This is a genomic window from Myroides phaeus (genome assembly GCF_900099675.1).
GTDB lineage: Bacteria > Bacteroidota > Bacteroidia > Flavobacteriales > Flavobacteriaceae > Flavobacterium > Flavobacterium phaeum.
The window spans coordinates 1-57,277 of the sequence record NZ_FNDQ01000018.1; the positions used below are offsets into that span (position 1 = coordinate 1).

The 57,277-nt window shown below is 32.0% G+C and carries 41 protein-coding genes, 3 tRNA genes and 2 pseudogenes; 24 read left to right on the forward strand and 22 right to left on the reverse strand.

The window, feature by feature from the left end; all coding sequences use genetic code 11:
• Positions 1 to 14: 14 nt before the first annotated feature.
• From BLT46_RS09630 to lgt, 5 genes are all read left to right on the forward strand, one after another.
• Positions 15 to 5,819, forward strand: coding sequence for an MBG domain-containing protein (locus tag BLT46_RS09630; protein ID WP_090409661.1), 5,805 nt, complete (start codon positions 15 to 17; stop codon positions 5,817 to 5,819).
• Positions 5,820 to 6,109: 290 nt separating this feature from the next.
• A complete protein-coding gene (gene folE, locus BLT46_RS09635) occupies positions 6,110 to 6,781 on the forward strand; it encodes a GTP cyclohydrolase I FolE (protein WP_090409664.1) in 672 nt (223 codons plus the stop codon).
• Between the two features lie 24 nt (positions 6,782 to 6,805).
• Positions 6,806 to 8,284, forward strand: coding sequence for a cysteine--tRNA ligase (gene cysS, locus BLT46_RS09640; protein WP_090409666.1), 1,479 nt, complete (start codon positions 6,806 to 6,808; stop codon positions 8,282 to 8,284).
• Positions 8,285 to 8,351: 67 nt separating this feature from the next.
• Complete coding sequence (gene yidD, locus BLT46_RS09645; RefSeq protein ID WP_090409668.1) at positions 8,352 to 8,576, forward strand: membrane protein insertion efficiency factor YidD; 225 nt, start codon at positions 8,352 to 8,354, stop codon at positions 8,574 to 8,576.
• A gap of 66 nt (positions 8,577 to 8,642) precedes the next feature.
• Positions 8,643 to 9,572: a prolipoprotein diacylglyceryl transferase gene (lgt, locus tag BLT46_RS09650; RefSeq protein WP_090409670.1), complete on the forward strand. Its 930-nt coding sequence runs from the start codon at positions 8,643 to 8,645 to the stop codon at positions 9,570 to 9,572.
• Positions 9,573 to 10,146: 574 nt separating this feature from the next.
• Here lgt and secDF read toward each other — a convergent pair.
• From secDF to BLT46_RS09690, 8 genes are all read right to left on the reverse strand, one after another.
• Positions 10,147 to 13,134, reverse strand: coding sequence for a protein translocase subunit SecDF (gene secDF, locus BLT46_RS09655; protein ID WP_090409672.1), 2,988 nt, complete (start codon positions 13,132 to 13,134; stop codon positions 10,147 to 10,149).
• Between the two features lie 137 nt (positions 13,135 to 13,271).
• On the reverse strand, positions 13,272 to 14,207 hold the full coding sequence (locus BLT46_RS09660) for a malate dehydrogenase (protein ID WP_090409674.1): 936 nt from the start codon (positions 14,205 to 14,207) through the stop codon (positions 13,272 to 13,274).
• Between the two features lie 78 nt (positions 14,208 to 14,285).
• The gene (gene gyrB / locus BLT46_RS09665) at positions 14,286 to 16,226 is read right to left on the reverse strand and encodes a DNA topoisomerase (ATP-hydrolyzing) subunit B (protein ID WP_090409676.1); all 1,941 of its coding nucleotides are present in this window, start codon (positions 16,224 to 16,226) and stop codon (positions 14,286 to 14,288) included.
• A 155-nt stretch (positions 16,227 to 16,381) separates the two neighbouring features.
• Complete coding sequence (locus tag BLT46_RS09670) at positions 16,382 to 16,834, reverse strand: hypothetical protein (RefSeq protein ID WP_090409678.1); 453 nt, start codon at positions 16,832 to 16,834, stop codon at positions 16,382 to 16,384.
• A gap of 158 nt (positions 16,835 to 16,992) precedes the next feature.
• Positions 16,993 to 18,756: a TonB-dependent receptor gene (locus BLT46_RS09675; RefSeq protein WP_090409680.1), complete on the reverse strand. Its 1,764-nt coding sequence runs from the start codon at positions 18,754 to 18,756 to the stop codon at positions 16,993 to 16,995.
• Between the two features lie 24 nt (positions 18,757 to 18,780).
• A complete protein-coding gene (locus BLT46_RS09680) occupies positions 18,781 to 21,804 on the reverse strand; it encodes a tetratricopeptide repeat protein (RefSeq protein ID WP_090409682.1) in 3,024 nt (1,007 codons plus the stop codon).
• A gap of 104 nt (positions 21,805 to 21,908) precedes the next feature.
• Positions 21,909 to 22,607, reverse strand: a complete 699-nt coding sequence (locus BLT46_RS09685) for an LrgB family protein (RefSeq protein WP_090409684.1) — start codon at positions 22,605 to 22,607, stop codon at positions 21,909 to 21,911.
• Positions 22,607 to 22,948: a CidA/LrgA family protein gene (locus tag BLT46_RS09690; protein ID WP_090409686.1), complete on the reverse strand. Its 342-nt coding sequence runs from the start codon at positions 22,946 to 22,948 to the stop codon at positions 22,607 to 22,609. Before BLT46_RS09690 ends, BLT46_RS09685 begins: the two co-directional genes overlap by 1 nt.
• A gap of 412 nt (positions 22,949 to 23,360) precedes the next feature.
• Between BLT46_RS09690 and BLT46_RS09695 the strand changes: the two genes are divergently transcribed.
• On the forward strand, positions 23,361 to 24,050 hold the full coding sequence (locus tag BLT46_RS09695) for a cell division ATP-binding protein FtsE (RefSeq protein ID WP_090409688.1): 690 nt from the start codon (positions 23,361 to 23,363) through the stop codon (positions 24,048 to 24,050).
• Positions 24,051 to 24,102: 52 nt separating this feature from the next.
• Here BLT46_RS09695 and BLT46_RS09700 read toward each other — a convergent pair whose 3' ends face one another.
• The 5 genes from BLT46_RS09700 to thrS all read right to left on the reverse strand — a co-directional run bounded on the left by BLT46_RS09700 (position 24,103) and on the right by thrS (position 28,014).
• Positions 24,103 to 24,624 (reverse strand): class IV adenylate cyclase, encoded by a 522-nt coding sequence (locus BLT46_RS09700; protein WP_090409690.1) that lies wholly within the window; start codon positions 24,622 to 24,624, stop codon positions 24,103 to 24,105.
• Between the two features lie 123 nt (positions 24,625 to 24,747).
• Positions 24,748 to 25,092, reverse strand: coding sequence for a 50S ribosomal protein L20 (gene rplT, locus BLT46_RS09705; RefSeq protein ID WP_090409692.1), 345 nt, complete (start codon positions 25,090 to 25,092; stop codon positions 24,748 to 24,750).
• Between the two features lie 107 nt (positions 25,093 to 25,199).
• On the reverse strand, positions 25,200 to 25,397 hold the full coding sequence (gene rpmI / locus BLT46_RS09710) for a 50S ribosomal protein L35 (protein WP_090409694.1): 198 nt from the start codon (positions 25,395 to 25,397) through the stop codon (positions 25,200 to 25,202).
• 64 nt (positions 25,398 to 25,461) lie between these two features.
• Positions 25,462 to 26,016, reverse strand: coding sequence for a translation initiation factor IF-3 (infC, locus tag BLT46_RS09715; protein WP_090409696.1), 555 nt, complete (start codon positions 26,014 to 26,016; stop codon positions 25,462 to 25,464).
• Between the two features lie 45 nt (positions 26,017 to 26,061).
• Positions 26,062 to 28,014, reverse strand: a complete 1,953-nt coding sequence (thrS, locus tag BLT46_RS09720) for a threonine--tRNA ligase (RefSeq protein WP_090409698.1) — start codon at positions 28,012 to 28,014, stop codon at positions 26,062 to 26,064.
• Positions 28,015 to 28,733: 719 nt separating this feature from the next.
• On the opposite strand from thrS, the gene BLT46_RS09725 reads away from it, so the two are divergent.
• The 4 genes and pseudogenes from BLT46_RS09725 to BLT46_RS09745 all read left to right on the forward strand — a co-directional run bounded on the left by BLT46_RS09725 (position 28,734) and on the right by BLT46_RS09745 (position 33,374).
• Positions 28,734 to 28,818: transfer RNA gene (locus BLT46_RS09725), tRNA-Ser, on the forward strand.
• A gap of 259 nt (positions 28,819 to 29,077) precedes the next feature.
• Positions 29,078 to 29,206, forward strand: a pseudogene (locus BLT46_RS13310) (JAB domain-containing protein); the annotation flags it as partial.
• Positions 29,207 to 29,806: 600 nt separating this feature from the next.
• A complete protein-coding gene (locus tag BLT46_RS09740) occupies positions 29,807 to 31,297 on the forward strand; it encodes a DUF6119 family protein (RefSeq protein ID WP_090409700.1) in 1,491 nt (496 codons plus the stop codon).
• A gap of 190 nt (positions 31,298 to 31,487) precedes the next feature.
• The gene (locus BLT46_RS09745) at positions 31,488 to 33,374 is read left to right on the forward strand and encodes a DUF4365 domain-containing protein (protein WP_090409702.1); all 1,887 of its coding nucleotides are present in this window, start codon (positions 31,488 to 31,490) and stop codon (positions 33,372 to 33,374) included.
• 224 nt (positions 33,375 to 33,598) lie between these two features.
• On the opposite strand, the gene BLT46_RS09750 is transcribed toward BLT46_RS09745, so the two are convergent.
• Both BLT46_RS09750 and BLT46_RS09755 read right to left on the reverse strand, forming a co-directional pair.
• Positions 33,599 to 33,943 (reverse strand): hypothetical protein, encoded by a 345-nt coding sequence (locus BLT46_RS09750; protein ID WP_090409704.1) that lies wholly within the window; start codon positions 33,941 to 33,943, stop codon positions 33,599 to 33,601.
• Between the two features lie 553 nt (positions 33,944 to 34,496).
• Positions 34,497 to 35,870 (reverse strand): hypothetical protein, encoded by a 1,374-nt coding sequence (locus BLT46_RS09755; RefSeq protein ID WP_090409706.1) that lies wholly within the window; start codon positions 35,868 to 35,870, stop codon positions 34,497 to 34,499.
• A 652-nt stretch (positions 35,871 to 36,522) separates the two neighbouring features.
• Between BLT46_RS09755 and mgtA the strand changes: the two genes are divergently transcribed.
• From mgtA to BLT46_RS09795, 8 genes are all read left to right on the forward strand, one after another.
• Entirely contained in the window at positions 36,523 to 39,234 is a 2,712-nt protein-coding gene (gene mgtA, locus BLT46_RS09760; protein ID WP_090409708.1) for a magnesium-translocating P-type ATPase, read from the forward strand.
• 908 nt (positions 39,235 to 40,142) lie between these two features.
• A tRNA-Ser gene (locus tag BLT46_RS09765) sits at positions 40,143 to 40,227 on the forward strand.
• A 504-nt stretch (positions 40,228 to 40,731) separates the two neighbouring features.
• Positions 40,732 to 41,043 carry a helix-turn-helix domain-containing protein gene (locus BLT46_RS09770; RefSeq protein WP_090409710.1) on the forward strand — a complete coding sequence of 104 codons (312 nt, stop codon included), beginning with the start codon at positions 40,732 to 40,734 and terminating at the stop codon, positions 41,041 to 41,043.
• 8 nt (positions 41,044 to 41,051) lie between these two features.
• Positions 41,052 to 43,556: a DNA cytosine methyltransferase gene (locus BLT46_RS09775; RefSeq protein ID WP_090409712.1), complete on the forward strand. Its 2,505-nt coding sequence runs from the start codon at positions 41,052 to 41,054 to the stop codon at positions 43,554 to 43,556.
• A gap of 3 nt (positions 43,557 to 43,559) precedes the next feature.
• The gene (locus BLT46_RS09780) at positions 43,560 to 44,732 is read left to right on the forward strand and encodes a hypothetical protein (RefSeq protein WP_090409714.1); all 1,173 of its coding nucleotides are present in this window, start codon (positions 43,560 to 43,562) and stop codon (positions 44,730 to 44,732) included.
• Positions 44,733 to 45,236: 504 nt separating this feature from the next.
• Positions 45,237 to 45,707 carry a lipocalin family protein gene (locus tag BLT46_RS09785; protein WP_090409736.1) on the forward strand — a complete coding sequence of 157 codons (471 nt, stop codon included), beginning with the start codon at positions 45,237 to 45,239 and terminating at the stop codon, positions 45,705 to 45,707.
• Between the two features lie 211 nt (positions 45,708 to 45,918).
• Positions 45,919 to 46,755, forward strand: a complete 837-nt coding sequence (locus tag BLT46_RS09790) for a DUF5694 domain-containing protein (RefSeq protein ID WP_090409716.1) — start codon at positions 45,919 to 45,921, stop codon at positions 46,753 to 46,755.
• A gap of 207 nt (positions 46,756 to 46,962) precedes the next feature.
• Positions 46,963 to 47,048, forward strand: a tRNA-Leu gene (locus BLT46_RS09795).
• Positions 47,049 to 47,790: 742 nt separating this feature from the next.
• Here BLT46_RS09795 and BLT46_RS13265 read toward each other — a convergent pair.
• Both BLT46_RS13265 and BLT46_RS13200 read right to left on the reverse strand, forming a co-directional pair.
• Positions 47,791 to 48,573: pseudogene (locus BLT46_RS13265) on the reverse strand (recombinase family protein); the annotation flags it as partial.
• Between the two features lie 60 nt (positions 48,574 to 48,633).
• Complete coding sequence (locus BLT46_RS13200) at positions 48,634 to 48,795, reverse strand: hypothetical protein (protein WP_167343482.1); 162 nt, start codon at positions 48,793 to 48,795, stop codon at positions 48,634 to 48,636.
• Between the two features lie 207 nt (positions 48,796 to 49,002).
• Between BLT46_RS13200 and BLT46_RS09805 the strand changes: the two genes are divergently transcribed.
• The gene (locus BLT46_RS09805) at positions 49,003 to 49,410 is read left to right on the forward strand and encodes a helix-turn-helix domain-containing protein (protein ID WP_090409718.1); all 408 of its coding nucleotides are present in this window, start codon (positions 49,003 to 49,005) and stop codon (positions 49,408 to 49,410) included.
• Positions 49,411 to 49,494: 84 nt separating this feature from the next.
• Positions 49,495 to 49,812 carry a DUF6922 domain-containing protein gene (locus BLT46_RS09810; RefSeq protein WP_090409720.1) on the forward strand — a complete coding sequence of 106 codons (318 nt, stop codon included), beginning with the start codon at positions 49,495 to 49,497 and terminating at the stop codon, positions 49,810 to 49,812.
• Between the two features lie 64 nt (positions 49,813 to 49,876).
• On the opposite strand, the gene BLT46_RS09815 is transcribed toward BLT46_RS09810, so the two are convergent.
• Positions 49,877 to 50,419 (reverse strand): hypothetical protein, encoded by a 543-nt coding sequence (locus BLT46_RS09815; protein ID WP_090409722.1) that lies wholly within the window; start codon positions 50,417 to 50,419, stop codon positions 49,877 to 49,879.
• 227 nt (positions 50,420 to 50,646) lie between these two features.
• On the opposite strand from BLT46_RS09815, the gene BLT46_RS09820 reads away from it, so the two are divergent.
• The 3 genes from BLT46_RS09820 to BLT46_RS09830 all read left to right on the forward strand — a co-directional run bounded on the left by BLT46_RS09820 (position 50,647) and on the right by BLT46_RS09830 (position 54,496).
• Positions 50,647 to 52,281: a hypothetical protein gene (locus tag BLT46_RS09820; RefSeq protein ID WP_090409724.1), complete on the forward strand. Its 1,635-nt coding sequence runs from the start codon at positions 50,647 to 50,649 to the stop codon at positions 52,279 to 52,281.
• A 22-nt stretch (positions 52,282 to 52,303) separates the two neighbouring features.
• Positions 52,304 to 53,845: a hypothetical protein gene (locus BLT46_RS09825; RefSeq protein WP_090409726.1), complete on the forward strand. Its 1,542-nt coding sequence runs from the start codon at positions 52,304 to 52,306 to the stop codon at positions 53,843 to 53,845.
• Positions 53,846 to 54,025: 180 nt separating this feature from the next.
• Entirely contained in the window at positions 54,026 to 54,496 is a 471-nt protein-coding gene (locus BLT46_RS09830) for a JAB domain-containing protein (RefSeq protein ID WP_090409728.1), read from the forward strand.
• 79 nt (positions 54,497 to 54,575) lie between these two features.
• Here BLT46_RS09830 and BLT46_RS09835 read toward each other — a convergent pair whose 3' ends face one another.
• Positions 54,576 to 54,863 (reverse strand): DUF3408 domain-containing protein, encoded by a 288-nt coding sequence (locus BLT46_RS09835; protein WP_090409730.1) that lies wholly within the window; start codon positions 54,861 to 54,863, stop codon positions 54,576 to 54,578.
• The gene (locus tag BLT46_RS09840; protein WP_090409737.1) at positions 54,863 to 55,297 is read right to left on the reverse strand and encodes a DUF3408 domain-containing protein; all 435 of its coding nucleotides are present in this window, start codon (positions 55,295 to 55,297) and stop codon (positions 54,863 to 54,865) included. The genes BLT46_RS09835 and BLT46_RS09840 overlap by 1 nt, the downstream gene beginning before the upstream one ends.
• Before the next feature lie 706 nt (positions 55,298 to 56,003).
• On the opposite strand from BLT46_RS09840, the gene BLT46_RS13290 reads away from it, so the two are divergent.
• Entirely contained in the window at positions 56,004 to 56,408 is a 405-nt protein-coding gene (locus BLT46_RS13290; protein ID WP_143021891.1) for a transposase, read from the forward strand.
• A 64-nt stretch (positions 56,409 to 56,472) separates the two neighbouring features.
• Here the strand turns inward: BLT46_RS13290 and BLT46_RS13270 are convergent, their stop codons facing one another.
• Complete coding sequence (locus BLT46_RS13270) at positions 56,473 to 56,835, reverse strand: group II intron maturase-specific domain-containing protein (protein WP_090409734.1); 363 nt, start codon at positions 56,833 to 56,835, stop codon at positions 56,473 to 56,475.
• A gap of 5 nt (positions 56,836 to 56,840) precedes the next feature.
• Positions 56,841 to 56,960, reverse strand: a complete 120-nt coding sequence (locus BLT46_RS13275; RefSeq protein WP_317040931.1) for a hypothetical protein — start codon at positions 56,958 to 56,960, stop codon at positions 56,841 to 56,843.
• Positions 56,961 to 57,277: the final 317 nt, after the last annotated feature.

The window sequence follows — 57,277 nt, forward strand, 5'->3', positions numbered from 1 at the left end:
GCTCACTCCAAATTATGTGCATAAAAAAATCCAGAGAGAAAATCCCTCTGGATGTATTGTTTAAAAACTTGTCAATCTATTTTAGGACTAGTCATGGTGAACCTAAATCTATTTCTATTGATACAGTTAATCTTCCTCCAGGTGCTTTTGTAACCTACCTGGGAAATGACCAAACTGAAATCGGTAATCATATAGTAAAAGCCATTATTAACGGAGGTAACAATCATCTCAGTCAAATAATTTCTGCTACAATGTCTATTAAATTTAAAGAAGGAAGTGCTCCTTCTTTAAAAGAAGTTGCTTTCGAAGATTTAGTAGTAAAATACAATGGAACTCCTTTTTCTCTATATGCTACAAATATTCCGGATAATATTACTGTAGATTACAATATTACAAATGTAACTGATATAGGTGTATACAATATCATAGCTACTTTTTACTTTGAAAATAAAATAATTGACACGAAAAAAGCAACTTTAACCATAACTAAAGGTGAAATAGATTACGTAACATTTGATAATACTTCTTTTGTTTATGATGGAACTCCTAAAATATTGGTTATAAATGGTGATTTACCAGAAGGTACTTCCGTTTCTTATTCTCGCAACGTTATCACAGAAGTTAGTAGTATATCAATAACTGCTTATATCAACGGTGGAATAAACTATAAAAATAAAGAACTGAGAGCTAAATTAACTATTACAAAAGCAGAACTGCCTGATTTCAAATTTGACTCTGCATCTTACGTTTTTGATGGTACATCAAAATCAATAGTTATAGAAGGTGATTTACCCAACTACATAAGTGTATCATATAAAAACAACAAACACACAAATGCTGGAAATCATACGGCTATAGCAAATATAAATGGAGGCAGAAACTATTTTGATAAAGAATTGAAAGCTACGTTACAAATAACTAAAGCAGATATATCTATAGTCAATTTTAACGATGCCTCTTTTGTCTATGATGGAAAACCTAAATCGTTAAAAATAAATGATATTTTACCTGAAGGGACTTCAGTAATTTATTCATATAATAACCAAATTAATGTTGGTACTTACCAAGTTTCTGCACTTTGCTACGGTAACAACAACTACAACCTATTTGAAGTCAAAGCTATATTGACAATTACTAAAGCTGAACTTTCTAATTTGACGTTTAACAGTGCTTCATTTGTTTATGACGGAAAACCTAAATCATTAGTTTTGAATAATAAATTACCAAAAGGAACAACGGTAGAATATTTAAACAATAAGCAAACGGCACCTGGTACCTACGAGGTTATAGCTAAGATTGATGGAGGTAAAAACTATAATAGTACAGAATTAAAAGCTACATTAACAATCAATAAAGCTGAACTTCCCAATTTAACGTTTGACAATGCTTCCTTTACTTATGATGGAACTCCTAAATCACTGGTAATTAATGACAATCTACCTGATGGAGTTACTATTAATTACTCAAATAATAAACATATAGACGCTGGTGATTATGAAGTTATAGCCCATATTAATGGTGGAGATAAGTACAACAACACAGAACTTAAAGCTATGCTAACTATCAATAAAACGAAACTACCTATTATCAAATTAAATGCAGCATCTTTCGTTTATGACGGAACACCTAAAGCACTTATAATTAATGACATTTTACCAGAAGGAGTCACTGTTTCTTATTCAAATAATATGCAAATCAATGTTGGTGAATATAAGGTTATAGCTCATATTAATGGAGGTAAAAATTACGAGAATACTGAACTGACAGCTATGTTAACAATTGAGAAAGCTGAACTGAGTTTAACGTATGACAATGCAACTTTTGTTTATGATGGCACACATAAAACATTGATAATTAACGACATGTTACCAGAAGGTATTAAAGTTACTTATTCTAACAACAAACATATCAACTCAGGTAACTATGAAGCTATAGCTATAGTTAATGGTGGAATTAATTACAACAATATTGAACTCAAAGCACACTTAGTTATCACTAAAGCAGAACTTTCTAATTTGACATTTGACAATGCTACTTTTGTTTATGACAGATTACCTAAATCGCTAACTTTAAAAGGTAATCTACTTGATGATATTATAGTTACTTATTCGAATAACAAACAAACTAACACTGGTGTTTACCAAGTTACAGCTATGATTAATGGAGGTAGAAATTACAACAGTAAGGAACTAAATGCCATCTTAACTATCATTAAAGCAGAACTACCTCAAGTAGTATTTAATAGTGCTTCTTATACTTATGATGGAACCCAAAAATCATTAATACTAAAAGGTAATATTCCTGAGGAAACAACGGTTAAATATATCAATAACAGACATACCGATGTTGGTGTTTATGAAGCTTCAGCTATAATTAATGGTGGTAAGAATTACTATGATAGTGAACTTAAATCCCTATTAGTTATCACTAAAAATAAACTTCCTAAGCTTACGTTTAACGATGCTTCTTATATTTATGACGGTACTCCGAAATCGCTAATACTAAAAGAGAACCTTCCTGAAGGGACTATTGTTACTTATGCAAATAACAAACATACTAATGCTGGGGTTTATGAGATTACAGCTATAATTAATGGTGGTAAAAATTACAACGATACGCAATTGAAAGCTAATCTAACAATCAATAAAGCAGAACTTCCTAAGCTTACATTTGACAATGCAGCTTATACATACGATGGAACTCCGAAATCGCTAATACTAACGGGAAATATTCCTGAAGGGGTTACTGTTACTTATTCAAATAACAAGTATACTGACGCTGGTATTTATGAGGTTACAGCTCTAATCAATGGAGGGAAGAATTACAACAACTCGCAATTGAAAGCTAACCTAACAATCACTAAAGCCGGACTTCCTAAGCTTACATTTGACAATGCAACTTATGCATACGATGGAACTCCGAAATCGTTAATACTAACAGGAAATATTCCTGAAGGGGTTACTGTTACTTATTCAAATAACAAGTATACTGATGTTGGTGTTTATGAGGTTACAGCTACAATTAATGGAGGGAAGAATTACAATTACTCACAATTGAAAGCTACTCTGACAATCACTAAAGCAGATATTGCGTGTTTAATCTTTAATGACGCAACATTTATCTATGATGGTACTCCTAAATCAGCTTTTATCCAAGGCGAACTACCAAATGGAATAGAAGTTAAATACATTAATAACAACCAAACTAACGCAGGGGACTATGAAATAATAGCATCTATAAATGGAGGGAATAACTTTAATAACCTTCAATTAAAAGCAACATTATCTATTACTAAAGCGCAATTATCAACTATAAACTTCGAAGATTCTTCATTTGTTTATAATAGTGAACCTAAATCATTATTTATAAATAGTATTTTACCAAAAGGAGTTACTGTAACTTACACTAACAACTCACAAATTAATGCTGGAACTTATGTAATTACAGCTCAAATTGATGGTGGTAAAAACTACATCAATAAGAAACTGAAAGCTATGCTAACTATTACTAAAGCAACTTTGTCAAATGTAGTCTTATCAGATGCATTATTTACTTATGATGGTATACCAAAGTCTTTAATTATTACAGGCAATGTTCCAAAAGACGCTACGGTTATATATTCCAACAATACACAAACAAACGTAGGTTCTTACATCGTGACTGCTTACCTTATTGGTGGCAACAACTATATTGATTTAAAACTAAAAGGTAAGCTAATAATTGCCAAAGCAGAATTACCTAATATAATACTTGAAAATGGTACACATACATATGACGGTACTACTAAATCATTGGCTATAAAAGGTTATTTACCTGAAGGGACAACAGTTACTTATACTAATAATTCACACGCTAACGCTGGTAGTTATGAGGTTACCGCTCAAATAAACGGTGGTAAAAATTATTCTAATAAAGAATTGAAAGCTACGCTGAAAATCAACAAAACAGAATTACCTAATATAATACTTGAAAATAGTACACATACATATGACGGTACTACTAAATCATTGGCTATAAAAGGCTATTTACCTGAAGGGACAACAGTTACTTATACTAATAATTCACACGCTAACGCTGGTAGTTATGAGGTTACAGCTCAAATAAACGGTGGTAAAAATTATTCTAATAAAGAATTGAAAGCTACGCTGACCATTACAAAAGGAGATATTGCTTGTCTAATTTTTAATGATGTAACATATACTTATGATGGTACACCTAAGTCAGCAGTTATCAATGGGAATTTACCTGATGGAATACGTGTTGACTATAGCAATAATAAACAAACTGAAGTTGGTAGCTATGAAATAATAGCAACTGTAAATGGAGGTCTTAACTTTAATAGTTATAAGTTAAAAGCTAAATTATCTATCATAAAAGCAACATTACCAACGATAGAGTTTGAAGATGCTACCTTTGTTTATGACGGCACACCAAAGTCGCTAATAATCAAAGGTAAACTTCCAAATGGCGCTACAGTTACTTACACTAATAATGCGCAAGTAAACGCAGGTAACTATGTCATTACTGCCTACATTGATGGAGGTAAAAACTACAATAATGCTGAACTAAAAGCAGTTCTAACTATTACAGAAAAACAAGCTACTGTTCCATCTATAAAAGATGTTGTTTTTGAAGATAAAACAGTTACATATAATGGAAATACTCACTCTCTTAAAGTACTTAACTTACCCAAAGATGTGATAGTAAGCTTTGATAAGAATGAGTTTATTGAAGTTGGAAAATATACAATTACAGCTTCTTTCTACTTTGAAAACAAATTAATTGGAACAAAACAAGCTACTTTAACTATCACAGAAAAACAAGCTAATGTTCCATCTATAAAAGATGTTGTTTTTGAAGACAAAACAGTTACATATAATGGAAATACTCACTCTCTTAAAGTACTTAACTTACCCAAAGATGTGAGAGTAAGCTTTGATAATAATGAATTTGTTGAAGTTGGAACTTACACCATTACTGCCTCATTCTACTATGAAAATAAGTTAATTGGAACAAAAAAGGGTACTTTAACTATAGTTCGCGCAAATGAAAAAGCAGAACTTATACAAGTAACGATTAATGGACAAACGTTTGAGAATATTAAACAAAAAACAACCTACTTCTTATCTTGTGGAGAGAATGAAGTAACAATTTCAATAGATAAAATCAGCGAGTTCGCATCAATAGATACAGATCGTACTATTGAAATGACGTTAACAAAAATGGAGTCAAAACTACTAACAATCACAGTTAACTCTGAAAGTAAACAAACCTCAAATAAATATGTATTTGAACTCATTAAAACAATCGATTTTAATCAAGTCACCACCCATAATATGAATAATATAATCGCTGTAAACAAAGATATTACACAAAATGGCGGTTACAATTTCATCAAGTACGAGTGGTTTAAAAACAATGAGTTAGTAAGTGAAAAAGATCATTATGTTGTAGGAGCACAATACAATAGCCAATCTGACAAAGATGCAATGTACTACGTTAAGTTATTTACTGATCAAGGACAAACAATTTATACTTGCTTAGCCCCTATTCACGTAAAGAATACTAACAAAATACTATTACACCCAAATCCAGTAAAAGAAAATAAAAAAATCACGTTTACTTTTGACTCTGACCTTGATCAATATTATGGAGCTACTTTAGAAGTCTATACTGTAAACGGACGTTTAATTCATCTTCAAAAACTGACTGATAGAATAACAGAAGTACAATTGCCTTTAACAATACAAGCGGGCTATTACATCGCTGTTATCAAAAAAGCTTCAAAACAAGTAACTATGCATTTTGTAGTAGAATAAAATTTACAAAGACCACACAGCTATTGCTATTCAAGCCAGATTCGTCCCAAGACTACATCTGGCTTGTTTTTTATCCTTGAAATCATCTAATTATCAGGTATTCGCCTTTATTTATTGCAAATTGGAAAAACCAAACATCTCTTTTCAATCCCTTTTATTCTCCAACTGGCATATTATTGCCTAAACCTATACATACATTAAGATTATTTATAAATAAGGGACTGCCTTTATCAGCAATAATTATTTATATTTGTAGCGATTAAAAACAATATGTATTAAAAATAAACATAATGAGCCAAGACGAAAAGTTTCACGATGATATGGGAGACAATCATATTGCTTCGAGTGATGCTACACCATTAAGAAGTGATGCGTTTGACCGTACAGATGACGAAAAAATAGAATCAATTAAGAAAGATGTAGAAAATATTTTAAATACGTTAGGTTTAGATTTAACAGACGATAGCTTAAAAGGGACACCTAATAGAGTTGCTAAAATGTTTGTAAAAGAAATCTTCGGAGGATTAAACCCTGAAAGAAAACCTAAGTCTTCTACATTTGACAATAAATATAAATACAACGAGATGTTAGTTGAAAAAAACATTGTTGTATATTCTACTTGTGAACACCATTTATTACCTATCGTAGGTCGTGCACACGTTGCATATATATCTAATGGTACTGTAGTAGGTCTTTCTAAAATGAACCGTATTGTTGAGTTTTATTCAAAAAGACCACAAGTTCAAGAGCGTTTGACTATTCAAATCGTGAACGAATTAAAACGTGTTCTTAACACTGAAGATGTTGCTTGTATCATCGACGCAAAACACTTATGCGTTAACTCAAGAGGAATCAAAGACATCGAAAGTAGTACTGTTACTGCTGAGTTTGGTGGACGTTTCAAGGAAGAAAGCGTGCGCAAAGAATTTATTGAATTCATTAAATTAGAAACTAAATTCTAATCACACTAAAGATATTTTTTTATTATGCCTTTATATCAAGAACAACAGTTAAGAGTTTATAATACTCTGTCGGGAGAAAAAGAAGTTTTTACACCTATCTTAGATGGGAAAGTGGGTATGTATGTTTGTGGACCAACAGTTTACAACTACGTTCACCTTGGAAACTGTAGAACTTTTATCTCTTTTGACTTGATATATCGCTATTTAAAACACTTAGGGTATTCTGTACGCTATGTACGTAATATCACTGACGTGGGTCATATTGTTGACGATGTGGATGAAGGAGAAGATAAAATTGCTAAAAGAGCTCGTATTGAGCAAATTGAACCAATGGAAATCGTACAGAAATATACGATTAACTTCCACAACATCTTGAAACAGTTTAACAACTTACCGCCAAGCATTGAGCCAACGGCAACAGGACATATCATTGACCAAATAGAGATTATACAAGGGATAATTGACAACGGATTAGCTTATGAAGTTAATGGTTCTGTTTACTTTGATGTTGAAAAATACAACCAAAGTAATGACTACGGTATTTTAAGTGGACGTAAAATTGAAGATATGTTATCTAACACAAGAGAGTTAGATGGGCAATCTGATAAACGTAACCCTCTTGACTTTGCACTGTGGAAAAATGCAGAACCACAACATATTATGCGTTGGCCTTCTCCTTGGGGAGATGGTTTCCCTGGATGGCATCTTGAGTGTACAGCAATGAGCACTAAATATTTAGGTAAACACTTTGATATTCACGGAGGTGGAATGGACTTGAAATTCCCTCACCACGAATGTGAAATTGCACAAAATCAAGCGTGTACAGGTAATACACCTGTTAACTATTGGATGCACGCAAATATGCTTACTCTAAATGGTAAAAAGATGTCTAAATCAACAGGTAATAACATTTTACCAGATGAATTATTCTCTGGAGAAAACAACATATTAAGTAAAGCAATTGCTCCTTCTGTAGCGCGTTTCTTTATTTTACAAGCTCATTACAGAAGTATTTTAGATTTCTCTGACGAGGCTATTATGGCTTCTGAAAAAGGATTCCAACGTTTAATGGAGGCTATCAAGGCGTTAAAAGACTTGAAAACTTCAAACAATACTTCTATTGATCTTGCTAAGTGGACACAGAACTGCTACGACGCAATGAATGACGATTTTAATAGTCCTATTTTAATTGCTCACTTATTTGAAGCAGTTAAAATGATAAACTTAATCAAAGAAGGAAAAGAAACAATTACAAAAGAAGATTTAGAGATATTAACTCAAACAATGCACGCTTTTGTTTTTGATGTGTTAGGATTAGAAAACTCTGAAGAGTCGGCTAATAATAACGATAAATTAGAAGGTGTTGTTAATATGTTAATCTCAATGAGAAATGAAGCAAGAGCTAACAAAGACTTCGCTATGTCTGACCATATTCGAGATGAATTAGCTCGTTTAGGTATTCAATTAAAAGATGGAAAAGAAGGTACATCATTCACTTTCTAACCTATAATTTACTAAAAAGCTATAAGACTTCTTATAGCTTTTTTCATTCTAATAACAGTCTTATGTTATGTTAAAGAAAATTCTAATATTCCCATTTGTAGTCTTAGTGCGCTTTTATCAATTAGCAATCTCTCCCCTATTTCCACCGGCGTGCAGATATAGCCCAACTTGCTCTCAATACACGTTAGAAGCATTAAAAAAACACGGCTTATTTAAAGGTGGATGGTTAGCAATAAAGCGAATTATTAGCTGTGGACCTTGGGGTGGCAAAGGATACGACCCAGTGCCTTAATTACTATTTTGTTGCGTTATCTAAGATAATTTATTTACATTTACTTTTTAACACTACTATTTACCCATGATACACACCTTAAATATGGTATGGAATCCTTCTGAAGGATTTGACTTAGGATTTATAAAACTTCGCTATTATAGCTTAATGTTTGTCTTTGCATTTGGACTTGGTTGGTTTTTAATGAAAAAGATCTACGATCGAGAAAACTTAAGTGTAGAAAAACTTGACAAACTTTTTATTTATACAGTATTAGCAACATTAATTGGTGCGCGTTTAGGACACGTATTTTTCTATGATTGGGACTATTATAAAGATCACTTATTTGAAATCATATCGCCTGTACGTTTTACTCCTAAATTTGAAATAGTTGGTTTTAGTGGACTTGCAAGTCATGGTGCAGCTATTGCTATTATTGCTACAATGTACTATTACAGCAAAAAGGTTATTCAAAAACCAGTACTCTGGATTTTAGATAGAATAGTTGTTCCTGTGAGTATTGGTGGTGTATTTGTTCGTTTCGGAAATTTCTTTAACTCTGAGATTATCGGAAATCATACAGCAAGTTCAATGGGAATACGTTTTATTAGAGATGAGTATACCCCAAGACAAGCAATGCAAATTACGGGTCTTCAAGATTACAATCAAGCTTACCAAGCTATACAATTCGACCCTCAATTTGCGGAATACCTTGCAGCTGTGACTCCTAAACATCCTACTCAATTATATGAGGCATTTGGATATATTATTGTATTCATCATCGTTTACTTTTTATATTGGAAAACTGATGCGCGTAAAAAACTTGGTTATTTGTTTGGTATTTTCTTAGTACTACTATGGACAGTTCGCTTTGTAGTGGAATTTATGAAAGAAAGTCAAGGTGGCTTTGAAGAATCATTAGGAATCTTCTCAACAGGACAATGGTTGAGTATTCCTTTTATAATTATAGGGCTTTATTTCTGGTTTACAGCTAAAAAAAGACCATATACTACATAAGTAAATAATGAGAATATATAAAAAAATCCGGTAGAGAATATCTTACCGGATTTTTTTATATCTATACCACTTTTTATGCATTACACAAAACCAAACATTACTAGCTATCAACTAAAAATTTAATAAAAATATCCTCTTTAATCCACACCTCATTTGATTTCAACTTGATATTTTAAACAGGAAATGGTCTTGTGTGATTATTCATATTTCACTTACAAACAAGATGTATAAGATTCAATAACTATAGTATATGTAAGTAGAAAATATAAAAACTCCAATTATATATAATAAACTTATATTTCCACTAACGGATCATCACTATCTTAAATTTATGTACACAGAAGATTGCATAAACTAAAGCTAACCAATTTCTTTTAATGACATTATCCTTGATGGAAAATACACTAATATAACAGAGAAGACAATTCAAACAGCGTATATCTGACTCACTAACGAGATTTTAAAACTCACTATCTCAGCTTACCTAATAATAATCTATACAAATTGAACACAAAAAAAAGCTGTTCTAAATGAATAGAACAGCTTTTATATAATGCATTTACTCGTTGTTGAATTAAGCTTCAGCAGCTAATTCTTCTTGAGCTTCTTTATGACGTCTTTCGATTTCCTCTTTATCTTTTCTCGGCATAGTATCAACTAATACTGGAGTAGCTAAGAATAATGAAGAGTAAGTACCTACGATAATACCGATTAACATAGCAAAGATAAATCCTCTGATTGAATCACCACCAAAGATGAACATAATCAATAATACAAGGATTAAAGTCAATGATGTATTAATTGTTCTTGATAACGTAGTGTTTACAGAATCGTTAACGATTTTATTGAAATCACCTTTAGTTTTACCACCGATGTACTCACGAACACGGTCAAATACAATTACCGTATCATTCATTGAATATCCGATAACAGTTAAGATCGCAGCAATAAAATGCTGATCAATCTCCATATGCCATGGCATAAATTTATAAGTTAAAGAGTAAACTCCTAATACAAATACAACATCATGGGCAACTGAAACAATAGCTCCTAAAGAATATTGCCATTTACGGAAAGAGATAATTAAGTAAACGAAGATAGCAGCCATAGAACCTAATACAGCCCAATAAGCATTCTGCTTAACATCTTTTGCCATACTTGGACCTACTTTAGACGCTTGGATAACTCCTAACGTTTTACCTTCTGTAGCGTTTACAAACTCTTCATAAGTAATATCATTAGAGTAGTAAGATTTCAATCCTGCATATAACTTTTCGTTTACCTCTTGGTCAACTGCAGCACCTTCTTCTTCTACTTTATATTTAGTAGTAATTTTTAATTGCTCTTTATTACCAAATACTTTTGCTTCAACGTTTACACCAAATTCGTCACCTAACTTAGAACTAACTTCATTAGCAACAACAGGTTTATCAAATTTAACTTGGAAAGTTCTACCACCGACAAAGTCAGTACCTTGGTCAAATCCATTTGTAAAGAAAGAAACGAAAGAAACAATTACGATGATTGCAGACAATCCGTAAGTAGCTTTCTTCATTTTCAAGAAATCAAAATGGAAATTTGTAAACCAGTTTTTAGTTATAGCTGTTGAGAATGCTAAACTTCGACCAGCTTTCACATCTCTATCCATAAAGATACGAGCGATAAAAATAGAAGTAAATAAAGAAGTAGCAATACCGATTAATAAAGTAGTTGCAAATCCTTTGATAGGTCCTGAACCAAAAGCAAATAAAATAACCCCAGTTAAAATGTGAGTAACGTTAGCATCTACGATAGGACGCATTGCACCTTGCCAGCTATAAGCTTCTTTAATCGTATCAGCTAAGTTCATACCCTTACGTAAACACTCTTTAGCTCTTTCCGAGATAATAATGTTCGCATCCACTGCAGTCCCCATTGTTAATACGATACCAGCAATACCAGGTAAAGTTAATACAGCACCTAAACTTGCTAAGATTCCGAATAAGAATAACAAGTTAGCTAATAAAGCAACGTTTGCATACCATCCAGCTCTACCGTAGTAGAATGCCATCCAAGCACCAACGATAATTAAACCTGCAACAGCAGATAACATACCAGCGTCAATAGCTTGTTGACCTAATGATGGTCCTACGATTTCTGACTGAACAATATCTGCACCAGCTGGTAATTTACCTGCACGTAAGATATTCGCTAAGTCTTTTGCATCAGAAACTGTAAAGTCTCCCGAAATAGAAGATCTACCTCCTGTAATTGGTCCGTTAGTAACTCCGGGAGCAGAATAAACGATATTATCTAATACAATAGCAATATTTGAATGCTCTGTATAAGCTTTAGTAGTTAACTCTTCCCAGATTTTAGCTCCTTTAGGACTCATAGTCATTCCAACAACTGGACGGCTAAATTGGTCAAACTCATCTTGAGCACCAGTAATAACACTACCACTTAATGGTGGAACACCATCTCTGTTTGTTTTTAATGCGTATAACTCTACTACGTCTGGAGCTTTTCTACTTGGTTTACCCCATACGAAACGAGCATATTTTTGATCACCTGGTAATAAATTACGAACGTCAGCTCTGTGTAAATAAGAATTTACTTTTACTGTATCTTTCGTATTGAAATATCCTAAAATTGGACTTCCTTCATGACCACCGGCTACAAATAAATCTAATAATGGATTAAATTCTTTGTTAGCAGCGTTACCCATTGAATCTTTAGCAACACCACCTAATAAAGCTTCAACATCAGAATCAGCTTTTGCCACTTCTTTAGCATCCGTTTTATCTTCAACTTTCTTCTCAGTAGATTTTAAATGTTCGTTTGCAGTAACAATAAAGTTTCCTATTTCTTCCACTTTGTATGTTTCCCAGAACTCTAACTGAGCAGTACTTTGTAATAAATTTTTAATACGGTCAACATCTTTAGCACCTGGCAATTCTACTAAAATACGACCAGTATCTCCTAACATTTGAATATTAGGTTGTGTTACACCAAATTTGTCGATACGCTCTCTGAAAACGCGGTAAGCACTTTCAATTGATTCTTTCACTTTCTTATCTAAAATAGTCTTCACTTGACTATCTGACATACCAACAGTGATTTCACTTAAGTTTCTATTTGCGAAAATATCAGCAGAAGCTAATTTTACAGATCCTTGAGAAGCTTTGTCAAATGCAGTATAAAACGCATCTAAATAGCTTTGATTCCCTTGTCTCATTGCCTCAGCATCAGCCAATGCTTTATTGAAAACAGCATTTTTTGAATTGTTCGCTAAACCTTTAAGGATATCTTTAATTGAAATTTGTAAGGTAACATTGATCCCTCCTTCTAAGTCTAAACCTTTATTGATTTGCTTAGCTCTCACGTCATTAAATGTTTGCCCTAAAAAAACCGTTTGGTTACCAATAGAATCCAAGTACTGTAATTCTTTTGTAGAATCACCCCCTGCAAAAGCTTTCGCTTTCTTCTCATAGTGGTTGGTAACAAAGGTGAATGAAAGTTGGTAAATACTTACCAATGCAAAGATAATTGCAAAAAATTTAACGAGTCCTTTGTTTTGCATTATTACTAAAAATTAATTATTTATTTTTTTTAAAACGAGCAAATATATGATATACACGATGATTAACCAATTCTTTTCTTAAGAATGTACTTAAAAAAGAAGCATCGTCTTGCAATCAAATTTTAACATTTAGAGTCTTAACCTAAAAATTTTGTTAACTCACTATTTGTTTCAACAATTGCATTTACACTTGATGCAAATTTTTCTGCCTCTTGTTGATTTAACTTTACGTCTACGATTTCCTCAACACCATTTCTACCGATAATACAAGGTACACCAATAAATAATCCGTTATGTCCATACTCACCTTCTAATAAAACTGAACAAGGAATAAGTCGTTTTTGATCATTTAAAATACTATCTACAACACTTGCAACAGCAGCTCCTGGTCCGTACCAAGCAGAAGTACCTAACAATTTAGTAAGTGTCGCTCCACCTACCATTGTTTGTTTTACCACTTCCTCTTGCTCTTCAACACTTAAAATATCATTCACCGGAATTCCTTTGTAAGTAGCTAAACGCATTAATGGCAACATTGTAGTGTCTCCATGTCCACCAATTACCATACCTTGAATATCATTAATTGGCTTACCTAATTTTTGAGACAAGAAATATCTAAAACGAGAAGAATCTAATGCCCCACCCATTCCTATTACTCTATTTCGATCTAATCCTGTAATTTTTAATGCAGCATAAGCCATTGTATCTAATGGATTAGTAACAACAATAAAAATTGCTTTTGGAGAAACAGCTAATGCTTGTTCTATTACAGATTTAACAACACCTGCATTCGTTCCGATTAACTCTTCTCTTGTCATTCCAGGTTTACGAGGAATACCAGAAGTAATAACAACCACATCACTATTTGCTGTGATAGAATAATCGTTAGTACTACCTTTTACTACTGTATTAAATCCTGTAGTAGATGCACACTGCATAATATCCATTGCTTTTCCTTCTGCATATCCCTCTGCAATATCAACTAACGCAATTTCACTTGCAATCCCTCTATAGGCGATAACATCAGCACATGTAGCTCCCACATTACCTGCCCCAATAATTGTAACTTTCATAAACTATTTATTTTATTGCAAGAAAAGGTCAGGCATATTTAATGCTTGACCTTTTCTTTATTATTTTTCAATTAATTACTAAGCATCAATTTTAGCATAAGTAGCATTTTTCTCAATGAAATCTCTACGTGGTGGAACTTCATCCCCCATTAACATAGAAAATACACGGTCTGCTTCTTGTAAATTATCAATTGTAACTTTACGTAAAATACGGTGCTCTGGGTTCATAGTAGTATCCCATAATTGCTCCGCGTTCATCTCTCCAAGACCTTTGTATCGTTGAACACTTGAACCGCTACCAAATTGCTCCATCAATTCTAAACGTTCTTCATCTGTCCAAGCGTAATCTTTTTTCTGTCCTTTTTTCACCATATACAATGGAGGCGTTGCGATATAAACGTGGCCGTTTTCAATCAACCCTCTCATATATCTAAAGAAGAAAGTCAAAATCAATGTTGCGATGTGGCTACCGTCCACATCGGCATCACACATAATTACTACCTTGTGATAACGAAGTTTTTCTAAATTAAGTGCCTTACTATCTTCTTCCGTTCCAATTGTAACACCTAAAGCAGTAAAGATATTTTTAATCTCATCATTTTCAAAAACTTTGTGTCCCATTGCTTTCTCAACATTCAAGATTTTACCTCTCAATGGTAAGATAGCTTGGAAATTACGGTCCCTACCTTGTTTAGCAGTACCACCCGCCGAGTCTCCCTCCACAAGGAATACCTCACATAAAGCAGGATCCTGAGAAGAACAATCAGATAGTTTACCAGGCAAACCTCCACCGGTCATTACTGTCTTACGTTGCACCATTTCACGTGCTTTTTTAGCAGCGTGTCTTGCTTGTGCAGCTAAGATTACCTTTTGAACAATAATTTTCGCATCATTAGGATGTTCTTCCAAATAATTTTCAAGCATTTCAGCAACAGCCTGACTCACTGGAGAAACAACCTCACGGTTACCCAATTTAGTCTTAGTCTGTCCTTCAAACTGAGGCTCCATAACTTTAACAGAAACGATTGCAGTCAATCCTTCTCTAAAGTCATCCCCAGTAATCTCAAATTTTAATTTATCTAACAATCCAGAAGCATCAGCATACTTTTTCAAAGTACGAGTAAGTCCCATACGGAACCCTTGTAAATGCGTACCTCCTTCATGCGTATTAATATTATTTACGTATGAATAAATATTCTCTGAATATGTATCGTTATAAATAAGGGCAACTTCTACAGGAACTTCTCCTTTATCTGATTCCATTGAAATAACAGATTCGATAATTGGCACACGGTTACCATCTAAAAACTTGATAAATTCTTTTAATCCTTCTTCAGAATGAAAAACCTCATATTTAAATTCACCATTCTCTTCAACAACACGCTTGTCTGTCAAAGTGATTTTTAATCCCTTATTTAAGAAAGCTAACTCTCTTAAACGACCCGCTAATGTTTCGTATGAATACTCAAGCGTTTGTGTAAAAATTGTGCTATCTGGATGAAAAGTAACAGCTGTACCTCTCTTTTCTGTTTCTCCAATTACTTTTACTGGATATAGTGCTTTACCACGAGAATACTCTTGTTCGTAAATTTTTCCTTCACGATACACAGTAGCTTTTAAATCTTCTGATAAAGCATTAACACAAGATACACCAACACCGTGTAAACCTCCTGAAACTTTATACGAATCCTTATCAAACTTACCTCCTGCTCCAATTTTAGTCATTACAACCTCTAATGCAGACACCCCTTCTTTTTTGTGAATATCTACAGGAATACCACGACCATTGTCCTCTACAGTAATTGAATTATTTTCGTTTATAATAACATTGATCGTATCACAATAGCCTGCAAGAGCCTCATCAATTGAGTTATCAACAACTTCGTATACTAAATGATGTAGTCCTCTAACTCCAACATCACCGATATACATAGAAGGACGCATCCTTACGTGTTCCATCCCTTCGAGAGCTTGAATGCTATCTGCCGAATAATTATTCTTATTTGTTTCTTGGCTCATAATAATATTCTAAAATAAGTAACGTACAAATATACAATACTTATAACACTTTATCAACAAATGCCCATCCTTATATACCCTAAAACAGCAAAAAAATCAAAAAAAAACGCAGATATTTTCATATCTGCGTTCTATGGCTATTGAATATTTTTTTACTATTCTAAATGGTGAATTGTAAACTCACAATTATTAAAAGTGAATCTATCGTGTAATTTTCTACCTAATAATTCTTTTGCAATTGGAGCATCCATCGATACGGCTAATACCGACTTATCATCTATTACTATTTTAGGTAAAGCAGCTGATATAAACAGATTAACTGTATTTACTTGTACATAGCTACCAAATTCCACAACATTACTTACTTTATCATCATTAATTTTAGATACCACATCGCGCATAGCAATGCTTTCTGATATCTTTTTACTAATGTTTTCTTGTTCAAGATGCATCATTGACAAACCTGTTTCGTGTTTGTCCCCAGCAGAACTTTTGGCGTCGTTCTGTGCATCAATTGCTAAATCTTCGACGATCCCCTGCAAAGCACTCACTTTGTCATTCAACCGCTCTAAACAAATTGCCTTCAGCTTCTTTTTTAGTGTCATCATTTTGTTTTTTAATTCCTTTTTTTATTAAAGGGGCATGAATTGTTGTTTGTTGTGACAAAAGTAAGTTTTTAATCTCACCAAAGAAACTGAATTGTGCATATTTTAGCAATAATTAATCATAAATAACTATTTTTTTACTTTTTTCAAGTTTTTTATTCTCAAAAATCGAATTTATACATTGCTCCCCCCATAATTTGAACTCCTTGCACTCGGAAATTATCAAAATTACTGTACTTATCATTCAGTAAATTGCTTCCTTTGACAAATAATGTCCAATTTTTTGTAGGTCTATAACCAACTTTAATATTTAAATCTACATAGTCGTTCAACTCTACAACTTGTGGTGAAGCTACTGTATTATAATCCCCGATTAGCCCTGTCGGATTAACTGAAAATGCATCTTTTCTTTTCCCAACATAAAACACATCTAAACCAGCAAACCATTGGTCTGTAAAATCAAACTTAAAATCAGCTCCAGCTTTTACTTTCGCTAAGTTCCAAGCTTCTATTGCATCAGTATCATAGTTATTCCACTCTCCGTGAATTCCCATAGACACATTCTCTTCAAAGTCAAAACGCAATTCACCAAATAAATTAAACGTTTTTAAGGTATTGTATTCTACACCAAAAGAGTTTCCAAACATATAAGGAACTTTAGCTTGGTTTAAAGAAAATTCATTATGCACAAAAAACGCTTTATCAGTTTCTCTTTTATAAGAACCTTTTACGTTATATGAAATTGTATTGTCTAATTTTCCTTTTAACCCAATGTAGATATCATACTTCTCATCAGTAGGAGTAATCAATAAGTCTGGAGACACAAACGGATTTGCCTCTGTAAATTGTCTGAAAGAATTTTGTTTTAATCCCCCTTCAATACCTGCATATGTTACTAATAACCCAGGTACTAAATTATAAGACGCCTTAATCTGTGGATACACATAAACATTGTTTTGTGTCTTCCCTGCAACTTTACCATCATTGTAAAACACACCTAATCCTAATTGAACAGAATAGTTGTCATCTTGGAAAGTTAAACTTGGTTGTGCTCCGATATTTAAGTGTTTGTACTCAATTTTATCCGCTGTAAATGCATCTTTGTACTCTGTTCCAACATAGTCAACAACAAGCCCTAAGTTAGCCTCACCAATTCCCAATTGCGTTTTTACGTGTGGCTTAACTGTTACACGATTTTCAACTGAACTAAAGTCATCCCAGAAATGGTCATAATGTAAATCAAGATTAGTAAACGGACTATTTCTAAACTCTAATCCAGCATTTACAAATACATTTTTGTAATGCTGACTTTCATCTACTCCGTTCAACATTTCTTTGTTAAACAAAACATCTTTCGTAGGCAAACCATACCAATTACTCAATTGGTAACTTCCTCCTACTTCAGCATTCCAACCAAAATTATCTAATTGACCTCCATATACTAAACCTGCTTTCGTTTTAGAAAAAGCATCGTCTAATAATAAATCCTTAATCCCCCCTTGAGAAGAAAAATGCGAAGCATACCCAGCTAAAAAGCTGTTTTTATTCAATTTATGACTCAAGAAAGCTTCTCCGTTTAAGTTTGTGTAGTTACCCGCACCAAACATTACGTAGTTATTGAAGTTTTTCAATCGCTCAGACTTCTCCACTTCAGCTGCTTTACCTTTCTCAGGCACAAACGTTGAAGCTACAGGAAACGAACTGATCGTATATACCACATCCTTTTTCTTAGTTGTAGCATCCTCATCTGTATTAGGCAATGCTCTAACTTTAAAAGCATCCGAAATAGTAGCATCATACGCGCGAACCACGTTTACTACTTCCGTACCTAATTTATTAGTATCATTTGTTTTTTCTTGCGCAAATGCTGTACCTCCCAAAAGTGTAACAGCAGAAAAAATCGTATATATCTTATTATTATTCATTGTTATCTTGTTCTTAGTTATGCATTATTGAGCAATCGATGAGTTTCTCTTTGCCTCTTCCCCTTTAATCTTAGCAAGCTCTTGTTTTGCTTCATTTACAACATCTGTAAACTCACCAAAATTATTTGTTACACTTTCTAAAATGTAAGTTGCTTGGTAACTATCTTTCAACTGATAAAAGTTCTTAGCCATTAACACCAATCCTTTTGCCCCGTAGTACTTATACCCAGAGTAATCTTTTGCCAACTTCTGCACACTCTCGTTAGACGCGTCAAACTTACCTTCTTTATTTTTGTAATAAGCATCAAAGTACAATGCCTCAGCAGCTAACTCTCCTTTTGCTAATTTCAACACTTCTTGGTACGCTTTTTTCGCTTTTGCATCATCTTTCGTAGCAAACGCAGTTCTGGCAATAATCACCTGTGCATCACTCTTCACTTTATTATCAGTTTTAGGCATTTTCAATACAGCCTCTGCATAACGCAACGCATCGTTGTACTGGTTTTGCTCATACGATAATTTCATTAAGTTAGACTTTGCAAACACAACATTCTGTTCTTGTACAGCCTCACTATCTAAACGTTTTAAAGTAGTTGTTGCCTTACTTACGTTTTTATTTTTTAAGTATATCTCAGCTAATCTTGCAAGTGAAATCTCAGAGTATTCACTCTTCTCGCTATTCACTACAGCCTCATAATTAGTCGTTGCTTTATCCACATTATTCTCTGCAAAGTACATTTGCCCCAAGTAGAAATGCGCTTGCAATGCTTTTTGTCCAGAAGGGAAGCTTTTTAAATATTTCTCATATCCAGCAATCGCTTGCTGTGTGTTATTCTGAACATATTGCTTCTCAGCAGACTCATACGTATCTTTATCTAACTCTGCATCCGTTACCTTCACAAAAGAAAGTCCTTTCACCCAAGCAGCATATTCGTCTACCTTACCATTATCCACATAGATTAAACGCGCATTTTGCACAGCCTCTAATGCCTCTGGAGAATTAGGCGATTCTTTCACCACTTGTTTAAACTTAGCTAATGCCGCATCAGACTTATTGGCATTGTAGTTAATTAACCCTTGACGTAAAATAGCTCTCGCTTTAAAACTTGAAGTAGGATAATCTTTTAACAACTTATCAAAAGCAGCCACAGCCTTATTAGAGTCATTCATTACATCGTGACTTACTCCAATTTCATACTGTGCATCATCCGCTAAATTAGACGTAGGATAATCCTTCACAAACTGCGTTAAGTCTTCAATTTTTCTTGCATGACGATCTACAAAACCATAGCTCAATGCTTTTTGGAAACGCGCATACTCTACATCCACTTTATTTGCTTCAATAACTTTGTTGTACGCCTCCATTGCAGGCCAGTATTTACCCAATACAAAACTACAATCCCCTAAACGTAAGTTAGCATCAATGCTTCTCGCCTCGTTTTTAGGATTACCATCCACATATTGTTTAAAGTACGTAGCCGCATTAGCATAATCCTTCATTTTAAAATAAGAATACGCTAAATTGTAATTCAAATTCTCACGCTCGCTCAATCCTTTAGCAGCTGGATTCTCTCCAAATGCCTTAAACACATTAATAGATTCGGCAAACTTATTCAAGTAAAACAATGTTTCCCCTTTCCAATATTGTGCCTTAGCAGTATATTTTAAATTTTGTTTCTCAGCCAACGATTTATCAAATAAGCCTAACGCCTCATTGTATTGTCCATCACTAAACAATTCCAATCCACGTAAGAAAGCAACCTGTTGGTAAACTTCACTATTAGCCTTAGAGCGATTTTTCTCTAATAAAGCCAACGCCTCTTTGTAGTTTTTAGACGTAACATACGAATCAATTAACAATGACTCCATTTCCCCTTTGTATGGAGAAGAAGGATATTTAGTAATATATGCATTCAATACCTCAGGAGTACTTACATATGCATTACCAATATCATAACTCAACTTCGCATAATTTAAGAAAGCATCCTCTTGAATACCCGCATCAAAGCGCATTTCAGAAGCATTCTTAAACGCGTTAAGCGCTTGTGTTTTCTTATGTGTATTCAAATAACTTTCTCCCAAGTGGTAGTAAGCATTTTGAGCAATAGCATTATCTCCCCCAATAATCTTGTTGAATTGCTCAATCGCATTAGGGTAATCTTTAGACTTGTAATAAGCATATCCTAACTGATAGAAGTCAGTATTGCTCCACTTGCCATTCTTCCCTTTATATTTCAACAAATAAGGCAATGCTTTGTCATATTGTTTCAAGTTAAAATAACTCTCTCCAACAATTTTAGACAATTCAGATTGTTCCTCAGGTGTAGCCACTTTCATTTGAGCATTTCCTTTAGCAATCGCCTCTTGGAAATTACCCGTTTTAAAACTCATATCCGCTTGATAATACCCCATTTTCTCTTTGTAAGTAGATTTAGTTTCTACTTTATCAAAAAGCTTTTTAGCATCGTCAAACTTGTCAGAGTCATACGCAATATACCCAAGGTAGTATGTAGCTTGTTCACCCCATACACCATTTGGACTAACGCGTTTTAAATATTTTTCTGCTTCATTTTTATTCTTAGCATAGAAATAACTATAACCTTTTTCAAAGTTGAAACGGTCTAACACTTTCTCGTTAGCAATAGCATTTTCTTTTACTTTAGAAGCGTAGTGAAGCGACTTAGCGAAATTACCTTTTGAAAAATAGTAATCCGTAACTTCTACATACGCTTGGTTCTGTTTAGAACTCGTAGGGTAGTTTTTAACAAACTCATCAATCTTATCCTCCGCACCATCTTGATCTAAGCGAATTGCACAGTTTGCGATATAATAAACACAATCAGCTTCCACTTCCTTATTATGAGCAGCAGGATTGTTTTTCACTTTAGAAAATAATAATTGAGCAGCTAAATACTGTTCCTCATCATACAGAGTCACAGCATGTTTAAAATCAGCTAATTCATCTACATAAATAGCTGATTGCTGTGCACTTGCAGTTATACTCCCAAGCGCGAGAGTTAAATAAGCTAATCTATTATTTTTGCGCATTTTTTTTCAGATTTATATATTGCCAAATATATCATTTTATACTGTTTAAAACTTATATTTTGGCAATATATTGTCTAAAATGCCATTAAAAATTATCTACTGAGTTAAAGATAAGGTTCTATTAGCCCTAAGATGATCGGAGCAAGTATTGCTGTTAGTATTCCATTGAAAATCATACCAACACTTGCAAAAGCTCCATATTTATTACTAATTTCCATTGCCTTCATAGTTCCCATTGCGTGAGATGAAGTACCCATTGCGATTCCTTGAGACATTGGATTGCTAATTCGAGATAAGTTTAAGAATTTAAAACCAATCATACTACCAAATATTCCAGCTATCATTACCGCAGCTGCAGTAACAGAAGGAATACCATTTACAGCTTTTGAAATCTCTAAAGCGATAGGTGTACTTACAGATTTAGGTGCTAACGACAAGATAATCTCTTTATCTGCTCCAGTCCATTTCGCAAGAAGTACAACTGAAACCACCCCTACTATACATCCTGCTAATTGACTAAACAAAATAGGCACTAATTGTTTTTTTATTTTATCCCATTGCACATAAAGTGGCACAGCAAGAGCAACAATAGAAGGCTTTAGAAAAAAGTCGATATACTGTCCTGCTATATGGTAATTATCATAAGGTATTTTTAAAACTAAAAGGTAACTAATCAGTACCCCTGTAGATAAGATAATCGGATTGAAAATAACCCATTTCTTTTTTGAAGTCAAGTAGATTCCTACAGAATAAATTGCTAACGTCAAGAAAAGTAAAAACGTTGGGTTTGCTAAAAATTCCATTATTTTTTTCGTAATAATTGGTGAGTTAATCCAGTGACAAAAATGACTAATGCTGTACTAACAAGAGTCGCTACAACAATAGGAACGATAGACTTACTTAAGATTCCAAAATAATTCAGCATTGCTACACAAGGCGGAACAAAGAAAATCCCCATATTCTTTATTAAAAAATCCGTTATTCCTCCAATAGATTCAACTTTAATCCAGCCAATTTTTAATAAGGTCCACAAAAAAACTAACCCTATTATACTTGAAGGTAATTTCACGTTAGTAAGGTAAACCACTAACTCTCCAAACGCGAGTGACCCTACAATCACCGCCACTTGTTTAATTAAATTCATTTTATACAAAGATTTAGTACAAAATTACTAAACAAACTTTTCTTAGCATAGGCATAATTAAATAAAATAAATTTATTTAACATACCATTACAACTACATCCTATATAAAAATACTTCTTAATGATTTAGTAACATTAGAATTGAATTGATAACCTTAATGTAATATTACTCACAAATGCATTAAGTATGTTTGCAATGTAATAATTCAAAAAGGGGAAAATTATAGAATAAATAAGTTTGGTTAAATTGGTTAGTTACTACAAGGGATGCTCTATAAGCCTCCCTTTTTTTATTTCAAATAAATAAGACAGATAAAAAACAACCATTTCGCTCTCAACTATACACTTTTTAGCTTTAATATATCATTTATAATAGATATCTTACTATTTTTACACCAAAATAATCATTCATTATGTCTCGAACAGTTTTATCCTTACAAGGAGTAGATATTTTCCAAAACAAACACAAGGTGCTTTCTAATGTAAACTTAGAAGTACAAAAAGGAGAATTCATATACATCATTGGTAAAACAGGTGCTGGTAAAAGTAGTTTTATGAAAACACTTTATGCAGACATTCCTCTAACAATTGGAGAAGGCTCTATTGTGGACTATGATTTGAAGGCTTTAAAAGAAAAAGATATTCCTTATTTAAGAAGATCATTAGGTATTGTATTCCAAGATTTCAAATTATTACCAGATCGTACTGTTTACGGTAACCTATACTTTGCTTTACAAGCGACAGGCTGGACAGAAAAAGAGGCGATGAACCGCAAGATAGAAGAAGTACTTGATAGCGTTGGTATGTTAGCACATATTCAAAAAATGCCACACCAGTTATCTGGTGGAGAACAACAGCGTATTGCTATTGCGCGTGCTCTATTAAACGATCCAGACTTAATTTTAGCTGATGAACCAACAGGTAACTTAGACCCACAGACAAGTGCTGAAGTAATGGATCTATTGCTTAAAATTAACGAAGCAGGACGCACAATCATAATGGTTACTCATGATTACGCATTATTACTAAAATATCCATCTAAAACACTTAAATGTGACGATGGTACCTTATTTGAAGTAATTCACAGAACAGCTCAAAACTAAGCTGTCTTTATAACTCTTAAAAGCCCTATACTAATATAGTATAGGGCTTTTTTTATATTTCTTGTCTTAACAATAAATCACTATAAGACACATCAATCAAATCTTCCTTTCGCAACTGCAACAAATTAAAAAACTCATCGCATTGCATACGCAACTCCTCTAAAGTTAAATCTACTTCACTATTACAAGCTTCAACTTCTACAAAGCATCCTAAGCCTTCTACACTATCCAAATGAATACTCACATTATCCTTTACATACTTCCTGCGAACCTTAGCTACTTTAACCTTAATACCAAATTGCAACTCTAAAATAGCCCCTAAAGCTGGATCACTCTCGTGTTTATAATACAATACATCCGATTGTTTTACACCAGCTGTATTGTCTCTATTATAATAGATCAACGAATTATAAGAGTCATACTCACGTAATTTTACACGCCCTTTCGGAACATTATAATACGTATCAACCTGCTTTAAATCTCCCTCGCAATAAATAGGCAAACTATCCAATTTACATTTAACTGCCTCATAGTTATTAACACGAGCCTTAAACTCCACATTAATTAGCTCCATATACCTTACATTAAAAGAACAATATATTAAAATTAGAGCATAATAAAAACAAAAAAGCCTTACTAATAAAAGTAAGGCTTTTCTATATATTAAGTAAGATAAATCAGATTTGACAAACGTTTATTATTTTACTTGATTAACGATAGCTGCGAAAGCTTCAGGGTGATTCATAGCTAAATCTGCAAGAACTTTACGGTTCAATTCGATGTTGCTAGCTTTTAATTTACCCATAAAAACAGAATAGCTCATTCCGTGTAATCTTGCACCAGCGTTGATACGCATAATCCATAAAGAACGGAAGTTTCTTTTCTTTTGTTTTCTATCACGGTAAGCATATACCATTGCTTTTTCTACCGCGTTTTTAGCTACTGTCCAAACGTTTTTACGTCTTCCAAAGAATCCTTTGGCTTGCTTCAAAATTCTTTTTCTTCTTGCTCTTGAAGCTACTGAGTTTACTGATCTTGCCATTTCTAAAAATGTATTTTTTGTAGTGGGCGGTTATGTTTCAAACACTTCTAAAATTTCTTTTGCCCCACTCCAGGGTTATTAAATTGATTTAACCGGAAAAACTAAGATTAGATTAATCTTAATTGATCTTTGATACTGTGTGTATCAGCTTTAGACACTAATCCAGAGTGAGTTAAAGCTAATTTACGCTTTTTAGATTTTTTAGTCAAAATGTGACTTTTAAAAGCGTGTTTTCTTTTGATTTTACCAGAGCCAGTTAGTTTAAAACGTTTCTTAGCACTAGATTTAGTTTTCATTTTAGGCATTATTTCCTAGGTATTAATGATTATCTTACTTAAGTATCTTTCAAATCCTACGTAAATAGGAGTATTATTTTTTCTTTTTAGGTGCGATGAACATAGTCATACGCTTACCTTCTAAGACAGGCATACTTTCAACTTTACCAAATTCCTCTAAATCTTGCGCAAGTCTAAGTAATAAAATCTGTCCTTGATCTTTATAAATGATCGAACGTCCTTTAAAGAAAACGAATGCTTTTAACTTAGAACCTTCCTTAAGGAATTTCTCAGCATTTTTCTTTTTGAATTCGTAATCGTGCTCATCTGTTTGAGGACCGAAACGGATCTCTTTTACTGTGATTTGCGTCGATTTAGCCTTTAGCATTTTTTCACGCTTCTTCTGTTCGTAAAGGAATTTTTTGTAATCGATCACTTTACAAACAGGTGGTTCTGCGTTTGGCGAAATTTCTACCAAATCCAATTCTTGCTCTTCTGCAAAGCGCATTGCTTCTGCGAGCTTATAAATACCTGTTTCGACGTTGTCTCCTACAAGACGAACTTCAGGAACGCGGATGGCATTGTTAATTCTATGCGCATCTTTCTTTTCTTCGCGAGGATTTCTTCCTCTGTTTTGTCTTACTGCTATGGCTATAAAATTTTTGGTGCTTGTTCATCAAGCGTTATACAATTTTTATTCTCCAAATTGTTTCATAGAACCTTTTACTTCCTCTTGTACAAGATTGATAAATTCTTCTATTTTCATTGTTTGATTAGATTTACCAGAGTCTCCGTGTTTTCTAACAGAAATCGTTCCGTTTTTCTCTTCATCCTCTCCTACAATTAACATGTAAGGGAATTTTTGTACTTCAGCTTCTCTAATCTTTTTACCGATTGTTTCATTTCGGTTATCTACCAGCGCGCGAATTTCGCTATTTTCCAGCAAATCTAAAACTTTTTTCGCATATTTTTCATACTTCTCACTCAAAGACAGTATAATAGCTTGCTCTGGCATTAACCAAAGTGGGAAATTACCACCTGTATGCTCTAATAAAATCGCTATAAAACGTTCCATAGAACCGAAAGGAGCTCTGTGAATCATAACCGGACGGTGTAATTCATTATCAGAACCTTTATAGTTCAAGTCAAAACGTTCAGGTAAGTTATAGTCAACTTGGATAGTTCCTAATTGCCAGCTTCTACCTAAAGCATCTTTTACCATAAAGTCTAATTTAGGTCCATAGAAAGCAGCTTCTCCTGTTTCTACAACATAATTAAGACCTTTATCTTTCGCAGCGTTGATAATTGCTTGTTCAGCTTTCTCCCAATTTTCAACAGAACCGATATATTTCTCAGGGTTGCTTAAATCTCTAACTGATACTTGTGCTGTAAAGTTTTCGAATCCTAAAGAACCAAAAACATACAATACCAAGTCAATTACTTTTTTAAACTCTTCGTCTAATTGTTCCGGCATACAGAAAATGTGTGCATCATCTTGAGTAAACCCACGAACACGAGTTAATCCGTGTAACTCACCCGATTGCTCATAACGGTAAACAGTACCGAACTCAGCAAAACGTTTTGGCAAGTCTTTATAAGACCATGGTTTAGAATTATAAATCTCACAGTGGTGAGGACAGTTCATTGGTTTTAACAAGAACTCTTCTCCTTCCACAGGAGTGTGGATTGGTTGGAAACTATCTGCTCCATACTTAGCGTAGTGACCAGAAGTTACATACAACTCTTTTTGTCCGATATGCGGTGTAACCACTTGCTCATATCCTGCTTTTTTCTGTGCTTTTCTCAAAAAGTACTCTAAACGGTCTCTCAAAGCAGCTCCCTTAGGCAACCATAACGGCAACCCTTGACCTACTCTTTGTGAAAAAGTAAACAATTCTAATTCTTTACCTAATTTTCTATGATCACGTTTTTTAGCTTCTTCAAGCATTTCTAAATACTCAGTAAGGTCTTTTTGTTTAGGGAAAGAAATACCATAAACACGAGTTAACTGTTTATTTTTCTCATCCCCTCTCCAGTAAGCCCCTGCAATAGAAAGCACTTTGAAAGCTTTGATAATTCCTGTATTAGGAATATGTCCACCACGACATAAGTCAGTAAAATTATCGTGATCACAGAAAGTAATAGTACCATCTTCTAAGTTCTCAATCAATTCTACTTTATATGGGTTGTTATCTTTTTTATAGTATTCCAATGCTTCTGCTTTCGTAGAAGATCTCATTGTAAATTCGTGTTTACCACGAGCTATTTCGATAACTTTTGCTTCAATATTCTTAAAATCAGCATCTGATACTTTGTGATCCATAAAATCAACATCGTAATAGAAACCATTAGCAATTGCAGGTCCTATTGTCAATTTGATTCCAGGGAATAACTCCAATAAAGCTTGCGCCATTACGTGAGAAGTTGAGTGCCAGAAAGCCTTTTTTCCTTCATCATCATTCCATGAGTATAAAACTAAACTACCATCGGTCGTCAATGGGGTCGTGGTTTCGATGGTGGTACCATTGAAGCTTGCAGAAATGATATTTCTTGCTAATCCTTCACTTATACTTTTTGCAACATCGAAAGGAGTAATACCCGAGGCAAACTCTTTCACTGAACCGTCTGGTAATGTAATTTTTATCATAATATGTTTAAAAAATAAAGTGCAAATATACTGTTTTTCCTATAGAATAACAAGATTAAACACATTAGCATTCCCTTTTTTTGATTTTTTACATAACATTTAATTTGATATTCTAAACACTCCTCCCTTTTCAGTGGCATCATTGCCTTTTTTATACAACTAAATTATCTGCTATGGCTTATAGTATCAGTACTTGCGCAATAAAACTCACATAGTCTAATAGAAGTTTTCAGCAACCTATCAAACAGTTAGTTACAACAATTAAATACAAGATTTAAAAAATCTGTGTCTTTTATATTCTACTTGTACATAACTACTATGCTACTCTAAAAAGCCTTAACTGCTTCCTAAATAAGATACGAAATTTTTACCAGATAAGCAACCTAACAATATGCTTGCTAATCTTTATTTACAACACTTCAATTATTCTTTCTCCCTTCCTCGTACTACTTTCTCAGTTTAAAACAAAGACTATTTTCAACTCTAAAAGAAAAAAACTCTCTTTTTGCAAGTTCTTCTTTAATGAGAACTTAGCTTAATTACGACCCTCCTTGTAAAGCTAAGTCCACTCTCCCCTATTTTTTCAAAAAAAGTTTACATCACAACACAATTATAATCAAGCAATTGAAAAAAGACAACAAAAAAATATTTAAAAACATTTGCAAACCCTACTAAATGCACTATATTTGCACTCGCATTACAGAACAAAACGTTCGACTGGAGAAATGGCAGAGTGGTCGAATGCGGCAGTCTTGAAAACTGTTGACTGTAACAGGTCCGGGGGTTCGAATCCCTCTTTCTCCGCAAAAGAAAACCGATAACGAAAGTTATCGGTTTTTTTATTTTATATAGTTGCTGAAAGCTTTACTTTCATAGTAGTTGCATAAAATAAAAAAGCATCATAAGTTGAAAACTTATGGTTTTCTGTGCGTCAAATTACCCTCTTAGGGATATGCAATCCCTTCTATCCCCTTATCCAATTATCTTTTATAGTAGCATTGTCAAATATTGCAAGTTATTAACTTTGTTTTCAGGGTTTCAGGGTATTCACTTTCTTTGTTGAAATAGTAATAAGTTTAAATTATTAAAACAGTTTAAAGTACTTATGCTTTCAAACAACAACAAAGTACTTGGATTATTAGAGACTTTATTAGGAAGAATAACAAGTAACATAGTTGATTTAACTTCTATATCACCACTCATGATATTCATTAAGTAGTCTTCATCAAGTAACTCATTTTGACTGTCTTTTTTTGATGGTTGGTTTACTGTTCCCATATTGTATTTTTTTAAAGGTTTACATTTTACATTATGGATAATTGTAAGCTTTAGCTTGTTGGAAATATTATACTAATACGTTTTTACACCAAGATCATTTTAAAACAGCTTTAAGACGCTATTTCAAAGACAATTGAAAAACTTACCTTACTATCTTATAGCAAAGAAAGTATATATACAGTTTGAAAACTTTAAATGGAATTTTAAGGTTGCACTTGGCACTTTAGTGTCAAATAATGAGTGATTTCTTAATATGAAATCACTATAGATTTTACTTTGTAAATTGGTGGATTTAGTAATCGAAAGATTACAGCAAGTTATGTTTTGAGGCACTCGAAACTACATTCGTGCCATCAAAACGACTTGCTCTTGCAGAGGGCTGAAAAACTACTCCAAAGTCGCGAGTTTTTGTTGAAATAGTAGATAGACTCAAAATATTGAGGGGTTTACGGATTTCCGTAATAAGATTAAAGAAAGTTTCAATATGTTTGAAGTATAATAAAAAACTGTAAAAATGCCTAAATTCAACCTATATAAAGTAAATAGAGAAAGCAAAGATTCATTAATAGCGAAATTCAATAATTCAGGACTTAATTTAAATAATTCTGAAGTTATTTCTAATTTAACTTTTGAATTTTATATTTCTAATAACCCAGATGCAGTTGAAATATGGTGGGTGGAATATTATAGGAGATTTATTAATAGAGATTTAAACCCAGCAAATTCGGTTTACTTTGGCTGTTTATTAATATACAATGAAAGATTTTGTTATGCAGTAAGTCTAGGTAAAACACATTTTTATTTAAAAGAATTTTGTGATAGTGAGTTTGGAATTAATTTAGCTGAAAGAATAATAGATGTAGAAAATATGAGATTAAAAAATTCAAAGTTCTACAAATCAAAGAAAAACAAAACAATAACATCATTTTCAAATAATACATCACTTGATTATGATAGCGGTGAATCTCTCCATTTTTTAAAAGCTAAAACTATTAATCCTAACTTATGGGGAAAAGTGGCTAGTTTTGGTCATTCTGTGCAGTTAAGTTTAGATATTGAAATAAATGAATTGCCAAATGTTATTGAAAGAATAGAAGCAAAATTATCTGAAAATCCTATTGCAAATTTTCCTAAAGCTGAATTGATTAGAGATACAGAGGAAATTCAACGATTAGATATTTTAATATCAGAAGCAATAAATGACGTAGATCCTAATCTTGGAAATGAAGAGTTTGACTTATCTGGAGTTGACTTTATCTTTACTGAAAATGCTTCATTCCAATTTATTAAAACTGATATTGAAAGTCAGGTATTTGATGAATTATCAATTGAAAATTTAAAGAATTTTATTGATGAGCAAGAAATAAATTTAGAAGAAAACATCAATAATATTAAAGTAAAGGTTATTCGAGAAGAAGGTAGAAATTTTAGTAAACCTTTAAAAACTATATTACAATTTGTAACTCAAGATAGAGAAACACTTATAGATGGTAAGTGGCATAAGTTTAACCAATCTTACTTAAACTTATTAAATGAAAAGGTTAAGAAAATCACATTAAATCATATTGTCGATTATGACTATAATATCAGAATAACTGAAGATCAGTTCAATACAGATCGTGAAAGAAATGGTTATGCGAATTTGCATACAGAAAATGTTGTTCTAGCTAGAAGATATAGAGTTGAAAAGATGGATTTATTTAGGGAACAAACTTTATATTTTGTAAAAAAAGGTAAAACTCAAAACTTAAATTATGTGATTGACCAAGCTATGAATACTCTAAGACTTTTAAAAAATAATGAATTTATTATAGAAGAAAATGGAATCCAAATGTCAGTTCGAAAAATAAATTTATGGTTTTTAATTGAAAGAGTTAATTTAATTCAAGATTTATCAGATTTCGATTCTTTGATATTTATAATGAAATTAAATGATTTACACAAAGAAGTAGCTGATTCTGGGTTAATCTTAGAATGCAACATAAACTATTTAAATAGAAATTAATAGTTATATTTCGTAACATTAGCTTAATCTATAGAACGACTCATATTCAAGTTGAAAAATAAATGGATATTGAGGTTCAATTTGTGTCAGTGTTTTCTCCGAGCAATTCATATTAACTACTTTTTAAATATAAATCTTTCTTAAGTTGCACCAAGATATAAAAAAATAATTTAGTTACATTGTTTTAATTATGGCAAAAAGAACAAGAACTCATATATTAGAAGAAGAATCTATTAGAGAATTTCATAATATTATTCCTTCGAATTGGTTGATAAGAGAAAAAAACAAAGACTATGGAATAGATTGTGAAATAGAGATATTTGATAAAAATGGACAAGACACAGGTTTAGTTTTTTGGGTACAATTAAAAGCTACTGATTCCAATAAAAAACAAACAATTACTAACTATTCTTTCCCTAGAAATAAGATTGAGCAATTTCTTAGTTATGATGTACCTGTTTTAATAGTTAGATACTCTAGTTTCAATAAACAAATATATTTTAAATGGGTTATTAAAAATATACAGAAGAAAGAAGTTACTAAGAACATAAATATATCTTTTAGATCCTTTGATATTTGGCATGAAGGAACACCTGCTATCATTGTAGATCAATTAAAAATTCAAAGAAGTCTAAAAAAAGGCAAAATTTATTTTCCTCTCACAACTTTTATTTCAATAGACCCTGATTGTAATAAAAACTTACCAGTTATAAATTTTTTAAATTTAAAAACTTATTTTGAGCTAAGACACGAGTATTTTAGTATTTCAAAAAACGAAGCGACTTCTCAACTTACTGTATTAATCATAGAAAACGATATTTACCTAAATATAGGGAATCTTGTAGTAACCAAAATCAACTTTACTTTAGATGAACTCAAAGATATAAATAATATTACTTTACAAAATCATATTTTAATTGCTCTAGCTGAAGTCTTATTTGAAGTAGGGGAACATGATTTAGGACAATATTTAGTTTTAGAAAATAACTTATTGGATATTCTATATCAGTCTCCAGGTACTATAATAGAATTATTACCTAGCTTATTACATGGTCAAAATGTAGGTAGAATACTTGAGAAATTAAATGTATTACTTATAAATGATGAAGATAAAAAAGATAATTTTCTTGAATGTTTTATAAGTCTTGTATTGGTTAATAACAAAAATAAGGGAGAATTAGAAGCATATGAGGTTTTTATGCAAACTCAATTACAAATAGCCCTTAATCTTAAAGATAAAAACCTAATAGGTACAAATTACTATAATATTGGAAATTATTATCGTATTAAGGAAGATTATTCTACAGCATTAGAATACTATTTTAAGGCTAGAATATTTAATCCTGATTATAAAAATCGATCATATTTTTATCAAGAAATTGCAGGTATATTTTTTTTATTAAAACGATTTTTATACTCATCTTATTTTTATAAAAAATCTATAGAATTGAATGATGATATTAATGTTAAGCTATGTTATGGTGAAGCTTTAATGCATACGGGAAAATTTCTTGAAGCAATGAATATATTTCAAGATTACATAAATAATTCGCTTAATGATATTAGAAAAGAAGGAATATTATTACATCATTGTTTATCCTTCTTCCTCGAAGAAGGATATCCTCCTAAACAACAAAGAAATAGTAAAAAAGCGAATACTTATTTACATGAACAAAAATATAAAGAAGCTTTAGAAGAAGATTTACTATCACCATTAGCATGTTTTAATAAAGGTATTTATGAAAGTCATAAACTAAATTATTACCAAGCATTTAATTATTTTATTTTTTCTGCATTATTAGATAAGAGCGATATTGAAGCTTGGGTATTAGCAGTTGTTTGTAGTATAAATTTTAAAGGTAATGAAAATTTCTCATTACTTTTCTATTCAACAATCCAAGTTGCTTATTATTACAACAACAATCTTTTTTTAATAGAATTACATAAAAGATTAACTCTAAAAAATAATTTATTAGCAGATAGATTTATTATGGTTGTTGAACAAATAATTGAAGAAATAGATGAACCTACTAATATTATAAGAATCTTTGGCCAAGATGATTTGTTTTGTGAGTAATATTCTAAACTAAAGAATTATATTACTTATCTTTACAACTATATATTAAAGATGATTCCAATCACACCTCAAAACTCTCAAAATAAGCTGTTCACAACAATCCAAAAAGTGAACACCCCTATTTATAAAGCATACGGCATAAAAGAGGCTAACCCTCTTTCTCCGCAAAAAAAACCGATAACTTTCGTTATCGGTTTTTTCATTTTATATCACTGCAGAAAGCTTTACTTTTTCTGTATATCATCTAATAAATTGTAGATCTTCCTAAAGTCAGATTGGTAGCTATTTTCTATTTTACTTACTTTTTTTTCTTTAAGCTTATTATTTTCAAATGTAAATTCTGTAATAACTATAAAATCAGGTAATTTCTCAGAATAGTATAATATTTCTGTGTTTTCAGAAACACCAATATTCAAAGGGTTTCCATATTTATCAATTACCTGCTCTTTGCTAACTCCTAATGTGATGAAATTTAAAAATTTACTTTCATTTTTAACCGGAGTACTTAAACTTGAACACGAAGCCATTAAAAAAGGGACAATCAAATAAAATAATTTCTTTCCTATCATTATTTCTCGTTTAATATTCTATAAATTTTAATTCTTATTCTTCAGACATATAATATAGTATATGACCAATATTTTTTCGTTTTTACTATTGAAAATAGCGTTTTCAACATTCACTTTATTAAATTTATTTTCAACTGGTTTACGCATTTGCAAATACATTTATATTGCTTGTGCTTTAAATAATGTATCTACTTTTACAACTGTTGTTATTAGCATCTCTCCTTTCTATTAAAAACAAAATACACACAAATTTAAAAAGTATATTCTTACAATAAAGAACGTATCAAAACGCAGTTTTAAAGGCACCTTGTTCGACACATCTCCCACACAAGTCCCACACACTTTCGAAAAAAAGCCTTTTTACCGAAGGTGTGTGGTACAAATGTGGTACTTGTGTGGTACAAGTTCCAAAGAAGCCTGTAATAACAATGCTTTAAGACGTGTCTAACACCTTATAATTAATAGCTCTTATACTTTAAATCTATACTAACTATAAAAAAGGGCTACCTCATCCAGAGATAAAGTAGCCCCATTATTATAACCAATACCTACCCTACTCAATAGGAAAGTACTGATGTTTCTTAACCCCGTATATTTGCAAGCGAAATGCCTTTTTATCAGCATCATAATACAGCTTTCCTCTATTTGGAAGTTCACCCTTTGCAAACACTACATTCCATTTTGAATCAACAACCAATCGTTCTCCATCGATAAAAACCAACTCCGTATAATTAGATGTATCATTAATCCCCATTATATTGTGAACATCCTCATACACTGGAATATCTCTTTGCGCAACATCCTTTTTCCTTCTATCATACAATTTCCCTTCTATCGTTTTTCTGGTTTCACGATCAATTTTACTAAATAACATATGTCCAAAATGCACCTTAAAGTAGTTAATTCCTTCTTCTTCTTTTATAAACGGCACATTGTCTGGCTTAAAAACGATATAATTTTCATCAACCTTATAGATAAATAAATCGTTCTTTGTTGTCCATTCCTTATAAAATAACGGATGTTTATACTTCTTCTCTGTGATATTGTACTCATTTTCTAAATTATCCCTATCCTTGACAATCAACAGTTTTTGCCCATCACTATACTCTGCGTAATGCACTTTATTAAAACTACCTTCGAACACCTTTTGCCCCTTACTATCGATAATAGTGATATCCCCTTCATTATCGGTCAACTTAAAGTAAAAATCACCGTATTGTGACTCACGGTTTAACACCTCAATCTTATTATCTGTTTCAATAATAAACTTATTTGTAATAGGATTAAACAATCCCTTTTTATCTCCCTTTTTAACGATAAACAGATTAGTTGAATAAGTATATTCTTCAAATTCATAACCATTAGGCAAAACAAACTCTTTACCCGTTTCTACAGAATACAGCAAATCTTTATCATTCGCACCACGAACTAAAACCCATTTACCAAACGCGCCTCTAAGTGATTCTAAATCATTCTTAAAAGTAAATTTACCCTGATTATCGGCTACATTAAAAACATCTTTACCATTTACATTTTTTACCAAAACGATATAAGATTTATTCTTTTCTCCTACAAAGAATTTCATACCATATCTCGCAAAATCATAATAATAATCCGATATATTATCGATTGAATTTATTTCTTTAAAATCCTTATCTCTAAGCTTTGGATTGTAAAATTTAAACGTGTGATAGCTATCATCTATGTAATCGTACGTAATAAACTCACCTGTCTCAAGTTTAGAAACAGCCTTTATATCTTCGGAAATACTGAACAAATTGCCGTCTGAATCTTTGATAAACACACCTTTTTTATCGTCTTTTTTTAACATAATAGATTCTGATGATTTAATGTCATACGTTTTTTGTGCTGCCATACTTGTAGCAAATAGCATCCCTAAACTTAATATAAAAGCCTTCTTATTCATTTTTCATTAATTTTAATTAAAGTGCTAATATATAGAATACAGATATAGAAACACATTTGTTTTATTTATAAAATATCTTTACAGAATATTGATAATTTACCTCCCACTTAGCAATTTGTATAAGACTACAAATAAACTTAGTTATCAGTTTTGTACGTACTAACCTATTTGACTGAAACTAATTCTACTAAAAAAACGGCAGTTAATAAAGAATACTCCTTTATAAAGAAACTAAATCATAAAAAGTATATAGTACAAATCATCAATAACAATTTTAATTATACAGTTATAGTAGGACAAGGCAATACACAAAAAGCTTTTTTCAACTATAAGCTACACCATCCTAATAGCTTTCTAATTTTATTCTAATTGCTTTCTAAAGTTATCAGAAGGAGTTCCCCTTACTTTTACACTCACAAAATTGATGTGCAATTGTGGTTAATTCCTAAATACATAGTTCATGTTACTTTACAAATCTTTTACAACAAAAAACAAACACGTTAACTATCTGTTTCTGATAGCTATCCCTACTTTATTTACCAATAAAAACAAGGTTAGTTCTTCTATACTGCGCATACTCGTTGTCCCCTAAGTGTTCACTATTCTCTCAAAAATAGAATTATTGAATACAAACATCTTTATTATTTAGGCAATGAAAAACAGTGTAAAACAATCTAAAAAAGATTTGAAAAACAACAACAAGCTTGCTATTGCATTAGCTGCTAAAAAATCAGAAGAAGAATGTTTAATAGACTTTAATACTTCTGTAGATGGCCTATTAGAAAATGAAGCAGGAGAACGCTTGCGCATTTACGGACCGAATACCGTAGCCCAAGAAAAAGCGCCTGCAATACTTGTACAATTAGCACAAGCCTTCAATAATCCATTTATCATCGTACTATTCTCTTTGGCAGTTATCAGTTTCTTTACAGACTTCTGGTTGCCAAACCGCTCTGGAGAAGAAACAGAGTTGGCTGGAGTTATCATTATTATGACGATGATTATACTGAGTGGTTTATTGCGTTTTTGGCAAGAATTACGCACCAACAAGGCAGCAATGGCTTTGAAATCATTGGTGAAAACAACTGTGAATGTACAAAGACGAAACACTGTTACGGAAGAATCAACACGCAGTGAAGTAAACTTAGAAACACTGGTTCCTGGTGATATTGTACACTTGTCTGCCGGAGACTTAGTTCCTGCCGACATCCGTATATTCTATTCTAAGGATTTATTTGTAAGTCAAGCTGCATTATCGGGTGAGTCATTACCGATTGAAAAATATGACGTATTGAGTAAAATATCTGCAAAAAAAGGAGGAGATCAAGGAAAAGATGATGCTACTGATGATCTGCTTTCTTATGATAATATATGTTTAATGGGCACAAATGTGTCGAGTGGATACGCCAGTGGTATTGTCATCGCCACTGGTGCAAACACTTATTTTGGGGGTTTAGCCAAGTCAATTGTAGGAACTCGTTCTCAAACGTCTTTTGACCGAGGTGTAAACAGCGTTAGTTGGCTATTAATTCGCTTTATGGCTATTATGGTCCCTATTGTTTTTTTAATCAATGGATTTACAAAAGGAGATTGGCTACAAGCTTTGTTATTTGCTTTAGCAGTGGCTGTTGGACTTACACCTGAAATGCTGCCAATGATTGTGAATGCTAACTTAGCAAAAGGAGCGATTGCAATGTCTAAACGCAAAGTGGTAGTTAAACGCTTAAATGCTATTCAAAACTTAGGGGCGATGGATGTACTGTGTACGGACAAAACTGGTACACTAACACAGGATAAGATTACACTTAGCAATTACTACAATGTGTCGCTAAAAAATGACAACCAAATATTGCATTGGGCGTGGTTAAACAGTTTTCATCAGAGTGGGGTTAAAAATCTGATGGACCGAGCAATTATCAACTTTACAGATGCATTACAAGAGGATGAAATGGATGCATTTGGTTACCACAAACGCATTGATGAGATTCCGTTTGACTTTGAAAGACGCCGTTTATCTGTAGTGGTAAGTGACCAAAAAGGAATGCATACGTTGATTAGTAAAGGAGCTGTGGAAGAAATGCTGGAAGTGGCAAGCTATGTTGATACGGGATTTGAGATTTCGCCTATGACAGATGAACTCAAATTAAAGTTGCTACAAAAAGCTTCTGATTTTAATAAAGAGGGGTACCGCGTATTGCTATTAGGAACGCGTAAAATAGGGAGAAACGACAATAAAAATCACTATACGGTTGCTGATGAAAAAGATATTATTATTCAAGGATTCTTAACGTTTATTGACCCTCCTAAAGATTCTACTGCAGATGCTTTAGAGGCATTAAGAGATAATGGAGTAACTGTAAAAGTATTGACAGGTGATAATCCTGTTATTACTCAAAAAATCTGTAACGATGTTGGACTACCTGCTTCTACTATTTTATTGGGAATGGATATTGAGGCGATGTCTGATGAGGAACTAAAAAAGCAAGTTGAGCAAGTATCTATTTTTGCTAAGTTGAGTCCGATGCAGAAAAACAGAATATTAAAAGCCCTTCAAACCAATGGACATACCGTAGGATTCTTAGGTGATGGTATTAATGACGCCCCTGCCCTACGCGATGCAGATGTGGGGATATCTGTAGATTCGGGTACGGACATCGCTAAGGAGTCTGCTGATATGATCTTGTTAGAAAAGGACCTAATGGTATTGGAACAAGGAGTAATTAAAGGTCGCGAGACATTTGGTAATATCATCAAGTATTTGAATATGACGGCGAGTTCTAACTTTGGAAATGTGTTTTCAGTTTTAATTGCCAGTGCATTTATTCCATTCTTACCAATGTTAGCTATTCACTTATTACTGCAAAACTTGCTGTACGACATCTCGCAATTATCACTGCCTTGGGATAAAATGGACAAAGAATTCTTGCGTAAACCACGTAAATGGGATGCAAAGAATATTGGTCGATTTATGATTTGGATTGGGCCTACCTCTTCTATTTTTGACATAACTACTTTTGCTATTATGTGGTACATCATAGGAGCTAACAGCGTAGAACACCAAGCATTGTTTCAATCGGGTTGGTTTGTAGAAGGGCTGTTATCACAGACATTAGTGGTACATATGTTGAGAACACAAAAGATTCCGTTTGTACAAAGCACTGCCGCGCTGCCAGTATTATTGCTTACTGGAGTAATTATGGTGTTAGGGCTGTATATCCCATTCTCATCATTGGGTACTTATGTAGGATTAGTTCCATTACCAGGATCATATTTCCCTTGGTTAGTGCTAACACTTGCTTCATACTGTGTGGTAGCTCAGTTAGTGAAAAGAGTGTACATCAAAAGATTCGGACAATGGTTTTAATACCCATTGTGAAAATATGTTGAGAGGAGAAAAAAATTGTTATGAAAAATACATCTTGGTTTCTGTATTTTAAAAAATACAAAGCTGATTAAGAAATCAAGATTCCCTGTCTGTGTTTTATAGCCTATGGCTATAGTGTGATGTAGGGGTGGTTATAATTCCCCTGGTTATTGCTATCCCTTGCATCATATTTTGAAATAGTTCTATGAAAGAATTAGACAGAAATTTTACTATGGATTAAATTGTTTTGTTAGTGAGAAAAATTGTTATGAGAAAAAAAGATTGATTTCAGTGCTTGTGAGTATATTATGTTGAATGAGAGATCAATATCACTGTTAATGTTTTATAGTCTAAGGCTATAGTGTGATGCAAGGGAAGTTATCATTTCCCTGATTAAAACTATTCCTTTCATCATATTTTGTGATGGCTCTGATAAAGATTCGGACAGTGGTTTTATTGCCTATTTTATTATATTGTTAGTTTTGAAAAAGTTGTTATAATAAATATTTATTGATTTCTGTGTTTGAAAGAATACTATGCTGGATGAGAAGTCAATAGCACTGTCTGTGTTTTATAGTCTAAGGCTATAGTGTGATGTAGGGGTGGATTACATTTTAAATGTGGTTCACCCCTATGCTTTTGGTATTATGCCTACTTATAAAGCATATTCTAAAAGTTTTATTTAATCTTTTAAAATAGCTTAATATTTATTCAATATAGTATAATCAATGAGGTATCTGTATAGGTGATAAAATATTTTTAGAAAAAAAACAAAACCTTAACTCTTTAAAAATGTTTACCTTATAAAAAACAAACAAAAATACTTTTGATTTTCTTACTGAATTGTTTGGATATAGAAACAATTGTCCTATATTTGCACCCGCAATACAGAACAACTGTATACGACCGGAGAAATGGCAGAGTGGTCGAATGCGGCAGTCTTGAAAACTGTTGACTGTAACAGGTCCGGGGGTTCGAATCCCTCTTTCTCCGCAAAGAAAACCGATAACGAGAGTTATCGGTTTTTTTATTTTATATAGTTGCTGAAAGCTTTACTTCCATTATAGCTTTTTAAGACACCTCCATAAGCTTATGGTTTTCTTTGAGTCAAAATATCTTCATTGGGATATGTAATCCCTCGCGCTTAACTTTTAATCCGTTAAAACATCCCCCTATTTTATACACAAAAAGGTAAAGTTTGTTTTTTTATATCTTTTATTTAGGTAAATTAGCGTAGAAATTTTACTAAATACGTATATGGGTGTTGTTTTACGAAACTATATCGTGTTTTGTTTCGTGAAAAACTATGTTATAGACAGTCCCTGACCCACCGCACATTTTGGTTTTCCAGTCGCACAAGCTGGAAATACAAAAACAAAAAAGAGCTAAATTTTTCCCACACTTGAAAAAGACAACTAAAAACTTGACCTAAAAACAGAAAACTATTATTACATTTGCTAAAAATGTATCAAATCCTTTTTTAATAAAATTATAAGAATGGCAAATTTCGGATATTACATAAAGATTGAACGTGAAAAACGCGAATGGACTCAAACAGAATTTGGGGCTAAAATCGGTATTAATACAAGTGCAATTAGTCGAATTGAAAATGGAAATCAGTATTTCAGCAAATCTAAACTCAAAAAATTAGCAGATTTATTTCAAACTGATATACAAACTGTAACAGACTTATTTTTTGCAGATAAATTTGCACGAGAATCATTCAAATACAAATGTTCAGACACGGTTTTTAAAGTTGCAGAAGAAACAGCTATTTATATCAAAAATGGAAATTCAATACAAAGATAATTCGAACTATGAAAAAACCATTGACATACATAAGCTTATTTAGTAGTGCAGGAGTTGGTTGCTTTGGTTTCAAACAACACGGCTTTGAGTGCATTGCGACAAATGAAATTTTAACAAAACGCTTAAAAATTCAAGTGTTTAATAACAAATGCAAATACGAAACAGGATATTTAGACGGAGATATTTCAACAAAACAAGTAAAATTAAAACTATTTTCGGAAATTGAAAGATGGCAAAAAGAATATAAAATTACTGAACCTGATGTAATTGTAGCTACACCACCTTGTCAAGGTATGTCTGTAGCAAATCATAAAAAAAACCAAGAATTATCACGAAATTCTTTAGTTGTTGAATCTATAAAAATCACAAAAGAAGTCAATCCTAAATTCTTTATTTTTGAAAATGTTAGAGCCTTTTTAAACACAACTTGCACTGACATAGATGGAATAGAAAAACCAATTAAAGAAGCAATAAAATTAAATTTAGGAGGTCATTATAATATTCTTTTCAAAATCGTAAATTTCAAAGATTACGGTTCTCAATCAAGCAGAACAAGAACACTTGTAATAGGGGTCAGAAAGGATTTACAAAATATTAGTCCATTTGACATTTTTCCTGAAAAACAAAAACCGAAAACATTACGCAAACTTTTTACAGGATTGGAAGAACTCAATGAAATGGGACAAATATCGATGTGCGATATTTTCCATTCGTATAGAGAATACAATTCTAAAATGTTACCTTGGATTGAGAATTTAAAAGAAGGTGAATCTGCATTTCAGAACACTGAAAAGGAACGAATTCCACATCAAATTAAGAATGGAGAAATCGTTTTTAATGAAAGCAAAAATGGTGATAAATATGCACGATGGTATTGGGATAGAGAAGGCCCATGTGTACACACAAGAAACGATATTTTGTCCAGCCAAAACACAGTTCATCCATCTGAAAATAGGGTTTTCAGTATTAAAGAACTAATGTTAATGATGAGCGTACCTGAAACTTTTCAATGGTCGAATACATCAACTGAAAAATTGAACAAAATGAGTCTCCTAGAAAAGAAAATGTTTTTGAAACAGGAAGAACTCAATATAAGACAATGTATTGGTGAAGCTGTACCAACAGGAGTTTTTGCAAATATTGCGAAACAAATAAAATCAGTTTTAAATCAAAAGTTTTTTTCAACAACCGAAATAAATAACAATATCAAAAAAGAAGAATTGAACGTAACAGAGAACTTGCTTTCGTTTATCAATTCTAATTTTGACAAGTTAGGACTTGAAAATATTTTTCAAATTGCAGAATACGCAAATTCAAGCCGTCAAGAGAATTCCGCATTTTTCACACGGAAAGACATTGCATTTTCCGTAGTGAAAGATTTGCCCGAATTGAAAGGGAAGAAGAAAATAAGAATATTAGAGCCATCTGTTGGTATTGGAAATTTCATTCCGCTACTTATTGGGAAATATGGAGATAAAGACGAAGTAATTTTTGATCTTGTTGATATTGACGGCAATTCGCTTGTCATTTTAAAAAATATTTTAGAGAAATTAAAATTGCCTAAAAAGTTTAAATTCAATTTTATCAATGCTGATTTTCTTACTTACAATTTCAAAGTAAAATATGATGTTGTTGTAGGTAATCCACCTTACAAAAAACTAACAAACAATCAAGAATTATTATCACTTTACAAATTCAATGTAAGAAATAGTGAAACAAATAATTTGTTTTCATTTTTTATTGAAAAGGCAATTTTATTAGGAAAATTCGTTTCCTTTATTGTACCGAAAAGTCTTATTAATTCGCCTGAATTTAATATCACTAGAGAGATTTTAAAAGAACAGGATCTTTTAAAAATTTGTGATTATGGCGAAAAAGGATTTAAAGGTGTGAAAATTGAAACGATTAGTTTTCTACTTGAAACATCCGCAAAAGAAAAAAGTAAAAATATTTTAATTGAAAGCTACATTATTGAAAAAATTGAAGAAAAAACAAAAGAATATCTATTTTCTAACAGATTTCCTTATTGGTTAATCTATAGAAATGAAACGTTTGATGAAATTTCAGACAAAATGAAATTTGATATTTTCAATAGTTTCAGAGATAGACAAATTACAAAACAAATTACAAAGGATAGTGGAAAATACAGAGTTCTAAAATCTCGCAATGTAGGTAATAATGAAGTAAAAGAATTGGAAAATTACGATTGTTATATTGACGATATACAAAATTTGGCTGTCGCCAAATTTCTTAATCGTGATAATGTCGTAATGATTCCAAACCTTACTTATTATCCAAGAGCGAGTTTTTTACCGAATAACACTATTACAGATGGTTCGGTTGCTTTATTGACTCTGAAAAATGGTAGCCGACTTCCGACAGAAAAAGATTTAGAATATTATGGTTCAAAAGAATTTGAGAAATTTTATCGTGTGGCTCGTAATTACGGAACACGCTCATTAAATATTGATAATAATTCAGTTTTTTTCTTCGGAATTTTAAAAGAAATCTAGAAAATGAGAGAACAAATAAATAAATTTTTAGCTCAATTTGATTTTGACGTAAGAAAGTCGAAAGACGCAAGATTTGTAGACCAAAAATGTACACCTGATATAGTCTGCTTTGTGGCTGATTGTGTTTTAAATATGGTTTCAACAAAACCTCTTTTTGTAATAAATGATATTTGGAAAACCCAATATTTCATTCAAAACAGCAGAGTTGTTTTTAACAAACCTTGGGCAGATGATAAAAAAGCATACAACGAATACAACAAAGTTCTATCACAACCTTTGAAATTATTAGCTTACGCAAAAGTTCTAAATGTTTCAAAGGTGAATGCCTCTTTGACTTTCTCAGTAAACAATGAGGAATTATTAGATTATATTTCTCGTAAAGACAGAAATACTTACAACTTTCTTTATTGTTATTTTACAAAAGTTCTCAAAGACAGCGGGTTTTTAAAGAATTTGGAAGAATACAAAGCTGAACAAGTAAAAGGACTAAACGAGGCAAGAGAAAACTTGTATGAAAAATATTTTCGTTTTATAACAGGTAACACTCCTACCCACTCAAGACTTGATATTCGTAGAATGTTTCATAAAATACTGAATATCTATGCCGTTGAAAATAATGTCCCAGGTAGTAAGGGGAAATTTGTTATGACATTTTCAGAAACAATGTACAACAAGAAAAATTGGAGAGATATTAACAAAGAAAAATCAGTTACACGACAAGAAGCATTAAGTGCAGAAGATGTTGAAAAACAAGAAGTCATAAACGCTTACTATGTTCAAAAAGCTATTGCTTTAATAAAAAAGACACATAAAGAAAGTGAAGTAAATGACTACTGGTCAGCTGGTGAAGCAACACAAGTGCATCATATTTTTACAAGATCTGAATTTCCTGAAATTGCGCATTATGTAGAAAATTTGATTTTACTAACAGCTACACAACACAACACAAAAGCTCATCCAAGTAATAGAACCCAACAAATCAATAAAGACTATCAACTAACGTGCTTGTTGGCAAAATCTGACAGTATAGAAAAATCTCTCAATAAAGGAGAATTTGTATATCGAAAAGAATCTTTTATTTATGTGATAAACAAAGGGTTGTCCGTAGAATTTAGTAACAAAATTGATTTCACAACTATTAAAAGTGAACTGACTAAAATTTATAATACTGCATAAACGATAAAATAACCAACGCTTTTGGTCGCTCTTTTGCATTTTTTAAACCGCACAAAACTATAAATAAAAGTAGAATACCTATAACATCAATTTGACAAAAACGACAGAAATGGTTTCGTCTTAAAGTTTTTAGTTAGCTTTGAAGTTTGTTCTTCAATTAGAGATTCGTGCTAAAAATGCCGCCTTCGCCAAGCTCCGAAACGTTAATCAGTTTTTTTTTAATGGCATAAATTATTCCAACAAAGTTATTCTGTGCAAGTTTTAGAGCTGTGAGAGCTCAAAATTTCACAGAATAACTTTTATAGTATCTAAACGAGCTTGTCCGCTTTGCTTTATAGTTTGTTCTAATTGTATGACTTGTTGAAGTAATATTTCGGTCATATGATATAGCTTAAGCTGCTTTTCTTTCCTCTTATAATTTGAATAACTATAAAAACGGTTATCAATAGAATTATTAGTGAAATCTGTTGAAAATTTTATCTTTACAAAAAAAATAGAATGAATATGAGAAAAACTTTATACGTTTTACTGTTCTCTTTCTTGGCATTGGGAATGAGTAGTTGTAAAGAGCAAGAAGCTACTGAAAAATTTGAAATAGAGAATTTAGTAGGAACATGGGAATTATCATCAACTAAGACATACGATAGAGAAGCAAAATTTATAGAACAAATTTTCCCTTCTGATGATTATGGATGCGGACTGATGACTTGGACTTATACGACAGATAAAATAGATATCCTTCAATTTGTAGGTAAAGATGAAAATGGTAATTGCCTTGAGGAAATAGTTGGCTTAAATTATACTCTTCAAAATAATAACATCAATACTTTAGATGAGTTGGGCATAGAAGATAAGATGCTAATAACGAATTTAACTAATAACGAATTAGTTGTTATGGTCTCATTGCCTAATCCAGTAAAAGAAGATGCTAATTCTATTAAATATACTGAAATTAGCTATAAAAGAATTAAGTAATAAGGTGTCTGTAAAAAACAAGCCTTCTTCATAAAAAACCGATAACATATGTTATCGGTTTTTTTGTATCAACTTACTCCCTATCGATATGTTTTCTCTGTTTATAAATTAAACGAAAGCAGTATTGTATAATTTATGAAATATAATATTTTTACGGAAAAAATGTTTGTACAAACAAACTATATCCCTTTCACCAAATACAATAAATCAAATGAGAAATACAATAGCTTTTATCCTTGTTTTGTTTTTCACAACTGTTTTTTCACAAGAAAAAATAAATGTAATTCTGATAGGAACAGTACATTTTAACAACCCTGGTTTTGATCGTGGAAAAGTAATTGACATCGATATTCTAAACTCTTCTAAGCAAGAGGATTTAGAAAAAATCACTAATAAAATTGTACAAAAATACAATCCTGATAAAGTGTTTGTAGAATCGTCATATGAAAACAGAGAAAACCTGAATAAACAATACTTGTTGTATGTAGACAATAAACCCTTTTATAACTTAGATAGTATCCAAAAAAACTTCTTTAAACGATATTATTCGGAGAATGAGATTTTTCAACTTGGATTCAGACTTGCGAAAAAATCAAAAAACAATGCTATATATTCTATTGATTATAATTTAGAGCAACGCTATGATTTAATAGAATCTGAAACAAACAAGAATACACTAATAGACCCTACATCTTTTTCTAATAGAATTAAAACTCTAAGTGACTTTACTAATAATTGTGTTGCAAAAAATAGTTTATCCGACGTTTTTGTCTGTATAAACTCTAAAGAACAAAGAGAATTGAACAAAGGAGCCTATATATCAATTCTAAATCGTTTAAACAACGATGATACGTTCTTTGGCTCTGATTTTGTTGCAAGCTGGTACAAACGCAATTTAATAATGTATTCTTATGTACAAAATCAAGTTTCAATTGGAGATAAAAATATCGTAATTATTGTAGGAGCAGGACATGCAGCTATGTTTTATGATTTTATAAAAAATGATTCTAATTTTAATCTTATCGATTTTAATGAAGTAATGGAGTAAATACATACTTTCTAAACTTAAAATAACAATTACATCAATTTACATAATACTTTTTTTGAAAAAAACCACTCAAATAACCTACTAAAAATCAACACATAAGTATATAACGTGGTTTTTATTTTAAAAATAAAGCTTTTAATTGTTGTATATTAAATAATATTATTCGACTTTTGCACTCGCAATCACAAACAAAACGTGTGTAAGCATGCTCGAGTGGTGGAAGTGGTAGACACGCTGGACTTAAAATCCAGTGAGCAGTAATGTTCGTGCGGGTTCAAGTCCCGCCTCGAGTACTAAACGGGAGAATTGAATTTTTTGTTCATTTCTCCCGTTTTTATTTTCAGCTATTTCATTATTTATCAATAAGATAGACCTTATTAAAACATTTATTCTATCGGTTCGATATACCTCTCCATCAAAAACTACTTTCTCAGGAAAAATTGAACCTATTATTCTTCTTTTCATTGATATATCTGCCTGAGTGTAGAGTGTACCAATGTTTGCAACTACTTCTATTGCTTTGTTCAATATTTTATTAATATCAATCTTTACTTTGCTATTCTCCTTCATTAATTGTGTTTCTAACAATTCAAGTTCTGCTTTATTCAATTTTTTAATTTCAAGATAATCATCATCATCAAGTGTTCCACTTAATAATTTTGTCCTTGCTGTACTAAGTTGAGCGTTTAGTCTTTCTATCTCGTTTAATAGTGTTTTCTTTTTATCAATTGGATTCTTTAGCATCTTGTTATAGGTATCTAACAAATGTTTCTTTAAACGGATTAAAAATGCCTCGTTTAATTGTAATTGATTTAATCCCTCTTCAAATAGTAAGTTTGCTTTGCTTGCACTATGTCTAAATCCACAAGAACCTATACAGTGATAGTAATAATAACTATTGTTTCTACCCTTTGATAAACTACCTGTTAGGTTTCTACTACACTTAGGGCAAACTAAAAAGCCTCTTAGTGGCAAATTTGCATCTGATAGTACTTTTGTGTTTGGTAGTTCCTTTCTTACTTTTCCATCTAACACCTCTTGAACTTTATCAAACAATTCTGTTGTGATTAATGCTTCGTGTAGCCCATCGACAAAGTGAGCCTCTTCATCCTTGTGTTTAGGTATAAATATTTTTCCACAATATAAAGGATTGCGAATCGCTACGTGAAAAGCACTCTTACTAAGGCTACGAGGACTAAACTTATTCATCTCTAAGCGTATCTGATTAGCTGCTAATAGCCCCTTGGCGATTTCTTCAAAAGCCCAAACTAATGCTTTAGCTTCCAATTCCTTTATAGCGATATACTTTGTTCCATCCTCTTTACTCCTGTTTATATATCCAAAAGGTGCTTTTCCCATCAACCTTCCTTCCCTCTTAGCTCGTCTCATACCATGGTATACATTAAGTGCTCTTCTGTCATTCTCTACCTCTGGAGCTGCTAAATATATTGCAAGCATAATCTTGTTTTCAGGAATAGATAAATCTAAAGGTTGTTCAATGGCTTGTAATTCTACACCTAATTTTGTTAGCTCACTAAGCATTTGATACGCATCGCCAGCGTTACGACTAAACCTATCCCACTTAGTAAATAACAATAAGTTGGTTTGATTAGTTCGTTTACGCAAGTTTTTCATTAATGCAATCCAAGATGGACGATTAAAACTTTTCGCTGAATGATCCTCTAAGATAACTTTGCCTACTTGGATATCGTTTGATTGGCAAAAGCGTCGCAATCGCTCTTCTTGATCTCTTAGTGAATAACCTTTATCAGCTTGCTCATCCGTTGAAACACGGATATACAAATCTGCTATTTTCATAGATTGATTATTTAATTTGACACAATTATTTTGTTGGGAGTGTATAAATATACAAATAACTCACTCTATATCAAAGTATTCCTTAAAAACAAAGCGTGTTAATGTGTACATAAAATCCAATACAATAGCTGTTTCTTCTTCTGTTAAATCTATTCCCTCTTTCTTAAAGTAAGTCCTACCCTCTTCTATTGGAATTTTTGGAATTTCTAGTTTTGTTGTCATAATATTGCCTTTTACTGAAAAATAACCAGTGGATTATCTCAGTAAGATTCTTTGGCAATCATTGGTTGTACTTGGTGTTATACTGTATCATTATTTCAACGATGCGAATTAAATTTCTATTCTTACAGGATATTTTATAACTTTACCTTTCAATCTTTTTTTAATCTTTGGCTTTCTTTTGAGCCTTCTTAATTCTGCTAATCAATTATGGAACATAAAATACATCAAGGAAGAAACGTAAAGCGTTTTAGAGAAATGCTTGGAATCAAACAAGAAGTTCTTGCTTTTGATTTAGGAGAAGATTGGAATCAAAAAAAGATATCTGTTTTAGAACAGAAAGAGGTAATTGATAATTCTCTACTACAACAGATTTCTAAAGTGCTTAAAATACCTGTTGAAGCGATTGAGAATTTTGATGAGGAACAGGCTGTTTATAATATTGCTTGTAATTTTTCTGATAATGCCATCAATAATAATGGCTTAAATATTCAAAATAACAATCCATTAGAAGCAATTGTAAAGCTTCACGAAGAAAAGATTGCCTTGTATGAGCGTATGCTTAAAGAAAAAGATGAGATGATGAATCGCTTAGAGAAGTTGATTCAAAGTAAGTAGATAAAACTTAATGATATTGTAAAAGCTTAATCTTATGGTTAAGCTTTTGTTTATTATTACACTTTAAATTAGTAAATTTAAAGTATGAAAAAAGAGCAAAAACTAACTGATATTTCAACTTTAAAAACTCAATTGTTTTGGGATACTGATATTAATAAGCTTGATTATCAGAAAGCATATGTTCCCATTATAGCACGAGTAATTGAACGTGGAGATCAAAGTGAAATAGATGAAATCGTTCGACTATTTGGCAGAGAAAAAGTGCTTCTTACAATATGTAACGAGATTAAGTTCTTACCTAATTACGCTATTGAAAGAGCTATTAGATTTTTTCCAGAACTTAGAAAAGAAGATATGCTTTGTTATCTAAACAGAAAAGACGAATCCTATCATTGGATATAAACAATAAAAAAAGGTAGAATTACTATGGTTGGTATTCTACCTTTTTTTCGTTTTAGATAAAGATTTATCGATAACTAGCTGTATCACGTACTTGTATCAACAGACAAGCTTCTAATAATCTATGATAAACAAGCATCGATACATCGCTGTCGTATTCCTTGTTAGACGCATTATTAGCCATTGTAGCTAAAACTAAATTGAAAAAAGAGCTCGTTATGCTATTTAATTCGAACTGCTCAAAAACACTTTTAAAGACTAAGTATGGATTTTTAAACTCTTGTTCATTTATGTATTTCATCTCTTGTAGGTCTTCTTCAGATACATCTGAAACAGTAAGCCTTTTCTCAGTAAACACGTTAGGGTTCAAAAAGATTCGGTAGCTTGCTTTAAACAAGGACTGTAAAACGGTTAAATCGAAAATAACTTCTGACACCTTTGCCTTATCATACATTTTATCACTAAGTAAATACCAACAGTAATTGCGGATCTGTTCTTGAAAATAATCTATATGAGCAAGATCAATTAACCAGTCTAATAGTTCATAAGGACATTCTATTTCTTCTTTTGTCCATAAATGAGATTCTAAAGTAAAATCATACGTTTCCATAATTTAAGTTTTTAGGTTACTCATAAATTTACTTTGTTGTAAATCAGTAAACTATTCGTATTCATAGGTAAATTATACGCTTAAAATTAATGACGATTTAATTTGATAATGATGAGTATTGGGGTTTGAAGAAAAAACGATAGGTGGATATAATATGCTCTTTCAGAATAGATTACCATAACCCAAGATAAGAACTTGCAGTTGTTAACCTTAAACACTGTAAGCTTATGAAAACTAAATTAGCAGTCAACGAATTACAAGGTATTCCTCTTGTCGTCCAAGAGAAACTTCTCTATGAGATAAACAATGGAAATGTTGAATTAATCTTTGCAACAAGTCCGCATTTTTCAGCTATCAAGCAAATAACGGTTATTCTAAATAAGGCTATACCTGAGACTAAAAGACAAGAACTACAAGAATCTTCTTGGACTAAAGAAGTATTTGAACAGTTTGATGTAGTTGTAACGTTTTGTAAACACATCGTCTTTCCTTTTGAAAGTGATTTTCACTTTACTTATCTCTCTCTTTATCTGAATCCACAGTTTATAATCTATTCTCGTAAACAAAGTAGTTGGGGAAGTCTATTACAAAACTTTTATACTTTCTCAATTAGAAGACAACTTCTACAACTTGATAATTGGGTAATAGAGGTCAAACAAAAACACGAGGATTATAAAACTCGTTTTATTGATTCACTTGTTAAACAGAAGCAATTTCAGGCTGTATTGATTATGTATATGCATATTATACGCCTTTACCTTCACAGCGTTAAAAGTATGCTATTTCCCAAAAGCGCTTTCATCTTTAACTCTGATATAGAGTTATTAGAATCAATTGAAAATAACTACCCAGAACTAGGTCAAATATTTGTTAGTAACGAGATTGATAAAACGTATTTATTCAATCTATTAAGTGTTGATAATAATAGCGAAATGCTAATTGAAGAAAATGATCTTACTAAAGTTGAAAGTCTATGTACTTCTATAAGCGAGCAATTTGAAAAAGGAGTCAATAACTTTTTTACTCCAAGAATTGAGTATCTACTTAGTGATTTAAAAGGGAAGCAGATTTTTTCTAAAGTAGAATATGAACAGTTTATGCTTAATGCTGTTATTAAAAGGCTACTTCAAAGTTATCGCATTGACTTAATCTATTTGATAGAAAGTAAAGTTTCTAATGACTCTATAGAATTCCTCTTGTTTATAGTGGGTACTGATATCAAGATTCAAATGGAACAGCACATGTCAACATTAATCAGAAATCACTTTAATCAACGAGTTGAAATCACTTGTCTACTACATAAAACCACTTGGATAGAACGTCATGGCACAAAGTTCTTGCCTTTTATCTACAAACATATCACAGATGATAATGTTGTATACAGTAGAACCAAAAAGAAGCATACTAAATTTATTCTTCCTGTTTTTGAATTACCCGAAGATACTGATAGCTCTTATTGGCAAAAGGACTTTTGGAAACTATGTCAAGATAATTTAGAGAGTCAATGGTTACAGATGGATTTGTTTAGTTGTTCTACCTATCAAATCGGACATGTTGTACAGTTAGGAAGTATTTTCAAGCAATTGTGCCTTTCATTTTTATATAAAAAGCTAAACTATGTACCTCATTTTGCTAGTCCTCGCTATTTATGGAAACTCGTGCAATGGGCTGATAGAGATTATAGCGATCAATTAATGAGTACAAAACAGTCCGATGCTCTTTTCTATTTTCTAAATACAAAACTGCCTTACTTCCCAAGACAATCAACCTCTGCTAATAATTCTTCCCAAGAGCAGTATATAAACACACTACACATTTGTAATCACTTCTACAATCACATCAAAGAATTATATACCAATTAATAACCCTTTAATATTTTAAATTATGGAAACTAAATTTCAATTATTGCAAGAGCAAAAGTTCCCTGAGAACCTCGAAAAAAAGCTAATAAGCAGTGTAACAGATAAACAAGTTACTACCATTTGGTACGGTGGTGTTTATACTTCATCCTATAACCTTGAAGTATTTTGGCTTCGTGTAAAAGACAAAACAGAAGCTACTAAAGTATTTAGTAAAGAGTATACTAAAGAGCTCTTAGCAGATAGTAATTTCCATATCGTCCTATTAGATGACAAAGATTTTGAATTACAAGATAAAGCAGGAAGAGCATTCACAAAATTAGGTTTAGGTGATACGCTGTTACTCTATAAAGATGACAATATTGAATTGCCAAAAAGCTACTGTTATTACAGTGATGTTGGAAGGTATAAGCACAAATATATAGAAACATATAACCTTTTATCTTCATATAGTAATGGAATGAATAAAGATGAAGAGTTTGGTGTAACTTACTTCTATTTAAAATTCTTTGAATATGATTTAAGTGTCATTGAAACAATGCTCTTTGGAACCCCTAATGTGAACAGTGATCTTACAGAGAGACTACTATTGCTAGAAAGAGTATTTCCTCAGATAAAGACTCTACTTGTAAAAAATGAAGAAGGGCAATTCTATATAATAAGTGCAATTGATAGAGACCCAGACTCTGCGAGACTTGATGATTGGGCATTAGCACTTGAAAAAGTTCAAATAAAGTTACATAATATGGTTATACAACTACTTGACAAGTTTGAGCGTGATGTGCGACTATATAGAGTAAACCGCAAAATAAAGATAAAGGTTAAAAAGAAAAAGGTATTCAAATATTTAGATAAGTTGTCATCTCTAACGAATGTAAAAGGAGTGGAAGAAATTTATAAATTTCATGAGACTGTAGTCTTCGAAAATGACAGAAAAATTAAATATTTTTATCTCTTAGTACTTACTACCAAAGAAGAAGCTGAGGAAGTACAAAAGGCAATTGATAGTTTAAGTAATAAGCAACAAAGCAATGTAAGATTTACGATTATCACTCATACAAGACTCTTTATTCAAGAGTACAGTTTTGAGAACATACATTTTTTTGAAGGCATAATTAAAGATGAGAATATAATTTATTCAAATGGCTATTACCCAAGTGTTCATTGGATGGATAATTACGATTGTGATTATGGAGAGAGTGTTTTTAGACTCAAATATCCACTTTCAAAGATTAATAGGTTTATTAAGAAAAAGATTGTTCACGCTAAAAAGCAAAGTTTTATCTCAACTAATAAACTACATAGGTGTCTATATATAAAACTACAGATGTACATACTCGTTCACACAACCTATTTACCTCATACTTCAAATCTAAATACCTTACTCAGTTTAGCTTTGTATGCAGACAATGACAATGCACCTAAATTAAATGTGTTAATTAATCAACTAGATTCCTTTTTGCTTACCTATACCCAAAAGAATACTACACAGAAAGACAATAATCTGATTTTAGATAACTCTACTATTGATTCTTTAAAGCAGTTCTTTGATTTTATAGATGCATAAAATAAATGGGGGATATTTTTTATTAATAATTGCACAAAGTTAGGCAATGCCTAGCGGTTCGCTAACAAGAAATTCCCCCATAAATGCTTGACTAAAGTCTTCGCTTTATTGCGTTGCTTCTTGCGCTCGCTAAGCCATTACCAATTGTGGCTCCATAATTAATTTAAAAAATTTAATATTATGGAAACTACAGTTTTAAGCAAAGAATGGCTTATCGCATCAGAAGTAGAATTGATTTACAAATCAAAAGTAAAGGCTTCACAGAGACCACACATTACATCTTCTTACAGTGCCTATCAAATAGCATTAAAAGCTTGGGATAGTAACAAAATTGAATTATTGGAACAGTTTAAAGTACTTATGCTTTCAAACAACAACAAAGTACTTGGAGTATTAGAAGCTTCCTCAGGAGGGATAACAGGTACAATAGTAGATTTAAGAATTATCTTCTCAGCACTTTTAAAAGCGAATGCAGTGGGATTTTTGATAGTGCACAACCATCCGTCTGGGAAATTAACTCCAAGTGATGCTGATAGACAAATTACGAGGAAGATTAAAGAAGCAAGTAAAATACTTGATATTACGCTTTTAGATCATTTAATTATAACACAAGAGAGTTACTACTCTTTTGCAGATGAAGGCATCTTATAAGGTGTCTTTGTTTTTTTAAAGAAGTAAAACTGTAAAGGTGTTTTTACAGTTTTACTTCTTTAATTTTTATAAAAAATATTTAAAAGATAGGTTTGTTCTTTTCATTAAAGCTTGTGGTTATCTCTTGTTCGAATTCGTTGAAGTGATGCTCTAATAGATTATTTAGATAAGTATAAACAGATACCTTATTTTCGCCTATTACTTGAACTATACGTGTTAACTTCTTATGGAACTCTGGGCGAATATAGACCGTTTTACCATCTTTTGCTTTAGTAGATACTTCTTTTAAAAAAGTATCTACATAATTCTCTATACTCTTAGTCGGTTGTACTTGAGTTGATTCTCCTAAGTGATTAAATTTTTCCATTATAAAATAGGTTTGAATTTGTCATTAAAATATTGGGTGATTTCAGAGTTATACTGCTGTAGATGTTGCTTTAAGATATTGTCTAAATAAGAGTAAAGCGTTGTTTTTTCTTCTTTAGCCAGTTGGGTTATACGAAGTAATACTTCGTGATATTCAGGTCGGATATAAACAACCTTTCCTGCTCTGGATGAAGGAAATTCATTAATTAGAAAAAGCTCTTGGTATTTAGTAGTTGCTATTTCTTTCTTTGGCTTCTTCTCTTTGACTTTTGTTACTTCTTCTTGGATTAGAGGTTCTTCTTTTTCTTCTACGATATGCTTAGCTTGTTCTACAGACTTAACTGCTATATCACCACTCATGATATTCATTAGATAATCTTCATCGACTAACTCATTTTGACTGTCTTTTTTTGATGGTTGGTTTACTGTTCCCATATTGTACATTTTTAAAGGTTTACATTTTACATTATGGATAGTTGTAAGCTTTAGCTTGTCGAAAACTTTACTCTTGTAAGTTTTTACACAAAGATTATTTTAAAACAGCTTTAAAGTGCTATTTCAAAGATAATTGCAAAAATTACTTTACTATCTTACAGCAAAGAAATTATATATACAGTTTGAAAACTTTAAATGGAATTTTAAGGTTATACTTGGCGCTTTAATATCAAATAGTGAGTGATTTCTTAATATGAAATCACTATAGATTTTACTTTGTAAAATTGGTGAGTTTACTCATCGAAAGATGAGAGCAAGTTATGTTTTGAGGCACTCGAAATTGAGATTTTCGCTTTCAAAACTACTTGCTCTTGCAGAGGGCTGGAAAACTACTCCGAAGTCGTTGTTTTTTGTTAAATAACAATAATAAAAGACAGAAATAATCATATATGTTTATATATTTGATATAAAATAGTAATAAACAATAACTTTTTGCTGAAATAGATGTACACCTAAAAGTTGGACAGTGACAATCTTGACAGAAAACATCGTTCATAAGACCTTTACCCAACTTACAGTAGCTTCTGTTTTAGCAGATTATCTAGTTAGGAATTTTCCTGATTGTGAATATTATTCTACATATGAAGCGGGGTTCAGTGGGTTTAGGTTCCATTACGAATTTCTTGATTTGGGAATAAACAACATCGTGATTAATGCAACGGACATTCCAACTACACAAAAAGAGATGTTCCACAAGAAATATTTCTCAACGGATCTTACTTTAGAGTGGGATGAAATATTACAGATGTATCGTCAACGTTTTCAAATAGAATTTCTATATCGAGATGCTAAACAATTTACGGGTTTAAATCACTGTCAAGCTAGAAGTGAAAAGAAACTACATTTTCATTGGAATATGTGTTTAACAGCTATTAATTTAGCTAACGTTAAGCATTGGATTACTTTAATAGATCAAGAACCTGACACAGATATTCCCTTTTCTATGAGTGATATTAAAACACATTATCACAATGGGTTACTACTGAAACGATTTATTTCAACGTTCGGCATAAACCCTGAACTCACAAAAAATAATCTAGTAGGAGGCTGAAGATTATTTCTTCAACCGACCTCTCACACTAGGCATACAGATCCGTACCAAGGCGGTTCTTAATTTACGGTACTTTTAGGTAAATGTCATTTAGAAAAGTATAGCCTGCTTTCCTTAGGATCTGAATATTTATTGATGTTTTTAGAACGGGACTCAAAGCTACTCGACAATATCCCTTTCGGGTGTTAGCCCATTGATTAGCTTGATTAGCTTTAACACCTATCTTTTTAAGATTTGTATACCTTACCCCTTTACTCTTCCAATTCTTCCATATGAACTTCCGCATTCTTGTTCGAAGCCATTTATCTATACGTTTTATCTTAGCCGACATGTTTGCTAACTTGAAGTAAGATATCCAACCTCTTACAAACACTTTTAATGTTTCTTTGAGTTTATCATACCCTTTCCCATTACTTCGGTTTGTAATTCCTCTTAATTTTTCTTTGAGTTTGTCATAGCTCTCTTACTCTTACAGAAGATTAAACAATCATCCGCATACCGAACAAACCGATGACCACGTCTGTCGAGTTCCATATCTAATTCATGAAGCATTATATTACTCAGTTGAGGGCTGAGTGGTCCTCCTTAATTACTCTGTTCAAGTTTTCCATTTATAATCACTCCAGAGTTTAGATACTTATGTATAAGTGATATTATGCGAGAGTCTTTAGCTCGTTTAGACAAAAGTTCTATTAGTCGACTATGACTTATATATACTCAATGAAAAAAACCTTTACAAAAAATCACACAACAGAACACACATAAAAAATATTATGTATCTCCGTTTTTAGTCATAAGCTGTAATATTGGCGATAACTAGCCTATCAAAGAGCTTTTCACCAAAGTACCTTCTATTAAGTTTATAGATG

What these genes read in the sequence shown, in the direction of transcription:
- BLT46_RS09630 (WP_090409661.1), top strand. Translation starts at nt 15, where the DNA reads ATGTGCATAAAAAAATCCAGAGAGAAAATCCCTCTGGATGTATTGTTT.
- folE (WP_090409664.1), top strand. Translation starts at nt 6,110, where the DNA reads ATGAGCCAAGACGAAAAGTTTCACGATGATATGGGAGACAATCATATT.
- cysS (WP_090409666.1), top strand. Translation starts at nt 6,806, where the DNA reads ATGCCTTTATATCAAGAACAACAGTTAAGAGTTTATAATACTCTGTCG.
- yidD (WP_090409668.1), top strand. Translation starts at nt 8,352, where the DNA reads ATGTTAAAGAAAATTCTAATATTCCCATTTGTAGTCTTAGTGCGCTTT.
- lgt (WP_090409670.1), top strand. Translation starts at nt 8,643, where the DNA reads ATGATACACACCTTAAATATGGTATGGAATCCTTCTGAAGGATTTGAC.
- secDF (WP_090409672.1), bottom strand. Translation starts at nt 13,134, where the DNA reads ATGCAAAACAAAGGACTCGTTAAATTTTTTGCAATTATCTTTGCATTG.
- BLT46_RS09660 (WP_090409674.1), bottom strand. Translation starts at nt 14,207, where the DNA reads ATGAAAGTTACAATTATTGGGGCAGGTAATGTGGGAGCTACATGTGCT.
- gyrB (WP_090409676.1), bottom strand. Translation starts at nt 16,226, where the DNA reads ATGAGCCAAGAAACAAATAAGAATAATTATTCGGCAGATAGCATTCAA.
- BLT46_RS09670 (WP_090409678.1), bottom strand. Translation starts at nt 16,834, where the DNA reads ATGATGACACTAAAAAAGAAGCTGAAGGCAATTTGTTTAGAGCGGTTG.
- BLT46_RS09675 (WP_090409680.1), bottom strand. Translation starts at nt 18,756, where the DNA reads ATGAATAATAATAAGATATATACGATTTTTTCTGCTGTTACACTTTTG.
- BLT46_RS09680 (WP_090409682.1), bottom strand. Translation starts at nt 21,804, where the DNA reads ATGCGCAAAAATAATAGATTAGCTTATTTAACTCTCGCGCTTGGGAGT.
- BLT46_RS09685 (WP_090409684.1), bottom strand. Translation starts at nt 22,607, where the DNA reads ATGGAATTTTTAGCAAACCCAACGTTTTTACTTTTCTTGACGTTAGCA.
- BLT46_RS09690 (WP_090409686.1), bottom strand. Translation starts at nt 22,948, where the DNA reads ATGAATTTAATTAAACAAGTGGCGGTGATTGTAGGGTCACTCGCGTTT.
- BLT46_RS09695 (WP_090409688.1), top strand. Translation starts at nt 23,361, where the DNA reads ATGTCTCGAACAGTTTTATCCTTACAAGGAGTAGATATTTTCCAAAAC.
- BLT46_RS09700 (WP_090409690.1), bottom strand. Translation starts at nt 24,624, where the DNA reads ATGGAGCTAATTAATGTGGAGTTTAAGGCTCGTGTTAATAACTATGAG.
- rplT (WP_090409692.1), bottom strand. Translation starts at nt 25,092, where the DNA reads ATGGCAAGATCAGTAAACTCAGTAGCTTCAAGAGCAAGAAGAAAAAGA.
- rpmI (WP_090409694.1), bottom strand. Translation starts at nt 25,397, where the DNA reads ATGCCTAAAATGAAAACTAAATCTAGTGCTAAGAAACGTTTTAAACTA.
- thrS (WP_090409698.1), bottom strand. Translation starts at nt 28,014, where the DNA reads ATGATAAAAATTACATTACCAGACGGTTCAGTGAAAGAGTTTGCCTCG.
- BLT46_RS09740 (WP_090409700.1), top strand. Translation starts at nt 29,807, where the DNA reads ATGCCTAAATTCAACCTATATAAAGTAAATAGAGAAAGCAAAGATTCA.
- BLT46_RS09745 (WP_090409702.1), top strand. Translation starts at nt 31,488, where the DNA reads ATGGCAAAAAGAACAAGAACTCATATATTAGAAGAAGAATCTATTAGA.
- BLT46_RS09750 (WP_090409704.1), bottom strand. Translation starts at nt 33,943, where the DNA reads ATGATAGGAAAGAAATTATTTTATTTGATTGTCCCTTTTTTAATGGCT.
- BLT46_RS09755 (WP_090409706.1), bottom strand. Translation starts at nt 35,870, where the DNA reads ATGAATAAGAAGGCTTTTATATTAAGTTTAGGGATGCTATTTGCTACA.
- mgtA (WP_090409708.1), top strand. Translation starts at nt 36,523, where the DNA reads ATGAAAAACAGTGTAAAACAATCTAAAAAAGATTTGAAAAACAACAAC.
- BLT46_RS09770 (WP_090409710.1), top strand. Translation starts at nt 40,732, where the DNA reads ATGGCAAATTTCGGATATTACATAAAGATTGAACGTGAAAAACGCGAA.
- BLT46_RS09775 (WP_090409712.1), top strand. Translation starts at nt 41,052, where the DNA reads ATGAAAAAACCATTGACATACATAAGCTTATTTAGTAGTGCAGGAGTT.
- BLT46_RS09780 (WP_090409714.1), top strand. Translation starts at nt 43,560, where the DNA reads ATGAGAGAACAAATAAATAAATTTTTAGCTCAATTTGATTTTGACGTA.
- BLT46_RS09785 (WP_090409736.1), top strand. Translation starts at nt 45,237, where the DNA reads ATGAGAAAAACTTTATACGTTTTACTGTTCTCTTTCTTGGCATTGGGA.
- BLT46_RS09790 (WP_090409716.1), top strand. Translation starts at nt 45,919, where the DNA reads ATGAGAAATACAATAGCTTTTATCCTTGTTTTGTTTTTCACAACTGTT.
- BLT46_RS13200 (WP_167343482.1), bottom strand. Translation starts at nt 48,795, where the DNA reads ATGACAACAAAACTAGAAATTCCAAAAATTCCAATAGAAGAGGGTAGG.
- BLT46_RS09805 (WP_090409718.1), top strand. Translation starts at nt 49,003, where the DNA reads ATGGAACATAAAATACATCAAGGAAGAAACGTAAAGCGTTTTAGAGAA.
- BLT46_RS09810 (WP_090409720.1), top strand. Translation starts at nt 49,495, where the DNA reads ATGAAAAAAGAGCAAAAACTAACTGATATTTCAACTTTAAAAACTCAA.
- BLT46_RS09815 (WP_090409722.1), bottom strand. Translation starts at nt 50,419, where the DNA reads ATGGAAACGTATGATTTTACTTTAGAATCTCATTTATGGACAAAAGAA.
- BLT46_RS09820 (WP_090409724.1), top strand. Translation starts at nt 50,647, where the DNA reads ATGAAAACTAAATTAGCAGTCAACGAATTACAAGGTATTCCTCTTGTC.
- BLT46_RS09825 (WP_090409726.1), top strand. Translation starts at nt 52,304, where the DNA reads ATGGAAACTAAATTTCAATTATTGCAAGAGCAAAAGTTCCCTGAGAAC.
- BLT46_RS09830 (WP_090409728.1), top strand. Translation starts at nt 54,026, where the DNA reads ATGGAAACTACAGTTTTAAGCAAAGAATGGCTTATCGCATCAGAAGTA.
- BLT46_RS09835 (WP_090409730.1), bottom strand. Translation starts at nt 54,863, where the DNA reads ATGGAAAAATTTAATCACTTAGGAGAATCAACTCAAGTACAACCGACT.
- BLT46_RS09840 (WP_090409737.1), bottom strand. Translation starts at nt 55,297, where the DNA reads ATGGGAACAGTAAACCAACCATCAAAAAAAGACAGTCAAAATGAGTTA.
- BLT46_RS13275 (WP_317040931.1), bottom strand. Translation starts at nt 56,960, where the DNA reads ATGCTTCATGAATTAGATATGGAACTCGACAGACGTGGTCATCGGTTT.